General features: G+C 59.9%; 48 protein-coding genes, 1 tRNA gene and 1 pseudogene (1 of these 50 cut by a window edge). 29 read left to right on the top strand and 21 right to left on the bottom strand.

Translation table 11 applies throughout. The features are described 5' to 3' along the window. Positions 1–467: 467 nt before the first annotated feature. The 3 genes from ASD86_RS10940 to ubiA all read right to left on the bottom strand — a co-directional run bounded on the left by ASD86_RS10940 (position 468) and on the right by ubiA (position 4,329). The gene (locus tag ASD86_RS10940; protein WP_056110276.1) at positions 468–983 is read right to left on the bottom strand and encodes a Rid family hydrolase; all 516 of its coding nucleotides are present in this window, start codon (positions 981–983) and stop codon (positions 468–470) included. 224 nt (positions 984–1,207) lie between these two features. Then, positions 1,208–3,277: a CshA/CshB family fibrillar adhesin-related protein gene (locus tag ASD86_RS10935; RefSeq protein WP_235567720.1), complete on the bottom strand. Its 2,070-nt coding sequence runs from the start codon at positions 3,275–3,277 to the stop codon at positions 1,208–1,210. Between the two features lie 140 nt (positions 3,278–3,417). Then, positions 3,418–4,329, bottom strand: a complete 912-nt coding sequence (gene ubiA, locus ASD86_RS10930) for a 4-hydroxybenzoate octaprenyltransferase (RefSeq protein WP_056110273.1) — start codon at positions 4,327–4,329, stop codon at positions 3,418–3,420. A gap of 240 nt (positions 4,330–4,569) precedes the next feature. On the opposite strand from ubiA, the gene ASD86_RS10925 reads away from it, so the two are divergent. The 4 genes from ASD86_RS10925 to ASD86_RS10910 all read left to right on the top strand — a co-directional run bounded on the left by ASD86_RS10925 (position 4,570) and on the right by ASD86_RS10910 (position 9,281). Next, positions 4,570–4,646: transfer RNA gene (locus ASD86_RS10925), tRNA-Arg, on the top strand. A 1,136-nt stretch (positions 4,647–5,782) separates the two neighbouring features. Then, a complete protein-coding gene (locus tag ASD86_RS25935) occupies positions 5,783–7,036 on the top strand; it encodes a dsDNA nuclease domain-containing protein (RefSeq protein ID WP_162253653.1) in 1,254 nt (417 codons plus the stop codon). Next, positions 7,033–7,512 (top strand): hypothetical protein, encoded by a 480-nt coding sequence (locus ASD86_RS10915; RefSeq protein ID WP_056110269.1) that lies wholly within the window; start codon positions 7,033–7,035, stop codon positions 7,510–7,512. Before ASD86_RS25935 ends, ASD86_RS10915 begins: the two co-directional genes overlap by 4 nt. A 119-nt stretch (positions 7,513–7,631) precedes the next feature. Beyond that, complete coding sequence (locus tag ASD86_RS10910; RefSeq protein WP_056110267.1) at positions 7,632–9,281, top strand: hypothetical protein; 1,650 nt, start codon at positions 7,632–7,634, stop codon at positions 9,279–9,281. Between the two features lie 221 nt (positions 9,282–9,502). Here ASD86_RS10910 and ASD86_RS10905 read toward each other — a convergent pair whose 3' ends face one another. Genes ASD86_RS10905 through ASD86_RS10895 form a run of 3 tightly spaced genes read right to left on the bottom strand, consistent with a single transcriptional unit; the run spans position 9,503 to position 17,122 of the window. Continuing rightward, a complete protein-coding gene (locus ASD86_RS10905; RefSeq protein ID WP_056110265.1) occupies positions 9,503–12,220 on the bottom strand; it encodes a TnsA endonuclease N-terminal domain-containing protein in 2,718 nt (905 codons plus the stop codon). Further along, positions 12,213–14,201, bottom strand: coding sequence for a site-specific DNA-methyltransferase (locus tag ASD86_RS10900; protein ID WP_056110263.1), 1,989 nt, complete (start codon positions 14,199–14,201; stop codon positions 12,213–12,215). Before ASD86_RS10900 ends, ASD86_RS10905 begins: the two co-directional genes overlap by 8 nt. Further along, complete coding sequence (locus tag ASD86_RS10895) at positions 14,198–17,122, bottom strand: ATP-dependent DNA helicase (RefSeq protein ID WP_056110261.1); 2,925 nt, start codon at positions 17,120–17,122, stop codon at positions 14,198–14,200. Before ASD86_RS10895 ends, ASD86_RS10900 begins: the two co-directional genes overlap by 4 nt. 176 nt (positions 17,123–17,298) lie before the next feature. Here ASD86_RS10895 and ASD86_RS10890 point away from each other — a divergent pair, with 176 nt between their 5' ends. Next, positions 17,299–20,598, top strand: coding sequence for a DUF3883 domain-containing protein (locus tag ASD86_RS10890; protein ID WP_056110259.1), 3,300 nt, complete (start codon positions 17,299–17,301; stop codon positions 20,596–20,598). 300 nt (positions 20,599–20,898) lie between these two features. On the opposite strand, the gene ASD86_RS10885 is transcribed toward ASD86_RS10890, so the two are convergent. The 9 genes from ASD86_RS10885 to ASD86_RS26670 form a co-directional block, all read right to left on the bottom strand. Beyond that, complete coding sequence (locus ASD86_RS10885) at positions 20,899–21,534, bottom strand: hypothetical protein (protein ID WP_056110257.1); 636 nt, start codon at positions 21,532–21,534, stop codon at positions 20,899–20,901. 64 nt (positions 21,535–21,598) lie between these two features. Next, positions 21,599–22,153: a helix-turn-helix domain-containing protein gene (locus ASD86_RS25930; protein ID WP_082578256.1), complete on the bottom strand. Its 555-nt coding sequence runs from the start codon at positions 22,151–22,153 to the stop codon at positions 21,599–21,601. Next, the gene (locus ASD86_RS10875; RefSeq protein ID WP_056110253.1) at positions 22,150–22,596 is read right to left on the bottom strand and encodes a hypothetical protein; all 447 of its coding nucleotides are present in this window, start codon (positions 22,594–22,596) and stop codon (positions 22,150–22,152) included. Before ASD86_RS10875 ends, ASD86_RS25930 begins: the two co-directional genes overlap by 4 nt. After that, on the bottom strand, positions 22,593–23,930 hold the full coding sequence (locus ASD86_RS10870) for a recombinase family protein (protein ID WP_056110251.1): 1,338 nt from the start codon (positions 23,928–23,930) through the stop codon (positions 22,593–22,595). The genes ASD86_RS10875 and ASD86_RS10870 overlap by 4 nt, the downstream gene beginning before the upstream one ends. After that, positions 23,927–24,295 (bottom strand): hypothetical protein, encoded by a 369-nt coding sequence (locus ASD86_RS10865; protein WP_056110249.1) that lies wholly within the window; start codon positions 24,293–24,295, stop codon positions 23,927–23,929. The genes ASD86_RS10870 and ASD86_RS10865 overlap by 4 nt, the downstream gene beginning before the upstream one ends. A 9-nt stretch (positions 24,296–24,304) precedes the next feature. After that, positions 24,305–24,766: a recombinase family protein gene (locus ASD86_RS10860; RefSeq protein ID WP_056110247.1), complete on the bottom strand. Its 462-nt coding sequence runs from the start codon at positions 24,764–24,766 to the stop codon at positions 24,305–24,307. Then, positions 24,763–25,242 (bottom strand): DUF2924 domain-containing protein, encoded by a 480-nt coding sequence (locus ASD86_RS10855; protein ID WP_056110708.1) that lies wholly within the window; start codon positions 25,240–25,242, stop codon positions 24,763–24,765. Before ASD86_RS10855 ends, ASD86_RS10860 begins: the two co-directional genes overlap by 4 nt. 191 nt (positions 25,243–25,433) lie before the next feature. Then, entirely contained in the window at positions 25,434–26,402 is a 969-nt protein-coding gene (locus tag ASD86_RS10850; RefSeq protein ID WP_157476486.1) for a hypothetical protein, read from the bottom strand. Positions 26,403–26,551: 149 nt separating this feature from the next. After that, positions 26,552–26,731: a hypothetical protein gene (locus ASD86_RS26670; protein ID WP_157476484.1), complete on the bottom strand. Its 180-nt coding sequence runs from the start codon at positions 26,729–26,731 to the stop codon at positions 26,552–26,554. A gap of 310 nt (positions 26,732–27,041) precedes the next feature. Between ASD86_RS26670 and ASD86_RS10845 the strand changes: the two genes are divergently transcribed. The 12 genes from ASD86_RS10845 to ASD86_RS26665 all read left to right on the top strand — a co-directional run bounded on the left by ASD86_RS10845 (position 27,042) and on the right by ASD86_RS26665 (position 35,288). Continuing rightward, entirely contained in the window at positions 27,042–27,254 is a 213-nt protein-coding gene (locus ASD86_RS10845; RefSeq protein WP_056110243.1) for a helix-turn-helix domain-containing protein, read from the top strand. Beyond that, entirely contained in the window at positions 27,251–27,721 is a 471-nt protein-coding gene (locus ASD86_RS10840) for a hypothetical protein (RefSeq protein ID WP_056110241.1), read from the top strand. Before ASD86_RS10845 ends, ASD86_RS10840 begins: the two co-directional genes overlap by 4 nt. After that, the gene (locus ASD86_RS10835) at positions 27,718–28,548 is read left to right on the top strand and encodes an ATP-binding protein (RefSeq protein ID WP_056110239.1); all 831 of its coding nucleotides are present in this window, start codon (positions 27,718–27,720) and stop codon (positions 28,546–28,548) included. The genes ASD86_RS10840 and ASD86_RS10835 overlap by 4 nt, the downstream gene beginning before the upstream one ends. 14 nt (positions 28,549–28,562) lie before the next feature. Then, the gene (locus ASD86_RS10830; RefSeq protein WP_056110238.1) at positions 28,563–29,183 is read left to right on the top strand and encodes a hypothetical protein; all 621 of its coding nucleotides are present in this window, start codon (positions 28,563–28,565) and stop codon (positions 29,181–29,183) included. Between the two features lie 10 nt (positions 29,184–29,193). Beyond that, positions 29,194–29,391, top strand: coding sequence for a hypothetical protein (locus ASD86_RS10825; protein WP_056110235.1), 198 nt, complete (start codon positions 29,194–29,196; stop codon positions 29,389–29,391). Next, the gene (locus tag ASD86_RS27235) at positions 29,388–29,816 is read left to right on the top strand and encodes a DUF6511 domain-containing protein (RefSeq protein ID WP_162253652.1); all 429 of its coding nucleotides are present in this window, start codon (positions 29,388–29,390) and stop codon (positions 29,814–29,816) included. The genes ASD86_RS10825 and ASD86_RS27235 overlap by 4 nt, the downstream gene beginning before the upstream one ends. Before the next feature lie 48 nt (positions 29,817–29,864). Then, complete coding sequence (locus ASD86_RS10815) at positions 29,865–30,599, top strand: hypothetical protein (RefSeq protein ID WP_056110231.1); 735 nt, start codon at positions 29,865–29,867, stop codon at positions 30,597–30,599. After that, positions 30,596–32,893, top strand: a complete 2,298-nt coding sequence (locus tag ASD86_RS10810; RefSeq protein ID WP_235567719.1) for a phage/plasmid primase, P4 family — start codon at positions 30,596–30,598, stop codon at positions 32,891–32,893. The genes ASD86_RS10815 and ASD86_RS10810 overlap by 4 nt, the downstream gene beginning before the upstream one ends. Beyond that, entirely contained in the window at positions 32,886–33,488 is a 603-nt protein-coding gene (locus ASD86_RS10805; RefSeq protein ID WP_235567717.1) for a hypothetical protein, read from the top strand. Before ASD86_RS10810 ends, ASD86_RS10805 begins: the two co-directional genes overlap by 8 nt. Further along, positions 33,485–33,694 carry a hypothetical protein gene (locus ASD86_RS10800; RefSeq protein WP_056110225.1) on the top strand — a complete coding sequence of 70 codons (210 nt, stop codon included), beginning with the start codon at positions 33,485–33,487 and terminating at the stop codon, positions 33,692–33,694. The genes ASD86_RS10805 and ASD86_RS10800 overlap by 4 nt, the downstream gene beginning before the upstream one ends. 7 nt (positions 33,695–33,701) lie before the next feature. Next, on the top strand, positions 33,702–34,112 hold the full coding sequence (locus tag ASD86_RS10795; protein WP_200957231.1) for a DUF6362 family protein: 411 nt from the start codon (positions 33,702–33,704) through the stop codon (positions 34,110–34,112). A gap of 348 nt (positions 34,113–34,460) precedes the next feature. Next, positions 34,461–35,288, top strand: a complete 828-nt coding sequence (locus tag ASD86_RS26665) for a hypothetical protein (protein ID WP_157476482.1) — start codon at positions 34,461–34,463, stop codon at positions 35,286–35,288. A 305-nt stretch (positions 35,289–35,593) separates the two neighbouring features. On the opposite strand, the gene ASD86_RS25925 is transcribed toward ASD86_RS26665, so the two are convergent. Further along, positions 35,594–37,132 carry a hypothetical protein gene (locus ASD86_RS25925; RefSeq protein ID WP_082578254.1) on the bottom strand — a complete coding sequence of 513 codons (1,539 nt, stop codon included), beginning with the start codon at positions 37,130–37,132 and terminating at the stop codon, positions 35,594–35,596. 227 nt (positions 37,133–37,359) lie between these two features. Here ASD86_RS25925 and ASD86_RS10790 point away from each other — a divergent pair, with 227 nt between their 5' ends. After that, positions 37,360–38,616 (top strand): site-specific DNA-methyltransferase, encoded by a 1,257-nt coding sequence (locus tag ASD86_RS10790; RefSeq protein WP_056110221.1) that lies wholly within the window; start codon positions 37,360–37,362, stop codon positions 38,614–38,616. A 24-nt stretch (positions 38,617–38,640) separates the two neighbouring features. On the opposite strand, the gene ASD86_RS26660 is transcribed toward ASD86_RS10790, so the two are convergent. Both ASD86_RS26660 and ASD86_RS27770 read right to left on the bottom strand, forming a co-directional pair. After that, positions 38,641–39,348, bottom strand: a complete 708-nt coding sequence (locus tag ASD86_RS26660) for a hypothetical protein (RefSeq protein ID WP_157476480.1) — start codon at positions 39,346–39,348, stop codon at positions 38,641–38,643. A 161-nt stretch (positions 39,349–39,509) separates the two neighbouring features. Next, the gene (locus tag ASD86_RS27770; protein WP_056110217.1) at positions 39,510–40,133 is read right to left on the bottom strand and encodes a hypothetical protein; all 624 of its coding nucleotides are present in this window, start codon (positions 40,131–40,133) and stop codon (positions 39,510–39,512) included. A gap of 858 nt (positions 40,134–40,991) precedes the next feature. Between ASD86_RS27770 and ASD86_RS10775 the strand changes: the two genes are divergently transcribed. Beyond that, positions 40,992–41,273: a hypothetical protein gene (locus tag ASD86_RS10775; protein ID WP_056110215.1), complete on the top strand. Its 282-nt coding sequence runs from the start codon at positions 40,992–40,994 to the stop codon at positions 41,271–41,273. Positions 41,274–41,333: 60 nt separating this feature from the next. Here ASD86_RS10775 and ASD86_RS10770 read toward each other — a convergent pair whose 3' ends face one another. The 3 genes from ASD86_RS10770 to ASD86_RS10760 form a co-directional block, all read right to left on the bottom strand. Beyond that, positions 41,334–41,975 carry a DUF3489 domain-containing protein gene (locus ASD86_RS10770; protein ID WP_056110212.1) on the bottom strand — a complete coding sequence of 214 codons (642 nt, stop codon included), beginning with the start codon at positions 41,973–41,975 and terminating at the stop codon, positions 41,334–41,336. Positions 41,976–42,040: 65 nt separating this feature from the next. Further along, positions 42,041–42,271 (bottom strand): hypothetical protein, encoded by a 231-nt coding sequence (locus tag ASD86_RS10765; protein WP_056110210.1) that lies wholly within the window; start codon positions 42,269–42,271, stop codon positions 42,041–42,043. A gap of 171 nt (positions 42,272–42,442) precedes the next feature. Further along, a complete protein-coding gene (locus tag ASD86_RS10760) occupies positions 42,443–42,832 on the bottom strand; it encodes a hypothetical protein (protein ID WP_157476476.1) in 390 nt (129 codons plus the stop codon). Between the two features lie 200 nt (positions 42,833–43,032). Here ASD86_RS10760 and ASD86_RS10755 point away from each other — a divergent pair, with 200 nt between their 5' ends. The 10 genes and pseudogenes from ASD86_RS10755 to ASD86_RS10710 form a co-directional block, all read left to right on the top strand. Next, a complete protein-coding gene (locus ASD86_RS10755; RefSeq protein WP_157476474.1) occupies positions 43,033–43,602 on the top strand; it encodes a hypothetical protein in 570 nt (189 codons plus the stop codon). A gap of 125 nt (positions 43,603–43,727) precedes the next feature. After that, positions 43,728–43,982: a hypothetical protein gene (locus tag ASD86_RS10750; RefSeq protein ID WP_056110203.1), complete on the top strand. Its 255-nt coding sequence runs from the start codon at positions 43,728–43,730 to the stop codon at positions 43,980–43,982. A 179-nt stretch (positions 43,983–44,161) separates the two neighbouring features. Next, positions 44,162–44,419, top strand: a complete 258-nt coding sequence (locus tag ASD86_RS10745) for a hypothetical protein (protein WP_056110201.1) — start codon at positions 44,162–44,164, stop codon at positions 44,417–44,419. Between the two features lie 125 nt (positions 44,420–44,544). After that, positions 44,545–45,096 carry a hypothetical protein gene (locus ASD86_RS26650; protein WP_056110199.1) on the top strand — a complete coding sequence of 184 codons (552 nt, stop codon included), beginning with the start codon at positions 44,545–44,547 and terminating at the stop codon, positions 45,094–45,096. Positions 45,097–45,099: 3 nt separating this feature from the next. Beyond that, on the top strand, positions 45,100–47,046 hold the full coding sequence (locus tag ASD86_RS10735) for a phage terminase large subunit family protein (RefSeq protein WP_056110197.1): 1,947 nt from the start codon (positions 45,100–45,102) through the stop codon (positions 47,044–47,046). After that, entirely contained in the window at positions 47,043–47,261 is a 219-nt protein-coding gene (locus ASD86_RS10730) for a hypothetical protein (protein ID WP_056110195.1), read from the top strand. The genes ASD86_RS10735 and ASD86_RS10730 overlap by 4 nt, the downstream gene beginning before the upstream one ends. Further along, positions 47,261–48,757 carry a phage portal protein gene (locus tag ASD86_RS10725; protein WP_056110194.1) on the top strand — a complete coding sequence of 499 codons (1,497 nt, stop codon included), beginning with the start codon at positions 47,261–47,263 and terminating at the stop codon, positions 48,755–48,757. The genes ASD86_RS10730 and ASD86_RS10725 overlap by 1 nt, the downstream gene beginning before the upstream one ends. After that, positions 48,754–49,879 (top strand): annotated as a pseudogene (locus tag ASD86_RS10720) (S49 family peptidase); the annotation flags it as partial. The gene ASD86_RS10725 and the pseudogene ASD86_RS10720, both read left to right, overlap by 4 nt. Before the next feature lies 1 nt (position 49,880). Beyond that, the coding region (locus ASD86_RS10715) for a head decoration protein (RefSeq protein WP_255357282.1) at positions 49,881–50,260 on the top strand (380 nt) is incomplete at its 5' end. Between the two features lie 3 nt (positions 50,261–50,263). Beyond that, positions 50,264–50,549, top strand: the start of a protein-coding gene (locus tag ASD86_RS10710) for a major capsid protein (protein ID WP_235567715.1). The gene runs 722 nt beyond the window's last position; the window shows 286 of its 1,008 coding nt (coding positions 1–286); its start codon is at positions 50,264–50,266; the stop codon falls past the right edge of the window.

The raw sequence follows: 50,549 nt of genomic DNA, 5'->3' as shown, positions 1-50,549 counted from the left end.
ATCGGGAGTCGGGAGTCGGGAGTCGGGAGTCGGGAGTCGGGAGTCGGGAGTCGGGAGTCGGGAAGAGCGTAATTCGCTATGACTGCTTTTTACGTAATTTATCCGAAGCAACACCTCTTCCAGACCGACCGCCCTTACCTACCGTCATTCCCGCGAAGGCGGGAATCCAGTGCCTTTCATGCGAGAACGCTTGAAGTCAGTGGATTCCCGCTTTCGCGGGAATGACGGTCTGGAGGGATGACGCTGAAGGCTCTGGACTCCGGACTTCGCGGGAATGACGTTCTGGACAGATGACGCTGAAGGCTTTGGGTTCCCGCTTTCGCGGGAATGACGTTCTGGAAAGACGACTGAAGGCTCTTGATGTTCGGCTAGGCCGAAATAAAGCGGAGCCCGCCTTCGCGGGAATGACGCCCCGGAGAGATAACGCCGAAAGCGCTGAACGTTCGGCGCACCCAATCCAAGCAACCCTACGGCCCCTTAGGCACCGCAATCTCCGCCCTGGCCGCCCGCCCAGAACCAATAACCGCCTCCGCGCGCAACTCAAAACTCGCATCCTTCGAATACAACCCCGGCGTCGCCACCGCCGTCCACGCCGGGTAGTGATCCTTGAAGAATTCGCGATGCACTTTCAGCACCGGCGCGAGCCGGCGGCGGAACTCTTCGTGATCGCGGGCGACGTGGAAGCTCTGCAGCTCCACCACATCGTCCAGGCTCGCCCCGGCCGCGCGCAGATGCGACTGCAACTGCTGGAACAGCCAGCGCGCCTTGGCCTCGTCGTCGGCGCCCTCCAGCGCGGGAATGCCCGACACGATCACCCGGTCGCCGATCTTCACTACCGGCGAATAATGCAGATCGTGGTACGAGCCTTCCCAATCCTTCGGCGCGAAATGCTCGCGCGTCGGCGCGCTCGCCGATTGGGCGGACGCGGCGCCCGCGCAACACAAGGCGATGGACAGAACCAACAAACGCAGACGATCGCGCATGGCAAGACTCGGTGACCACGGGAGCCGTCATTGCACGCCACCGCGGCCGCGCCGTCATTGCCCGCAATCGCGGTTTCGCCGTCGCCGCCTCACGGGCCCCGTGTAGGAGCGGCGCAAGCCGCGACCGCACCCCACCAAACACGGCGCCATCCCGCCAACACCGCGCACCGGCAAACCCTTAACCCGATCGCGACCAACCCCAAGCCCCGCCGCACAACCGGCGATCAGTAATCCCCAGGATTAGCGCTATACACCACCGGCACCGTAATCGTCGCCGAACCGCCCGGCAGCAGATCCACGGTCAAACTTACGGCGTTGCCTCCCGCCGCACCACCGGACACCGCGCCGCAAGCCGAACCCACGCTGGCGCTGCAACTCCACGCGCCGGTCAGCGTGACCCCGGCCGGTAGCGGATCGTTGACTTGCGCGCCGACCACCGGGTCGGGACCGGTATTGCGCACGGTCACCACATAGTTGCGGGTGGAACCGGGCGTGTAACTGGCCTGGCCGCCGTCGTCCTTGCTGATCTGCAACGCGATCAACGCGGCGCGGTTGGTGATGGTGCAAGTCAGGTCGTTGCCGGCGTTCGGCGTCAGGCTCCAGTCGACCGGACCGTTGCCGCTCGGCGCGCCCGGCGTGGGCACGGCCCCGCTGCTGCCGGCATTGGCGACGCACGCAACCGATTTTTGATAGCGCGCGAACGGCGTGGCGCCTGCACTGAGCGCATCGCGCAAGCTGTAGCCGGTACCCGCGTTGACCGCGATCGCCCCGGTGCTGGCGCTGTTGCCGCTGCCGGACGTCGCCGCGCTGCCGAGCACGCTGGTGCTCTGCAACAGGCTGACCGTGAACTGGTCGGCCGCATTAGCGCGCGCGGCGACCTGCTTGACCAGAGTGAGGCGCGCCGTGGCCAGGGTCAGCGGGTGATCCTCGACCTCGCCGTCATTGGCGGTGCCGATCGGCGTGGCGATCTGCGCCGCATTGCTGGCGATGCGCAGCCGCATGAAGCTCAGGCCGGACTGGACCGTCGCCGGCACCGTCCAGTTGAGCGCGACCGTGCTGGTGCCGGTGCAGGTCGGGCTGTTGCTGGAGACTTCGCCCGGGTCGTTGAAGTCGCCGTCGCGGTTGAAGTCGATCCAGCCGCGCACCGTGCCCGGGCCGGTGCAGGCCACCGCCGGCGAGGTGTAGGTCTGGCCCGGTAATGCCGCGATCGTGCCCAGGGGCGCGGCGAACGCATCCTCGTCGTCCGGCGTGCCGACCAGGTCGTCCCCGTCGGCATTGGCCGAGAACGGCGTGTTGGCCTCCGAGTCCAGGGCATTGCCCAGGCGCGTACTCGGCGGCACCAGACTGGCGAGGGTGAAACCGCTCGCGTTGATGTCGGTGGTCGTGCCCGCGGTCAGCGTGCCGCCGCTCCAGGTGAACTGCGACAGATGCACCGGCTCGCCGTAACTGGCCGGCGCGTCGCCACGATCGCTGGCGTCGACGATGAACACCCCCAGCGCGACCGCCGAACCGCCGCCGCCGCGGAACTCGACCGCCGCGCTGGTCGCGTTCTCCATGAACGCCACGCCCATCGGACCGCTGGCGCAGTTGGTCGAGGCGCCGAAGCGCAAGGTGCTGGACCCGGCGTTATTGGTCAGCGTGGTCGGCGTGCCGGTGGTGCAGCCGGCGGTGCGGAAGCGGTCGATGATGCGCCAGGTGGTCGGCTGGCCGGCGTTGGTGGTGGCCATGGTGGCCTGCAGGTACTCGGTGCCCGCCGATTGCTCGGCATCGGCCACCACCAGGCCGTCGAGCGCGAACGCCGGCGGATTGGTCTGGCCCGGCGCGCCGATCGTCGCCGAACAGGCGAAGTTGAAGTTCACCGTGGTCGCGTCGACGCGATTGCGCAGGCCGATGTCCATGGTGTTCGCGCCGCCGATGCCGCCGACGTTGTACAGATCGTCCAGGCCGTCGCCGCTCCAGCCGCCGGGGCGGTAGATGCGCAGCGACGGCGCGGTGCCGCCGCTGATGTTGCTGAGCGCGCAGGTGACCCGCAGCTCCTGCCCGGACACGTTGAACACGTTGGTCACCGAGGTGCCGGCCTGCGGAATATTGGCCGCGTTGGTGCCCCAGTCGAACCACAGGATGTTGGGCCGGAACCGCCCCGCCCCGCCGGTCGCGAATTGCGCCTGGGCCGACTGCGGCAACGCGATGGCCAAGCCGGCCAGCGCGATCACGGCGAACAACGATAACGAGCGCGCGCCACGGCGCGGCGTGGGCGATACGGCGACTGCTGACATCAGGTAGCCCCGGGTCATGGACGGAATGTCCGCGCAGGACGCAAACCCTGCACGAACCGCGACCCGGCCACTGCCGCCGGGCCATCTATGCGCCGGAAGTGTGCCAAACCCCTTAGCGAATCTTGACCACGCCAGATTCACATGGCGCTTGTTCAGGCTCAGCCGCCGGCCGCGTGGGCACGCACCAGATAGTCCGTCACCAAGCCGGCGAAAATCGTCAGCCCGACCCAATGGTTGTGCAGGAACGCACGGAACAGCGGCTCGCGCTCGCGATGGCGCGCGATCACGAACTCGTACGCCACCAACGCCGCCGCCACCGCCAGCCCGGCGTAGTACCAACCCCCGAGTTCGGCGCGCTGCCCGACCAGGTACAAGGTCCAGAACATCAACGCGTACAACACGCCGATCGCGACCAGATCCATGTCGCCGAACAAGATCGCGGTCGACTTGGAGCCCATCTTCAGATCGTCCTCGCGATCGACCATGGCGTACCAGGTGTCGTACGCGGTCGACCACAGAATGTTGGCCGCATACAGCAGCCAGCCCAGCGGCGGCACCTCGCCGCGCACCGCCGCGAACGCCATCGGGATGCCCCAGCCGAACGCCATGCCCAGATAGACCTGCGGCAGATAGGTGTAGCGCTTGAGGTAGGGATAACTGGCCGCCAACACCACGCCGACGAAACTCATCAAGATGGTCAGCCGGTTCATCGTCAGCACCAGCGCGAACGCCACCAGCATCAGCGCCGCGAACACCGCCAGCGCCTCGCGCCCGCGCACCTCGCCGGTCGCCAGCGGCCGGTGCTTGGTGCGTTCGACATGCGGATCGAGCCAGCGGTCGGCGTAATCGTTGATCACGCAGCCGGCCGCCCGGGTCAACCAGACCCCGGCGCTGAACACGAACCAGGTCCACAGCGGCGGCACGCCCTCGGCGGCGATCCACAGCCCCCACCAGGTCGGCCACAGCAACAGCAACCAGCCGATCGGCCGATCGCCGCGGGTCAGTTTCCAGTACAGCGACAAGCGACGGCGCCAGTCCGGCGCGGGGATGGGGGAATGAGCGTGTTCCATAGGCGCCTAGAATAACGTGCGGGTCGGACGCGCAGGCTTGGCGGTGCTTGGTGGCGCTGGGTTCGCCTCGTCGGCGCGGGCCTGGCCGGTCAGGTCCCGCGCCCGGCGTCCCCACGTCCCGCCAAGCTCCCCGGCCCTTGGCCCCTGCGATCACCTCATCGCACCAGACCATCACCCAAACCGCCGGATTCCGTTAGAATGCCCGGCCGCACGACGATCTGCTCCGTGCGCACCGACAACGCGCCTGTAGCTCAGCCGGATAGAGTAGTGGCTTCCGAAGCCATTGGTCGGGGGTTCGAATCCCTCCAGGCGCGCCAAACTCCCAGCCTCAACTTTTTCTACGCCTCGTCGCTACGACGAAAAATGCCTTACTTCCGAGGCTTTTGTCGTTTTTCATTGGTCGGCGAGTTATCCACAGAGGGGCTGTTTGGCGATTTTTTCGCCTCTCTCCGGGCCGTTTTCTCCGGACCTGTGGTCGGCCGACCAATGGACGCCTATACGAATCAGTGACTTAGCAATGGTCTGAGTCAACAGTTTTTTTGACGTTTTGCCCCAAATACGGCGTCAAACCGCTTGATTCGAACAATGACGCAGGCTCTGGATGGGTGCAGCCTTCCCTGGTGCCGTCGATCGCGGCCTATTGCGTCCAACTTCAACTGGTTTCGCCATCGAGTTTTAAAGTACGGAACGAACGATGGCTCACAATTCTTTAGCCGTTGACTTCCCTCACCTCAGCACCGTCCAAATTCGCAATGATGCTGATCGTCCGCATCGCCGAGTCCCTGTCGGGGTATGACTCCCCGCAGGCCATCGGCTCACCATTTCCACCGACCAACCGCCAACGCCATTGACGATGGGTTAGCGACCCGGCCAAAAATGCATTCGCCAATGAGCGGCGCTCACCAACTTTCAAGCCTTCTTGATAAATCTCAAAGTACGGTTTCCCCGCCATGGCAGAGCCTCCTGTGTCTACACAGAGAACCACGCACGACACTGCTCGCGGCCAACAATCACAAGTTCTTAAACTGAACTGAAACCGCTCCACGGCTCAAATCTGACGGTCGAGCCAATAGGTACGCCCGACTGTACGACCACCAATGTTTGAGGCGGCATTTTGACGCGCCCACGGCTCCCGTTTTCAAACCAGTCTCTTCACGGCAGGGAATATCCTGCCGGCGGGTTACTGGCTTCACTTACAACGCTGCCCCTCCTTGCCAGGACGCGATTCTGCTGGGCTCCTGACCAGTCGCTTGTCGGCGGCAAGCGATCTCGCGTCATCAGAGATTGGTGGGTGACGGAGTAGCCAGTTTTACTGCCATTGCTCTTCAATTCCGTCGATCAAGTTCAAGGCAGTGCGCCGCCACATGCCCTCGTTCCGCTCCAGATTTGACCTTCTCGCCCGCCGAGCTGAAGATTGAGCAGAACTATGCCAGCTCGATCAGGGGGAGCCAGGATGGCCAAGAATGGAGGCGGCGGCTCCGATGAAGCTGGTCGGCCGCAGTTGCATGAAGTTAAGCCCCGCGAGCTCGTGGGACGAGAAGTGATCGCACGATTTGAGTGCCAGTTCCGAGCAGCAGCGTTGGAATGCTTACGCCTCCTCGAGGGGAAAGCGTTCGATCGGGTGTACTGCGACTATCAAGAAGACTTCGTGATACGTGAATCGCTTCATGAAGGATCGGCTTACCACTTTGTCCAAGTCAAAACGAAAGGAGCGAAAAAGCATCAATGGAGCCGACTTGAGCTCTTCGGAGTACCTCAGAAACTTCCGGCGGTCGTGAAGGCCGCTCACGCGCCAGGCGGTTGTGTTGGGAAGGCGGCCACATCTGAGCAGCTGAAGAAAATTAGAGGGAGCTTTGTCGGCAAGCTTTTGGAACATACGGTGAATTTCAGTGACGCATGCAAAACCGTAACATTCCTCACCAATGTGTACCTAGAAGACCAAGTAGAACAGATTTCAGAGGCTATTCGTATTGGTGATGTAAGCGAACGCACGGTTCGATACCTAGCTGATAACTACAGCGCTATTTTCGGAATTACGCACCCCTTCGAGATGAGTATCGCGCATGCCTGCATAGGCAAGCTACGTCTGTCCGCAGGTCATGACTATCTCGACCCTCATCATCCCCATTTTGAAAGCAAGGCAGTGAAAGCCGTTTGGGATTTTAGCGAGATCGATCTAACTCATACCGAGGGTATTGAGTTGGTGACGAAATTGTTAGGCTTGGTTCAAAAGAAATCAAGTCGCAAAATGTTACATGAGCTGACTTCAGAAGATCTAGACGACTTTGCCGGAGTCGGGGTCGATGACCTCCTGGACCTATTACCGATTTCTCGGGGCGCTTATCAAAATTTTCTCAGCGAGGGAGACAGCAATGCGCTAAAGAATGCCTCTATCCTTCAGCGAAAGCTCGGCCAAGCTGGCGCCAACCCGGAGCTCATCGAAACGGCATCTCGCTGGAAAATATCCTGGGATACCTGGTTCAGAACTTACCGTCATACGTACGAGCGAGAAATCAGCTTCTTGCAACATGCTCTCAATGGAATCTATGTTCGATGGGCTCGTGGAGAAGTGTCGTTCTCTGGGCTGCAAGTAGAGGTCGATGCGTTGAAGTCGAAATTATCTACAAACTCACTTGGATTAGCTCTCACAGAAGAGATGCTTACAGGTGGCGTCCTGGCAGAGCTGGTGAGGAGTGAATCTCGATGAAGTTCGCGGAGTTCTTTAGCCAGATCAGAGCCGATGGAATTGAAATCGAGTTCGACTATACGCATGGGTCGCCGCCGCCGAGACTCAATAATGAAGCAATGTTTCATCTTCCACTTATCGCCATCACCATACTGATGATTTCAAAGGGCCACGTAAAGCCGGCCTCTGAAGAGATCGGCCAGCTCATCGGCGATTGCTATGAGCGAACATTTCCGGGATTTCGCGGCTCGGCCCAGCATCTGGGCTGGTCTGCATCTCTTCGGGTAAGGACCGTCCAGGCGCTGGCGTTCTTAGAACAGGCCGAACTGGTAGAAGTAGACTCGACAAGTAAAAAAATATCTGCGACGGCAGCCGGTCGGAGTGTCATTGACCGAGCTATTTCAGCGAGCGGAGATCTGGCTTCCAATTTGATTTCCGTAGAAAGAAGCTATCGCAACATCCGCACCGAGAGGCAGCTGAGGCTGAGCCCCGCATGAAACTTATTAGCCTCCGGATTGTCGGTCGCGGGACTACAGCGTGGTCCTCGAGAAAGCTTGTCTTTGGCAAGCGAGCGACTCAATTGTTTGGACCCAATGGTTCTGGAAAGACTCCACTAGTGCAGTCGATCGTTTTCGCACTTGGATATAAGGTCGAATACCGCGATGACATCATCGAGCGATGCGATGACGTCATCTTGGAGGTCATGGTCAGCGACCGAAAATTCATCATTACTCGGAAAGTTAAAAGACCTTTTGACGTAATAGTCGAGGATCCAGACGGAGCTACGGCAGAATTCATAAGCGAGCGCGAGTACAGTCGCTTCCTCTTGTCTCTATGGCGCTTGGAAGATCCTGTTCTGACAACAGTTGCAAGCGCCTCAACTCACATTTATAGCCCGCAGATCTTGCCTTTATTTTACTTGGATCAAGATCACGGCTATTCGGATGAATATTATTCTGCGCAAAAATTCATCAAGAATCAGTACGCAGAGGCAATGCGCCTGGTATTTAGCCTTGGCCCCAGGAACTCGTTCGATAAAAGGCGCGCAAGAAACGAGTTGAAAGACCAGCTTGAGTATCTCGATCGGGCCATTATTCGATCGGAGAAAAGCATGGCTGAACTGGTGTCTGATCTTGGGGGGCCACGCCGATCAGTTCCGGAAATTAATCTTGACCTAAAGGTTGCTATCGATGGTCTTGAGGCATTGCGCGGAGGTGGCGATCTATCTGAGCAGGTTGATGTTGAACTCGATATTCGCATCGCCAGGCTGCAGAAGCAGGGGCGTGAATTAGCGCAAGAGCGATTAGAGCTGGAGGCGCGCGTGCGTGGCTTTGAACAGATCAAGCACGAAATCGAGGTAGAGGCCGACACTCTTTCATTGAACGAGGAGGCGCGGCGTGTCTTCGCATCGTTCGACGCTATTTGTGCCAGCGAAAACTGCGGCCTTTTTGTGCGGAGCTCGGCCACGTACGGCAAGAGCTTGCTCTATCTGAAGGATCAGATTAAAGATCTTGAGCGAAGCAATTTAATTCATCAGCGAAGAACCAATGAGATCGTGCGTGAGCTATCACGATTGGACCTTGAAATTTCTACGGCGAGACAGGAGCGTCTTGATTCGGTGAATCAGTCGTCCGTAGCCACCCTGGTAGGGGCGGTCTCTCAGTTGACGGAGCAAGTAATACAACTACGGCGAGCCAGCCAACTGGAAGAGGAGCTGATCCGAATAGAGTCTGACTATGTAGCGAAACTTGATGAACGCGAAAAAGTGCATTCGCGCTTGTCAAATCTGGACGCGCACTCAAGCGCGGCCGATCTCGACCTCCTGAGAATTCGAACGGCCATCGCCGAGAGGATCAAATTCTGGCTGGGCGTCCTTCGTACGCCAAACGTCAGCTTGGACGTTCAAGTGGATCGTGATTTCAATGTGGTATTCGGCGGCCAAAAAGTCACGAAGTTCAAGGGAAGCACGCTCACAAGAATAATTCTTGCGATCCGCACTGCTGCGTTTGATGTAGTAACGCAACCTGAGAACCCGGGTCCTCGATTTTTCATCTTAGATACACCCAGGCAACAGGATATATCTCGTGATGATCTAGCGGAGTACATAAAGCAAATCAAATTGCTAGCATCTGAGCGGTCCGCGCAGGTGATCTATTCCACTACGAACCATCGCTATGACCAAGGGCAAGACGACACAGAGTGGACGCCAGACTTTGTCGGGCTTGATCACCCGATGTTCTTAGGGATTGAATCGCCCAGGTTGTAGATACTCGACAACGAACAACTTTAATCGAAGCCGCTTCGCGGCTCGACGTGAGCGCTGTGGTTGACCGCGGAATTTGACGCGCCCATGGCTTCCAAGTTTAAACCACTCTCTCCATGGCAGGGTACACCGGACACATTTGGCGCCTTCAAGGGCAGCTCATGGATCATGGAGCGAACGCCCGAGAGCCTGCTTGGTCGCACGTGGCAGTCCACAAGCGTTGCTCAAGCGTTTAGGAGTGAAGCGACGTTGCTAGTATCGGCATCTGTAGACTTCATCAGCATGTATTCCATGCCGCTGGCGACAGCGGTTTGGCTGGCGAAGTCCTTCTTAGCCCGCACTACCGCGTCGTCGATCTGGTTATCGGCTTTCACCTCAACGATGACGTACGTGGTCGTGCCGTCCTCCTCGATACGTTCGAATAGGAAGTCGGGATAGTAGCTACGAACGGTGTGGCTTTCCGGGTCGATGTACTGGATGAAGAAATCGGATTGGCCGTGGGTCAACATGCCCGTGAAGTAGATCTTCTTGACCTTACTGTGCTGGAGTAAGTCCCAGAACAACTGCCGCTCGGAGCCGGAGTCGAAGCAGTAGGCGTCCAGGTGGAAGCTCTTTTCCTTGAAGTCGTTCGTAATGCTGCTGTCTGTCAGGCGGACTATTTTGTCCTTGGCGGCATTGACCTCGTAATAACCTTGCGGCGGGAGTTTGATCAGTTCGACCTCGTGCTCCTCGGTTTGCTTGGTTTCGTCCAGGTCATACAACAGCTTGAACAACCGTGGGATGATCTCGTCGTACAGAAGTTCGTTGAACTCGTTGGTGATGACCACCAACTCGTCCGTGCCTTCCTTGGTGGAATCCAGCAGGTCTTCCACTACCAGTGGGTTGCGATTGAGATAGCGAGCCACTTCTGCTACCAAGGTCAGGCGCGAGAATTCGCGCTTATGGCGGCGGTCGGTCAAGTCGCGGATGTCCACCTTCCCGGACTGTGCGGCATCTTCCAAGCTCAGTCCTCCCTGTCGCGTTTCCAGCAGGCGGTACTTTTCCGTCAACTCTTTCCAGGCATCAGTATCTGTCCTGTCTACCCCCAGCGCGACGCCGGGCTTGAACGCTTTCTCCTTCATTTCAAACTGCTTGCGCACGCGAACCAGCTTGATCTTCACGGACGGAAGAACCACCTTGATTTGAACACGCTCTTTGTTGTTGTCCTTCTTCTGCAACTCGTCGGTGCTGATGCGGAAGTTTTGCTGCAACTCGTCATTAAGAATTTTCAGGTTATCGTTGGAGAGGAAAACGTGACCCGTGTATTGGGTTTGGCCGATGGAACGTAGGCAGCGCATAGTGGCTTGCAGGACGAATATCTTAGACTTCGGCTGGCGAAATAAGCCGACGCCGAACAGGGAGCGGCAGTTCCAACCCTCGCGACCCTTGTTGACCAGGAGGATGAATTGCTTTTCCGATCCTTCGGTATCCAACCGATTGAACTCGCGGATATCGTCGTTGGAAGTGATTTTCTCGTCACCCACATTCACGAGAATGCGTGAGGTGGGAATGCCGTGTTTGACGAGAGCAGCTTCGACGGCGGGCTTCAATTCGCCGGTCAGTTCTTCCACTGTGCCTGCGAAAAATGCGATCTTCGGCCGCAAGCCTTCCGGTTCTAGGTCGGCTGTTTGCTTCAGGAACTCCTCGATAGCAATGCCCACGAACTCGTCGGTCCGGGTATTGGTGTAACCGTGCAGCTCGACATTCTTTAAGAAACCTTTGTCGATGGCCTCCTTTAGTCCGTATGCGTACACCACTTCTGGAAGAACTTCGCGGCCGACGTAGGGAGTGCCGGTGTAATTGAAACAAGCCACGACATGCGTGCCGGTGTTCTTCAAGCTCTTGGCCAGTTGGTCGATCGTCGTACGCAGGCTGGTGTCTGCTTCTTTTTGGCCGACGCCCATGTCCTTGGCCAAGCTTTTGCCGAAGGCGTGGTGGGCCTCGTCTACATAGATACCTAGTTGTTCCAGCCGGCGCAGCTTTTCGAAACGCTGGTTGGTGGTCAGATCGGCCTCATCCTCCGGCTGGTCGAAGCCATACAGGTCGGCGTTTTCGTCGTACACGCTGGACGGAGTGAGGATTTCTGCCGTGGCTCCGAACAGCTTGTCGGTAGCGTTCCTGTTCTTGTGCTGGCGTTTGAGAATGATCTTCTGGGTATTAGAGACGATAATATTGAACTTTGACCTGTCCATCGTGTCCAGTGAAGTGCCGGCTTCTTCCAGATAATGGAAATTCAGGTTCGCGGTCATCCATGAGACGTACTCCGATGGCACGACGCCGGACAGGTCAAAGCCTTCGATTTCCTTCAGCGATTGCAGCACCGTCTTGTCCGGGGCGAACACCAGCGCGTTGTGGCAGAAGTGGGGATCCTTCGGGAACTTGTTGGCAAGCAGAAACTCGTAAAAGATGCACGTCGCCATCAAGATGGTCTTACCTGTACCCATGGTCAGTGCAAAGATGTAGTTGGAGTACATCCGGCTGTTCTTGCGCATGCGGTCGAACAGCGTCTTGTATGAGCTCAGCTCAAGCTCATCGGAGTCACCGAACTGGAACATCTCCTGCCCAGCGGTCCCGCGAAACGAACCAAACTGGCGACCCTCGAACTTGCCGCTGCGCTCGTACCATGCTTTGAAGATTTCTTCGACCTTTGCGTTGCCTAGGAATTCCTTCAGGAAAACGTAGGTTTCCAGCGCCTCGAACTGCGGCTGGCGCAGGAAGGCCTTGGGGTTCTTCTCGGGGTCATTGAAGTCGAGGAACTTGCGGGTCAGCTCGCGATAGCTCTTACGGATGTTGCCTTTGTTGGCCTGATGGAACTGCCACAGGAAGCGGAAGAAAGCGAAGTCGAGCGAGGCGGCCACGCTCGACGGGCTTTCCTTGGCGGCCTTGCGCGTGCCCTTAGCCATTTCCGATGTTTCCTTCCCACGATTCAGAAAGCAGGTCGGTGATCTTGACGCGGATGGTACCCGCGTCGGCCGGCACCTTGTACTTGCCGGAGACGAGCTCATTCTTGTCCGGGATGTCAACCTCGGCCGGTTGCAGTACCGCGCCGTCATAGTTCCAGTCAATCAGCACGGATTCGACCAACTCACGCCATTCGCCGGCCGACTCCTTCTGCAAGGACAACTTTTGCAGCAGGCTCATCGGGTAGAAGCGCTCGATGGCCAGCTCGCCGTTCTTGACGACGACCTTGGCTTCGGAATCCCGTTTGAACTCCAGGTTGGACTTGTCGCGCAGAATGTCCACCACTTCCACGTTGATCAGGTATGGCTTGGCAGCTAGCACCAACTGGGCTGCCAGGTCGGGCTCGTGGCCCATGCAGACGAGCGTGACCTTTTCGACCGGGCGCGTGGGCGCTTCAGCCTTGCGGCGTTCCCAAGCCTTGTAGTCGAAGCCAGCGATCAGCTCATTGAGGTCGGCGCTGGTGGAGATTCGGTTGACGGGCATGATCTTCACCATGCGTCCATCCTTCTCGCCATCGAACACAGCACTGAACTCCAGCTTCTGGATTTCCAGTGCTTCAAGCAGCAGTTCTTTTGCTTGGGTCGGGTTCCGGAAAATATCGTAGTTGTTGACGTTGTAAACCTCGAATCCGGAAAACCGCTTCTCTCCATCCAGAAGAGACTGCTGGCGAAGGTCCTCTGCAGAACCATTCAATCGCTTAGTTGACGACTGAACTGCGCCAAGGTTGATGTCGGCTGCAATAAACTTACGGCCAAGTTTCTGAGCTACCACAGCGGCAGTTCCTGATCCGACAAATGTGTCTAGAACAATCCCTCCAACTGGGCAGCCAGCGGTAACAATTCTTTCCAGCAATTGCTCGGGCTTGCGGGTGGGGTAGTCAGATCCACCCTTCATCCGGCCACAGTCAGTCCAGATCGATTGCAATAGACGGCCGTTACTTTCCTCTAGAAAGAAGACCTTGCAGCGAGTAGAACCCTTATTCAGATCGCGAAGATAAAGATCCCCACGCTCCAGGGCTTGATCCATTTCCTCGGGAGAGGCATACGCCCAAACACGATTAGGCGACGGCCGGACCCCACGCCACTCGAATTGCCGCTTAGAGTCCTTCCCTTTGTAGGTTGTATTTTCTACCTTAAATCGCTTGCCAAGCTCTTTCGTTTCTTCCGAATAGGTGACCACCGAGCCATCATCCAAGCGAACTAAGCTATATTCGCTGAGCGCTGAAGCAGAAAGATTACCGGCAGCAGCCTGCCAGTCGTAGAACGCTTTCTCCTTCTTCTTGGCGACCCAGAATATGGTGTCGTGAATTATTCCAAGTCGACTCTTGGCATCGTTATGCGGGTCAGTCCGCTGCCAGACGACCTCGTTTAAGAAATTTTCCGGACCAAATACTTCCTCAAGCAAGCAACGTATGTGATGACTGCGATGCCAGTCGCATTGAACCCAAATGCTGCCTTCTTCTGTAAGCAACTCACGAAGAAGAACCAGCCTTTCATACATGAACTGGAGGTATTCATCGTTAGACCAAAGGTCACCATACTGCTTCTCTTCAAAGGCCGCGACGTCACCCGTGACCGTCTTGCCTTTTAGATGAATCTTTTTTCGATAGTCTGCTTTTGAGTCAAATGGCGGATCGATATAAACCATATTGACCTTACCCCTGAACTGCTTTAACAGGTGACTCATCACCTGAAGATTGTCGCCCCAGAAAATCTTGTTACGCCAGCCGTCCACCTCTTCGCCATGTACTTCCTTCAGCTGCGCCGGATAGAACTGAGTCGCCGTGAACGGACGCTTGCCGCGCCAGTTCAACATCGGATAGCCCTTGATCGGCTCGAATTCGTACTTCTCGACGTTGGTGGTGCTGCCGTCGGGCTTACTCAGTGACAGGTCGCCCTGCGCGATGGTGGTGGTCTTGCTCATGATCCTGTCTTCCTGAATTTCCAATTCTTGTTGTCGCAGTAGGCACGCATGTCGCATTCGACGCACAGCTTGGCCGGTCGGGCCGCCATCTGGTAGTCCCGCCGTTCTATGCGGGCCACGATGTCATCAAACCGGCCAATGGTCTTGCCGATGGCACGATCATCCTTCGGAAAGGAGACGTAGGGGTTGCCGCCTTCCTCGCCGGTGTAATACAGGTGCATCCGGCTGACTTTCTGCCCGGTGCGTTCCTCGACCAGATGGGCGTACACCTGCAACTGGCTTTGGTACTGCTTGAGCCGTTCCTTGTCCTTCTCCATGTCCGGCTTTTTTTCCGACTTGAAGTCGATGATCTCGACCGTGTCGTTCTCGCCCCGAATCAAGTCCACGCTGCCCTTGAGGATATAGCTATCCTTGACCAGTGAAATCTCGACTTCGGCTTCCTTGATCCTGTCCCAGTGGCCCTTCTCGCGCTCGTAGTAGCGCAAAACGTGGTTCAGTGCCGCCCGCTGGGAGCTGGCAGCCAGGTACACACGCTCCTTCTTGGACAGCGTGGCGTAGTTGGCCGAGAACCACCCGGCAATACTGTCACCGTCCAGCGTGCCTTCCTCGCCCCGCAACACCGTCTTGTGGATGTCCTCGATGGTCTGGTGCACCAACGTACCGAACAGGATCTGGCTCTCGCGGATGGGTGCAAAGTCCAGCTCCTTAAAGAAGCGATATTGCTCCGCGCAGTTCTCGAACACGGTGATGTGTGAGGTAAACGAATACTCGCGCTTGAGGTTGATCTCCTTCACCGGCTCGTAGTCCAGTACACCCAGGTCCACGTCACGCCACTTGGGAAGCTCTTCGAACATGCGCTCGAAGTACTTCGACGGCGCTCGGCGCTGGCCCTTTCCCCCGCGCTGCTGCGCTGCCAGCACTAGCAGGTTTTGCGCCCGCGAGAAGGCGGTGTAAAACAGTCGCGAGAAGTCGAAGGTCTTGATGTGCTCCAACGGCTCGAACGTGGCCTTGGACAAATAGCCGCCTTCCTCCAGCAGCACGTCCATGTCGCGGTGCTGCTTGCGCGGGCCAGCCTCCATCGAGCCGCACACCACCACAGGGAACTCCAGCCCCTTGGACTGATGGATGGTCAGGAACGAGACGCAGCCCTTGGGCGCGTAGTCAGCCGTGTCCTCGTACTCGCCGAGGCCGCCGTCCTTCAGGAAGCGGAGGTAGTGGTTGAACAGATCGCGTAAGTTGCGTTCCAGCCACTCCGGGTTCAATACGCTGACGTAGTGCAGGTGCTCGAACTTGGTCAGCAGGCTGGAAAAGGTCGCCAGGTTGCGGGCCGCACGCCCTTTGTCCACGCCGTGGGTCGCTTCCTCGCCCAGGTAGCGCGAGAATAGCGGGAACTGCAACAGCTGGTAGAAGAGGCTAGAGAAGGCATAGTCAGTGGTTTGGGCCAGCACGACGTGGCGCTTGGCCAGGGGCCGCGCCCACTCCAGCAGCGCCCTGTTCTCAGGCTTACGCAGCTCGTCGGCGAACGGCTTGAAGCACTGCTGGTCGTAGTAGTTCCAGATGGGCAAGGTCGCGCCATCCGACCATACCCGCACCTTCGCGAACTGCGGGAACAGGAAGATCAGCGCCCCGATCATCATCCGCACTTCTTCGCGCTCGAAAAACAGGTTGGAGCGCGGCGAATAGACCGGCACGCCGGCCCCTTCGAGGAAGCGGGCCAGGTCCTGGGCACGGTCACTCTTCACCGACTGGTACAGGAAGGCGACTTGGTTCCAGTCGGTAAGCTTGCCCGAGTCCTTCAGCGCATTTAGGAATGCCAGTACCTCAGCGTGCCACTGGGCGCTGTCTCCGGCGGGATCCGTGGCCCTGAGCTTCAGTACAGCAGGCACCTCAGGAAACCGAGCCTCGCGCGGCAGGATTTGCTTGTCGTAGCGATACTTTCGCTCACCGTCGTCCCACTTCTGGTCCAGCATCCATTCGTTGTAAAAGCGGATTATGTCCGGGTGCGAGCGATAGTTGACGGTCAACTGGACCTGCTTGCACTGGCCCTCGGCGAAGAGCTTAGGGAACTCCAGAATGTTGCGGATGGTGGCGCCGCGAAAACGGTATAGACCCTGGTCGTCGTCACCCACCACACATAGGTTCTTCTTTTCTCCGGCCAACAGCAGCAACAGCCGCTCCTGGATAGTGTTGGTGTCTTGGTATTCGTCCACCATTAGGTAGGACAGCTTGGCTCGCACGGCCTCCAGCACCTGGGGGTGCTTTTCCAGCAGTTGCAGCGCCTCGAACTGGATGCCGGAGAAGTCCAGCGCGTTGTGCTCGGCCAGAAGCTCCTGATAGCGGCGGAACAGCAGCCCCAACGCCTTTACTTCGACCTCCGGCGCTTGTGCGAGCGCCTCCGCGTCCAAGGCCTCCTCGCCGACCTTGTTGAGCCAATGCAGCAGGTTCTCGGACTGGTTCCAGCGACCGATGCCGTCATCGCCCATAACCATGGTGCCGTCCGCAATGGCGCGGAACTCTTTGATGCGCTGGTACAGGAAGTACTGCTGGTCGAACTGGTCGAAAAGGGTGAAGCTGCGCTTTAGGCGGGTGTATTCCTGATGGTCTTCTAACAGGCGCAGGCAGATGGAATGGAATGTCCCGAGGTACATCTCGTTCAGGTTGAACTTGATGTCCAGTTCGGCCAGCCGATTAGAGATGCGAGTAGTCAGCTCCCGCGCCGCCTTGTCAGTGAAGGTGACAACCAGCAGCGATTCTGGAGCAACGCCCTTGCGGGTGATGAGGTAGACGATGCGCTCGACCAGGGTGTAGGACTTGCCCGACCCTGGGCCCGCAATGATGAGCACCGGGCCTTCCGTAGTGAGAATGGCCTCGCGCTGTTGTGGATTGGCCGCGCTAAGAAGCGTCTCTTTGTCCCCCGACATCAAAGCCCCCTGTCAGGCCTCCGGAATCAAGCCCTGTAGGGTGGCGCCCTCCTTCCAGCAGGGGCGTCGCCCTGGTGGGCAACCAAGCCCCAATGCTCGCATGAAGTGGCGAGAGTTTGCACCGTTCAGCTACATTTGCGGACACCAGACGGGGGTAGGACGTTAAGGGGAGCGCTGTGGCATCGAACTACGAGGATATTTGCCGGCAGAATCGAGAGGACTATGGCAAAAAAGGCGCGAAGAAGTCAGGCGACCTTGCTGCCAGTCTCTATGACGACGAAACCCACTTCATCTATGAGTTGCTCCAGAACGCCGAGGATGCTCTTAAGCGCCGTGGCGAGGGGTGGAAAGGCTGCCGGCAGGTCAGTTTCGCCCTGAGCGATGCTCGGCTGGAGGTGTCCCACTATGGTCACCCCTTCACTGAGATCGATGTTCGGAGCGTCTGTGACATTTCCGAGAGCACCAAGGACGAGAACTCGATTGGCCGCTTCGGGCTTGGCTTCAAGTCGGTGTACAAGGTTTCGGATTTGCCGGAGATCCATTCCGGTGACGAAGATTTCGTCATCGACGCCTATGTTTTCCCAAGCAGGGTCGACAGAACGCAGCGTGATGCAGATGAAACCCAGATTTTCCTACCGCTGAAGGCGGATAGGGCCGCAATCAAGGCCCGCATTACCGCAGGCCTTAAGGCCCTGGGGGCGACTTCCCTATTGTTCCTGCGGCACATCCGAGAGGTTTCCTGGAGCACCGACGGTGGCGCTTCCGGCTTGTATTTGCGAGATGAGCCGGAAGCACTGGGTCCCAACATCAGCCGGATCAAAGTCATCGGCCAAGCCTCCGGCGCGGCAGATGTAGACCAGGATTGGCTGGTGTTCCACCGGGACGTGGGTAAGGGTCGCATCGAGCTGGCCTTCTCTGCCAGCACCGAAAAAGGCGACAAGAACAAATGGACGATGCAGCCATTGCCATCGTCGCCCCTCGTCGTGTTCTTCCCCACTGCCCACGCGACCAATCTCGGCTTCTACCTACAAGGTCCGTTTCAGAGTACGCCAAGCCGCGACAACATCAGGAGCGACGAGCTTTGGAACCATCACTTGGTTGCCGAAGCCGCCTCGTTACTGGTCGAGGCCATGATCTGGCTGCGTGATAACAATCGGCTGGACATCAATGCCTTGCGTTGCCTGCCTCTGGACAGGGCCAAGTTCCCCGAAGGCGGCATGTTTACGCCGATGTTCGATGCGGTGTTGCAAGCCTTTCAGAATGAGGCGTTCTTACCAAACGACAGTGGCGGCTACTCCAAGGCCAGCCAAGTCAAGTTGGGACGCACCAGCGACTTGCGCGATTTGTTCGACAGCAAACAACTTTCGGTTCTCTACGGCGAGCCAGACACGGAATGGCTGACCGGTGAAATCACTCAGGACAAGGCAAACGACCTGCGTACCTATGCGACGAACGAGCTGAAGGTGCAGGAAATCGTTCCCCGCGACATTTTCCCGAAGCTTCCGAAGCTGTTCCTCGAGGCACAGTCCGACGAGTGGATCAAGGGCGCTTACGAGTACCTGAAAGATCAGATCCACGTTCGGGCATTGATGGCGAATACACCCATTGTTCGTTTGAGCGATGGAACGCACGTTATTGCGAAGACGGATGGACAGCCTAATGCTTTTCTGCCGACGGATGACGAAACAGAGTTTCTAACAGTTAGACGCAGCGTGTGTGATACTGAAGAATCACAGAATTTTCTTCAGTCTATTGGCATCCAACATCCAGACCCGGTGGATGCTGTAATTCGGAAAGTCTTGCCGAAATATAAGGTAGCCGCAGGCGGGGCCATCGATACCGAAAATTACGATGATGACATCGCGCGTATATTGACGGCCTTCAAGACTGACTCAAATGCAAAGCGCATCGAGCTGATCAAAGAGTTGCAATCAGCGAGCTTTGTAATGGCTGTCGATACTGGCGATGGGCGCAGCTACTTGGCAATGCCAAGCGAGGTATACATCGCTTCGGATCGTATGTCTAAGTTATTCGCTGGCGTGGACAACATTTCTATCGTAGATACGTCTTACCCGGCGCTTCGCGGCGAGAGTATACGGACGCTTTTGGATTCATGCGGGGCGGCCAGGCATTTGCGAACAAAGCAAGAAGTGAACGCGCTTAGCCATGCCGAGTTGCGTCAGCTGCGTGAAGCCAGGGGACTGCCAGGCACTTCGTATCGAAGCGACAGGTGCATCGATTGGGATATAGAAGGGCTGGGTGATTTGCTGTCGCTATTGCCTACGCTGCCTCATGATTTCCGCAGAGAAAGAGCGAGGCTCTTATGGGAAGCATTGGATGAGTTGGAGTCGCGTGGAGGAAGGTCGCAGTTCGATGGTGCCTACACCTGGACGAACCGCGGAAATTACAACACGGACTTCCACGCCCATTTCATTCGGCGACTTATTGAGGGGAAATGGGTTCCAGACGCAAAAGGTGAGCTGCACCAACCCAATTTGATTAGCTTCGAGTCCTTGGATTGGAAGGCAAACCCATTCCTACAAACCAAGATTATCTTCAAGCCCAATGTTATCGATCAGTTGGCGAGAGAGGCCGATATTGACCCCGCTGCACTCGACTTGCTGCGAAAATTCAAGCTGACTGAAGCAGATCTGGCGGCATTGGTGGCCGAAAAGTTCGGCGTTGCGCAACCTTCCGGGGTGGACAGCACATCGCCCGAGGTTAACGAACCGATGATTCCTGTCGATACTGATGAAACCAGTCCCGCGCCAGAAGGTTCCGTCTATGACGAAAACAAGGATCTGTACGGCGATGACATGCCAGACAGCGCCGAAGGTTCGCATGACCCTGACGGCGGCGATGTTGAATCTGGCTATGCTGGCCGTACCACCAATGAGCACAGGAGCTTAAGGACGTCGGTGACCGGTGGCGACGGCTCCCGCTCCGCAGGCGGCAATCATTCTGGCCCATCTACCAACGGCAGTTCCCAGTCCGGTACAAGAGAACATGGCAAGCGCACTCCCGGTAGCTTGGGTGGGCGTCCTTTCATCTCGTATATCGGCACTCATCCGGACGTGGAAGAGGAAGACCCCGATGGTCTCAGCCAGTCTCAGCGCATGGGCATCGAAGCGGAGGCTATCAAGCACATCCTTCACGCTGAGCCACAGCTCCATACGACCGAATCGGGCAACGCTGGCTTCGATCTATTGGCCAAGGATGACCACAACCAGCCTGTACGCTGGATCGAAGTGAAGGCGATGACCGGCTCCCTGGAGCACCGCCCCGTCACCTTGTCCCACACGCAATTCGATCATGCGATCCAGAAGCGGGAGGCATACTGGCTCTACGTGGTGGAGTTCGCCACGGATCCCGAAAATCGCCGAATCTTGCGTATCCAGAATCCGGCAGGCAATGCCAAGTCGTTTACCTTCGACAGGGGGTGGACGGAGATTGCCCAGGTCAGTCTGCGGGAGTGACATTAGGTTCGCCCGCTCTGTCTAGAGTGCTTGGCTAAGTACCTGCATCGGGCAGCTTTTAGACGTAACTGGTCAAACGGTGTATCAATACCCCGGCGAGTGGGGCGATGTAGACTGCTGACCAGCTCGACCGCGACCAAGTGTCCTGATCCACGGGCTCGGGCATTGGCGCGTTGAGCCGCCAATGCCCCGTTGAGCGTTTCGCCATACATCGCGGCCACGAATGTTGCCGCCAGCATCGCCAAATTGACTGGAGCGCGCATACGCGGCATCGGCCCCTGAGATCTAGTCAGCCCTAGTTCAAGGGCTAGACCGATGGTCCGGCAGGCAATCATGAAATCGCCCATTCAATGGCAGTAGTTCTCGCTGAAGGTTTGGAATTCCAGTTAGTACGCATACCTGCATTGCGGCGATCATAGCCAAGCCATTACTCACTCTGACGTTCTGCACAATCAGCACCAGAGGGTAGCCATCAATCATGCGTTGAAGTGGATGGATACCGGCGTGCGTAAAAGAGTTCAGCGCCTTCCATGAGTAGCTCTTGAACTCGCTCAAGGCATCGAATGGGACCTTCGCTGCAGGCACTTTTCCTAATGCCTCTAGCATGTCGTGGACTGAAGGCAGGTTCTTCGCGGACTGCTCGCTCGCGTCATTCAGCGGAGAGGCCAGCCGTTGTACCTGCTCGTCGGTAGCGCAGTACAGCACCCAGATTGCGCGGACGACGGCTTCGAATTGAGAGCGCAGAATGACAAAGCCACTTGCGAACATTCTGCTCTCTGACAAAGCTCTCAGAGCGCAACAATGCTCGATCGACATCTGGCAAAGATTGGCCGAGACCGCAATACGCGCGGAACCGTCACACATTGGACGGTCGATTATCTCCACGATGTTCTGAACGAGAAGATCAGAGCGGCGGAATACTTCGTGTTCGATCATGCCTGCACCGGTACGTTATTGGGCTGGAGTCTGCCTACGCCGCTCTATGAGGTAGTCGACCGGATCAGGGCACCGGCTTGCTCTGGGCAGCTTTCTTTTTTACAACCGTTTTAACCGCCTTTTGGCGGGGTTTAGACGCACTGTGTTGCTCCAGCAGTTCGTGGACCTGCGCCTTGCTCAAGCCGCGAATCAACGCAATCTTGTCGAGGAACTCTTGGCGAGGACGGGTCTCGGTCTGTTCCCAGTTATACAGTGCTTGCGAGCTGGCGCCGAGCAACGGTGCGAATGCATCGCGAGACAATCCAAGTCGCTCTCGCAATTTTCGCAGAAGCGCACCGGAGTACCGTGACTGCTTGCCAGAGTCGGTCGAACCTGCCTTGACCGGCGCACTCTTCGGCGCGCCCTTAGCCAACTTCACAACATCCCGTTGCAATCTATCCACTTCGCTTTTAAGCGCAGCGATCGCTTTGCGCTGTGCTAACACCTGTGCGCGAAGTGGATCGACATGTTGCCGCATTTCCTTCCGTGCCAGACGGGTGATCTCTTCTTTTAAAACTGTAGCGATGTTCGGCATTTGATACTCCTCGGGTTCTTTTTTCAGGATAAACGATCGCGTCATTGGCGCCTAATCGTAGCCCCTCGTTCCAGGCCAAGGCGATCCAGCTGTTCTTCCCACAGGATGGGCGGGCTCATGCCGAGCCGGTCAATTTGCACATCAGGAACGGTGTCATCCAAAATCCCCGCGATGATCTCAGGGGCGAGCAAAGTCAGGTTGATCATCCGACCTACATAGCTGTTGTCGGTCGATTCGCGTTCGGCGATCTCTTTCGCGGAGGCAACTTCGCCGTTTTCCAACATGCCTCGCCATCGAAAGCCACGGGCCAGCGCGCGCTGTAGCGAAGTCAGATCAGACGCCGACGCTGCTATTGAGATGTCTTTCGGAAGCCCGATCCGCTTTCGCCCAGCTCGCCGGGTAATGCTCACCGGCAGGATGACCGTAAGCGCTCCGTCGCTGGTGACGATGATGTTCGGCGACCCGGCAATCTTCAGCATCGGCTTCATGCTGCCACCGCCTTGCGCTCAAAGTCGCTCGCAAGCGAGGCGATGCCATTGGGATGAAACCTAATCTCGATCGCCTCGGGACGCACCAGCACTTGCTCCACCAACAGCTTGACGAGCCGCTGTTGCTCAGCGGGAAATAGGGCATCCCAAACCTGATCGAATTGCCGCATTGCCACGGTCACCTTCGCTTCGTCCAGCCCGCGGTCGATAGCAGCGGCCTGCTGCGTAATGAGCCGAAGCATGTCCTCGGACGTCAGCAGCGTGCGCAAGTACGACATGACAAGGGATTCAAACTCCTGCGCCGGAAGGCGCGGCATCGTGGTGGCCGCCTTACCCTCGTGGATCTGCGCGGTACTGAGGTAATAGCGATACATACGGCCGTTGCGCTTGGTCGTATGCCACGGCGTGAGGGCGCGACGGTCGGGGCCGAAGACAAGACCTTTGAGAAGAAAATGCACCCGCGCGCGGCTGGCGTTGCCGCGTGCATGCGAGTTCTTTGCCAGCACGGCATGCACCTGTTCCCACAAGGCCACCTCGATGATGGGCGGGTGACATTCCTTGAAATACTGATCTAGATGCTTCAACTCGCCCAGGTAGGTGCGATTGTGCAGAATCTTCTGGATCGTGCTCCTATCGTGCGGCTGGGGCGCTCGAACCCGGCCGTCGCGTGTCGTCCACGCCTTGCTCTGGTAACCCATGCCCCGCATATCGTTGACGACCGTCAAGATTGATTCCGTTTCGATCAGCCGCCGAAAGATCATTCGGACCTGCGCCGCCTCGTAATGATTGATCACCAATCGCCGGTCCTTGACGTTGTAGCCCAACGGTGGGATGCCGTGCATCCACAGCCCCTTCTTCTTGCTGGCCAGCATCTTGTCCCGCACACGATCGACGGCCAGCTCCCGCTCAAACTGGGCGAACGTCATCATCATGTTCAGGGTCATCCGACCGACCGCATCCTTGGTGCTGAAGTTTTCCGTGATAGATACCAGCGTGACCTTGTGCTGGTCCAGAAAGTCGATCAGCACCGGGAAGTCGCGCATTGAGCGTGTCAACCGATCCAGTTTGTAGACCACCACCACATCGATCCGGCCCTGTCGGATGTCCTCCATCAAGCGCTGCAACACCGGGCGATTCATATCACGGGCCGAGACCGCCAGCTCGTCGTAATCGTCGGCGACCTGCGCCCAGCCCTCGCTGCGCCGGCTCGCGATGTAATTCGCGCCGCCGTCTCGCTGCGCTTCGATGGAGTTGTATTCGCGTTCTAGCCCCTCCTCGTTGGACTTGCGCGTATAGACAGCGCAGCGCAGCCGGCTTGGGCTGGCGGCGTTCATGCGGCCAACCTGACCAGTACGGCCTCTAACACCCGACACTCCAGCGGAAGGACTTCATGCTTCTTGAGGAACCGGCTGAGCATCTGCCGGGACTTCTCGACACCGGATAGATGGTCCCAACCGCAGAATGCAATGCAGTCCAGATATCCATTAGCCGCATCGAGCAGCATTCGTTGGAAGTCGGGCCGTACCTGCGTGTCGGGGCAGAAGCCGTCGTCCGTGTACAGGGTGATTATTGGGAACGGATCGGTGCAACGTTCAAGCGTTCGCATGATGACCTTGCGTTGGAACCCAACTTCGTCCCGATCTTCCGAGAACGTATGGCAGTAGACAGCGACTCGGAGCGGCTCACGAATAGCGGACATGGTAGATCCTCAAGGTACTTTGCTTCGCAGCGCTGACAGGGCGCGCACGAACCAAGGAGAAGGGGGAACCGCATGGGCGGTGACTATGTCTGAGCTGACGGTGTTGTCGGAGCTGATATCTGGTGTCGTAGGCACGATATTGGCGGCCACAATTAGCGGGATTCCGGCGTCTTGGAATCGAACCCGAAGGCGTAGATCGTCCATGTACGATCGAGTCAGCCGATCGTTGGACGTCACCACAATGGCCCGAACAAGGCCGGCGTCCACGTGCTGGAGAAGGGCCTGAAGGGCGGGACGTCGCACCGTCGACCCAGCCATTCCCTCATCGCAGTACGTCACCGTGGCGAGTTCGCCGAACTGGGCCTCGGCCGCGCGCTGCGCCGCCTCGTATTGCTGGGATATGGCTTTAGCGTCGGGCTGGTCCGAGCGCGCATAGATCACGATGCTGCCGCTGTTCCTTTGATGGCTCATGTTCCCCGCTCCTTCTTGTCGTGATTAGTTCGCAAGCCAAAGAACGCCGGCCCGGACCAGCGCGTTCCGGTGATCTCCCGCGCCACCTTCGATAAGCTGCTGAATTGTCTGCCCTGGTATTCGAAGACATCGCCAGCGAGCACCGTCACTCGATGCACTTGGCCGTTATGGACGCGGGTGAGCACACTGCCCACCAGCGGAGCCGTATGCACCGGCCGACGACTGACCCGCCCCGTATCGATCAGTTGCTTTATGCGCCTGGCGTTGTCATCGATTAGCATCGGGTGGGAAACCCGATACGCATCTTCTTGAATGCGGTGCGCAAGGCGTCGTACTACGTAGCGCCTGTTGTTGATGCCCGGCGGCTCGCCAAACAAAGTGACCCATCTTGCTTTGAGTTGACTCCAAGGCAAATCCGGCAAGGCAGCAATCTGCGCTGCGGTAGATTCTGTTTCTTCCAACGATTGCGATGACACGCTAGCCTCCAGGGCTCTCCAAGGTGTTGACATGGACACTCGGGTGGCCCGGTTTATCAAGTCCAACTTCGCCGGATAGCGACGATGTCCGGACCGCGCTGCTTCGCAATCGAACAAGTGCGTGCGCGATGATCTGCGCTACGGCCTGATTGCGATCAGCAATCGATCGGGCAGCGGTTTTTAACGGTTGCTCAGTCACTACTCGCGCTCCTTCTGCGGGATGAATGAACTTGACTCGGATCAACGGTGCTTTTCGGAAGCACTTCGTCTCGGACCGCGACCTCACCGTTGTTCCATTCGATGAAGCGAGCAAAGTCGTCGCGGGCGCAAATCTGACGCGGACTCGTGACTTGTCCTCTGTATTTAGCGCGCCTAAGGACCCACTCCAGTTTCGGCCGCCGATGGCCAGACGCGTGCGCCTCAGCCAACGCGAGGATGAAGTCGCGCTGCTTGCGATACAGAAAGAGGTCCTGTCCATTCATTCGCAAACGCGATCCATCTGCGCTGACGTCGAACCACAGGTTGTCGTCGCGCGGGCGCATCCGCACAGATATCGCAGGCACCACCAAGCCGCCTAGCCGATCGAGATCGAGCAACAGCCCCTGTGGCTCTAACTTGGCAACCTGAATCAACGGCACCACCATGCGACTGGAATCGCCGATGTCGCGCGTGAGTACCTTAGACGTGGTCAGGACCATCTGGCTTGCAGCCTCCTCTTCCACTAACGCCCGCACCACGGGTTCGTAGTCCACGTGCCAACCGCACCGGAGCAAGTAGATCGGGACGCTGCCACTCGCGGTCGGCAACATCGCCAATCGCCACAGGCGATACGGCAACAGTTCGACCGCCCTGGCGCCTTCGCCTGCCATGGCCTCGCTCAGCACCTTCGGCAGCCACTCGTGACGAACCTGTGCGGCTTGGAATGCCGGCCACACATCAACGTCCCCGCCGCATGCGTTGCATCGCAGCGCGTGATCGCTGTAGCTGTAGACCTGGCGTGTGTCGACAAAGCGACACGCCTTGCAGGTCCAGCGCACAGCACGTTTGGCCGGATGCATCGCACCCAGATCGATCAATGCACTTTGTTGGCTACCGCTGCTTGAAGGCAGCAGAGCGCCGACCGGTTCGGTTTCGAACCGGTGAAGGTAATTTCTGAGCACGGAAAAGCTTCCTTACCAAAGGAAATCGCGGACGTAGTTGCCCGTCAAATCGTTTCCGATCTGAAGTTAATTCGTATGCGTTTCGCGGGGGCGTACGTGCCCGTCAGGCCGTTGCCGACCTCAAAGCGAATACAAGCGTTACAAGTGCCTCAGCGAATCGGCGAGGCCGATTGCAGATGCATACCTTGTTGATTGCAGATCACGCGTTCGAAAACGTGGCCGCAATCGCGATCCGGAATGCCGGACGCTGTCCCTGGTAGGAAGTAGTTTGTATACGGGGCTGACAAGGTTGCCGTCAGCGTGTGGCGAAGTACCAATCCATTGTTCATTGTCAGGTCTCCTTGCTGAGACCGCTTTTAGTTGTTGTTGTGTTGCCTGAACAAAGACTATCGCGCAGATCGGCGGCCACGCAATATCACAAGCGCGCCCAAATGCAAATCACACGGGACTGTCTGAACGCTGATTCATTCTCGGTTAGAAAAACAGCCAATTTTTCGATGTTTTCTGTCTACGTTGCTATCGATTGCTAGCTATTCGTAGTTGGTTCGTAGCTGGTTTCTTCTTCCGTTCGTAGCCGACTTGGGTAGACGCTCTTTGTGCCGGTGCATTCGCGCCGATGCATCAAGAGGAGTTCTCGCAGTGAGTACCACCCACCTGTCTACCGAGCAGCTGGCCGCACGCTGGGGCGTTACCGTCGACACGATCGAACGGTGGCGATCCGAAGGCATCGGCCCGCGCTACATCAAAGTAACCCGCGCCATCCGCTATCGCCTGAGCGATGTCGAAGCCTTCGAGGAGGTCTCGGTGCGATCACCCGAGGACACCGCGGCGTCGGCGGGAGCGCGAGCATGAGCCTCCTGCAACGCAGCGTGGACCGCTCGGCCACTGAACTCGCCGCATATGCGCCGGAGATGCTGCTTGACCTGAAGCGAGAGGCGACCGAGGCATTGGCCACCGCCAAGGCGCATGCCGACTTGGTCGACCAGGCACTGGCGCTGAAGTACAGCCAGATCGCTCGGGCGCAGCGCTTAGCCGCAGGAAAAGATGCTGGCTCGGTCACCTTCAACGATGGCCCGATCCGGATCAGTGTCGAACTGCCGAAGAAGGTCGAATGGGATCAGACCGTACTCTCGCGCATCGTCTCCCGCATCCAGGCAGCAGGCGAAGACCCTTCGGAGTTTGTCGAGGTCACTTACAGGATCAGTGAGAGCAAGTACAACGCTTGGCCCGTATCTATGCGCGCGACCTTTGATGCTGCTCGAACCCTCAAAGTCGGCAAAGCCACCTTCCGACTGTCGCTGCCGGGAGAGACCGCGTGAGCGGGTTTCCAATCATCACCGCCGATCAGCGGTTGGCCGAAACCCGCGGCGTCAAAGGCGTACTCGTCGGTCGCTGGGGCCTGGGCAAGACCTATCAGCTGTGGACGCTCGATCCGGGCAGCACTTTGTTCATCGACATCGAGGCGGGCGATTTGGCGGTGAAGGATTGGCCGGGTGACAGCTTGCGTCCCCGGACCTGGGAGGAATGTCGCGACATCGCTGTTCTCCTCGGCGGTCCGAACCCCGCGTTGCGCGATGGTCAGCCTTTTAGCCCGTGGCACTTCAATGAGGCGCGTCAGCGATTCGGCGATCCGGCCGAGTTGGCCAAGTACCGGACCCACTTCATCGATTCGATCACCGTCGCCGGTCGGCTTTGCTTGCAGTGGTGCAAGGGGCAACCGCAGGCGTTCTCCGACCGCACCAACAAGCCTGATACCCGCGGCGCCTACGGCTTGATGGGTCAGGAGATGGTTGCGTGGCTCACACACATCCAGCACAGCCGCGACAAGCATGTCTGGTTCGTCGGCATCCTCGATGAGCGCACCGACGACTTCAACCGCAAGGTCTACGAGTTGCAGATCGACGGCTCCAAGACTGGGCTGGAGTTGCCCGGCATCGTGGATGAGGTGATCACGCTGGCGGAGATCGCGCCGAGCGACGGCGCTCCGTATCGCGCCTTCATTTGCCACACCGGCAATCCGTGGGGCTTCCCCGCCAAGGACCGCTCCGGTCGTCTCGATATGGTCGAGCCACCGGACCTGGGCCGGCTCATGCGCAAGCTCGGCGCCCCCGAAGCCGCCGCCCCCGACAAAACTTCACCCGAATAGTCCGCAGGAATCCCATGTCCACCTGGAACAATTTCAACGACGCCGAGAACCCGGCGTTCTCGCTCATTCCCAAAGGCACGCTGGTCAAGGTCCGCATGACCATCAAGCCCGGCGGCTACAACGACGCCAATCAAGGTTGGCTGCATGGCTGGGCCACACGGGGCGATACCGGCGCCGTCTATCTCAACGGCGAGTTCGTCGTGATGGAAGGTAAGTACGCTCGCCGCAAGCTCTGGTCGTTGATCGGCCTGTACAGCGCGAAGGGACCGACCTGGGGCCAGATGGGACGCAGCTTCATCAAGGGTGCCCTCAACTCCGCACTCGGCCTGCACCCGGACGACATGGGCGCGACCGCTCAGGCCGGGCGCTGCATTAGCAGCTTCGGTGATCTGGACGGCCTGATCTTCGCCGCCCAAGTCGACTGGGAGAAGGACGGCTACGGCCAGGACAAGGCGGTGATCAAGATGCCGATCATGCCCGACCACCCGCAGTACAAAGAGGTGATGGGCGCCGGCTCCGCGCCGTCGACCGCGTCCTTGCCGGTATCGGCCCCTGTCCCGGCACACGTCGCGCAGGTGGCGCAAACGGCGGCCAACGCCGGCCCGGTGGCCGGTCGGCCGACGTGGGCGCAGTGAGGCGCGCGCCATGCCCACGAACCCCAACCTGCAAGACCTATATCCGAACCGCAACGGCATCTACACGCCGTTGCGAAAACTCACCAGCGCCGAAATCGAGGACCAGATCGAAGCGTGCCGGCGCTTGGCGCAGCGCCATCTCGATCACGCCGAGGCGTTGGTCGCTTATCGCGACCGCGGCTTCGATAAGTCTCGCCATGGCCGATGACGTGCTGCTGGGCCTGCGGAAAGCCCGCCCGCGGCTTCGGCCATCTGGACCTGCGCCGCCGGATCGGTGATACGCGGCGCACACCTTATCGCTGGGCGTTTTGTTCGGCCACCTGCCAGAACGCATTCCATCAACTCTACGACACCCGATGCCGGAGCGATCCGGCGTCGGCAGAGGAGCTATTGCCTGTGACACACCCACTGACCCACTACGCACAACGCGCTTGTCTGATGGCGCTAGCGTCCGTCGCCGATCGCATCGGGTTCGATGTTCCGCTGGCGCAGTACAACCAAGCGCAGGCCACCCAAGTGGTCGACGCCATTACGCAAGCCTACGAGTCCGCGATTCGCGATCAGTCGAGCCGGGCCGGCTACAAGGTCTCGCCGCCCCTGGATGGATTCGAAAACGACTCGATTCCCTTTTGATTTTGGCATGCAGTTTTTTTGGCATTTGCAACATTCCGCGTCGGAAATATGCTTGATTTCAATTCCCATGATCTGTCGGAACACGTCAGTGCGCTGATTGATGGCGCACTGGAGCGTGAGGCGGACTCGCTACCGCCGCGCGCTTACTTGGGCGCATCCAGCCTGGGCGAAGACTGCTCGCGCCGACTGCAATTCCAATTCTTCAACACGCCCAAGGACCCTGGCCGTCACTTCCCGGGCCGAGTACTGCGCGTCTTCGCGCGCGGCCACCGGGTCGAGGACTGGATGGCCGACTGGCTGCGTCAAGGCGGCTTCGACTTGCGTGCGCACAACGACCAAGGCGACCAACACGGCTTCGTTGCGGCCGGCGGCCGAGTGCGTGGACACGCCGATGGCGTGATCGTCGCCGGCCCCGATAGCTTTCGCTATCCGATGCTCTGGGAGAACAAGGCAGTCGGATTGAAGACGTTCCGCGAGCTGCAACGAAAGCGGCTCTTCGCCAGTCGCCCCGTCTACGCCACTCAGGTGGCGATGTACCAAGCCTATCTCGGGCTGCACGAACACCCCGCGCTGTTCACCGCGGTCTGCGCCGACGACATGGCGATCTACGCCGAGCGCATCCCCTTCGATCGTGGCCTGGCGCAGCGCGCGTCGGACCACGCGGTCGAGATCTTGCGGGCCTGCGATGCAGGCGAGGCGCTTCCCCGCATCAGCACCACCCCTACTCATCAAACCTGTCGGTTCTGCCCATGGCAAGACCGTTGCTGGAGTCTGCCCCATTGAAGACCTGGAACGACTTTAACGATGCACCAGCCCCGAGCGTAAGCGGACCGCCCGCAGGCCGTCATCGGGAAGAGACGCGCACCGCATTGCTGCAACGATTGCAGTCGGTGTTGATGGCCCTGTTCCCGAAGGGCAAAGCGCGACGAGGCAAATTCGCCATCGGCGATGTCGCAGGTACGGTCGGCGACAGCCTGGAAGTCGAGCTGCGCGGCAACAGGGCCGGGCTGTGGAAGGATCACGCCAGCGGTGAAGGCGGCGACGTGTTCGATCTGATCGCGGCCCATCATGGGCTGGATGCGCGGCGGGATTTCGCGAAGGTGCTCGACCAGGCGGATACGCTGCTCGGCCTAGCACCGCAATCGCCGGCGCTGTCGAAGTCCAAGCGATCCGAGCCGGCGATGGACGACCTGGGGCCGCATACCGCGCGCTGGGATTACCTGACGCCGGAAGGCGAGTTGATCGGCTGCGTGTACCGGTACGATCCGCCCGAAGGCAAGCAATACCGCCCATGGGATGCGAAGCGGCGCAAGCATCAAGCGCCCACGCCGCGACCGCTCTACAACCAACCGGGGCTGGCTGCGTCGAACGAAGCCGTTTTGGTCGAAGGCGAGAAGAGCGCCGATGCGCTGGTCGCGTTCGGCGTATGCGCTACGACGGCCATGAACGGCGCCAACGCACCGATCGACAAAACCGATTGGTCGCCACTGTGCGGCAAGCACATCCTGATCTGGCCCGATAAGGATAAACCCGGATGGGAATACGCCATGCAAGCGGCGCAGGCGGCTTTCCAGGCCGGCGCAGAATCTTGCGCGCTGATGCACCTGCCCGAGGACAAGCCGGAAGGTTGGGATGCTTACGACGCGGTGACCGAGGGCTTCGATGTGGAAGGCTTCCTGCGTGCCGGCGAGCGCACGTTCCTGCAGCCCGGCACCGATGACGCGCCGCCGCCGATAGACTTCGCCGGCCTGGACTGGAGCAGCGACGATGGCCTGGGCTTGGCATTCACCCGCCGCTACGGCGATGACTGGCGCTACTGTGCCGCGTGGGGGCAGTGGCTGAGTTGGACCGGCACCCGCTGGAACCCGGACCGAACGCTGGTGCAGCAGCATCTGGTACGCGGCGTCTGCCGAGCGGCGCAGGAATTCGCTGACCGGCCGTCGCAGCGTTCCAAACTGGCGTCGGCCTCGACGGTCAGTGGCGTTGAGCGCTTAACCCGAAGCGACCCGCGTCATGCGTCGGCTGCCGAGACCTGGGACAGCGATCTATGGTCCTTGAACACGCCGCGCGGCATCGTGGATCTGCGCTCGGGCGCGGTGCGCCGGCACGCCCGCGGCGAACACATGACAAAGCTGACGACCGCCAGCCCGGCCGGAAATTGCCCCACGTGGTGCCACTTCTTGAGTGATGTGACGGGTGGCGACCGCGCCCTGATCGATTACTTGCAGCGTGTCGTCGGGTATTGCTTGACCGGCGTGACCCGCGAGCACGCGCTGTTCTTCCTCTACGGCACCGGCGCCAACGGTAAATCGGTATTCGTCAACGTGCTGGCCACCATCCTAGGCGACTACGCGATGAATGCGCCGATGGACACGTTCATGGAGGCCCGGCATGACCGGCACCCCACCGAGTTGGCCGGATTGCGCGGTGCGCGTTTTGTTGCCGCGAGCGAAACCGAACAAGGCCGGCGATGGAACGAATCGAAGCTCAAGGCGATCACCGGTGGCGACGCGATCAGCGCGCGGTTCATGCGCCAGGACTTCTTCGAATACCGGCCGCAGTTCAAGCTCGTCATTGCCGGCAATCACAAGCCCGCAATCCGGAATGCGGATGAGGCAATGAAGCGGCGACTGCATCTTGTGCCGTTCACCGTCACCGTTCCGACGGAGCGGCGCGATGCGCGGCTCACTGAGAAGCTGCTCGCCGAGCGGGACGGAATTATCGCCTGGGCCATCGAGGGTTGCCTGCACTGGCAGCGTGAAGGGCTGCGCGCACCGAAATGCGTGATCGATGCGACCGACGAGTATTTCGAAGGTGAGGACGCGCTTGGTCACTGGATCGAAGAGCGTTGCTATGTCCATTCCCACTCGAAGGCGCTGGTGGCAGAACTGTTCAGCGACTGGCGGGACTGGGCCGACTGCAACGGCGAGTTCGCCGGCTCAGTCAAGCGCTTCTCCGACCTGCTGACCGCTCGTCAGTTCAACAAACACAAGGGGACGAAGGGTGCGCGGTACTTCCTCGGCCTGAGTCTGAAGCCAAAATCGTTCGCGCAGTTCGGAGGCGCCAGCCATGAGTGAAATCAACAACGTGGGGGGTCGGGTGGCGGACGGGGCAAAGCTGCCGGTTCCCTCTTATGTATGTGTGCGCGCGCACGTATGTGGACAAACAGGCAGCCTTGCCCCCTCTGCCACCCAGCCGACCGGAGATGACGCAGCGATCGTCCTCGCATTGGATCTCGGCTCGACCATGGGCTGGGCGCTGAGTTTCTCCGGCCAGGCCATGAGCGGCACCGAGTCATTCAAGCTGGGGCGATTCGAAGGCGGTGGTATGCGCTATCTGCGTTTCGTTCGCTGGCTCGACGACCTCATGCGCTTCACCGGTCCGATCTCGACCGTGTACTTCGAAGAAGTGCGCCGGCACAAGGGCGTGGACGCCGCGCATGCCTACGGCGGCTTCATGGCCCAGCTCACCGCGTGGTGCGAGCGGCATGCAGTGCCGTATCAAGGCGTTCCGGTCGGCACGATCAAGAAGTTCGCCACCGGCAAGGGCAATGCCAACAAGGACGCCATGATCGAAGCGGCCAAGCGTTGGGGCCACGCGCCGGCCGACGACAACGAAGCCGACGCGCTCGCCGTGCTGCATTGGGCGATCGCGCAGGAGGCCAAGCCGTGATCGCCTCCGGGTTTCGCTATCGCTCGCCGCTCGGCCAGTTCGTGCCGCAGACCCTCGATCTGGATCGGCTCAAGCGTCAGGGCTGGCGCGAACAAGGCCTGCTCGTGGTGTCGGCCGATGACACGCGCCTAGACTGGGTCGAGCGGCAGCTGTTGTCGCAGATCGCCGAACGCCTGTACGGCAAGCGGGAGAAGGTCAGTGGCTGAGTGGACGATGCAAATAGTCGCCGATCGATTCCAAGAAGCCGCAGTAACAGCGCGTCGGCTGCCGGCGGCAAAGATGCAGGGCTACGCAGCCTACTGGCCCGACATCCAGCGGCAGTCGTGGGAGGGCTACGCTGACGAGCGTATCGTCCTGCGCTTCGCCGCATCGCCCGGAGCGATTGACCGCTTCGGCGAGACCGTGCGATGGCTACGTTGGCTGGACGGACAACAACGTCGCCTGATCTGGCTGCGGGCACAGCACGTCCCATGGCGGGAGGTGTCTGCGCGCACCGGACTGATCCGCAAGACGGCATGGCGTCACTGGCAGCATGCGCTGGTGCTGGTCACTGTCCACCTCAACGGGCCGCTGCCTCGCCTGGCAGAAGCAGAATCGAGCCCAATCGAAGACTCTTGCCAATGAGTTTCGGCTTACGCCGGTTTAAACCGGCTTAAACCGGCTTAACCGGAAGTTGGGCATGTCCCAACTTCCCCGGTTTTGACCTAGCCTAGTCCCCATGCTGAGCGCGCTGTGCCATGAAGCAGCGCGATCGCTAGGGCCAGCCCGGAGTGCCTCCGCAGCCTCCTCTTCTCCGGGCTGGCCCGCCCTTTTGTGCTTCGACAACTTTGACCATCGAGCCTGGACGGATTTGCGCACTCTTAATATCTGACCGGAAAGCTGTGATGCTTCGAAGCGACGCAATGGTTGCGGTCGAGAGATGCGCGGTTTAGGCTGAAACTCCCGAACAAGCTGCCATGAGTGTCCACGGCAATGAAATCGGATAAAGAGCCAACTACAGAAAATGAAATCGCGAACTGGCTGAGCAAATCCGGGCTTCCACTCGAGATTAAAGCGCACCGTGCATTTCGAGATGCAGGTCTACATGCTCTCCATTCTCAAAGGTATGTAGATCCAGAGTCTGGTGTCGTGCGTGAAACGGATGTGGTGGCCTGGGCATTGGATGAAACGAGCGAACACATCTTGTCGGGCATTACGGCACTCTTCGTAATTGAGTGCAAAGCTTCACCAACTTCGTGGGTTGTGATTAACACAGACGATGTTGGTGTTTACAGGCGGAAAAAGTTAGATCTTGGCATCTGCGGGGATGGAGTAGGCACGATCGAGGGTGGTCTTGATTTCAAAATCGATAGCATTTCAGCCGTCGATCATGTAACGCCTTACGGGAGCATTCTCAAGCAGACGCATCAGCCAAAAAACGATCGTGAGACCGCATATGCGGCGTTGATGTCGGTCATGAAGGCCGCGTACTCATTTGCCCACAGGAGGGAACACGTCGGTAACTTTGTGTTCTCGATGCCCGTCCTTGTTGTAGAGGCACCACTTTACATCGCTAAAGCAAGGCACGACGGATCGTTTGATGTTGAGTCGTGTGATGTGGCGAATCTTCGTTGTGAAGTGTACGCGCCGGATCGCATAGAGTCGCTCGTCCGCATCGCGACTCTAGCCGGTGTCAATAAGTTGGCTCGGCACTGTTATCAGCAGGCTCAAGCTATTCATGAGGGTGTACGCACCCTGGTTGCCGCCAAAGCAGCAAGCGTTTCGCCTAGGGATGTTCCAGCACGTAGCAACATCCCCTGAATTTTCGGCTGGTCCTACCTTCAGGTCGTTCGTACGCCTAGCGTGCATTCCGAGCACAGCACACCACCGCCACGCGAGGCCCACGTGCGTCTCGCAGTGTGGCAGCGACGACGCCCCACCTTGATTGGACGCGCCCCACGTCGGCCCGCACGTCGCGCCTGTCGGTCTGAAATCGCGGGTCCTTCCCCGCCGATTCACCGAGCGGGGGGCGTAGCCGCAAAACCCCGCTAGCGTCAATGCGAACCACTAGGTTCGCACCGCGAGTTGGTTGGCAGATAGATTCTTCGTCCCAACGTACTTCCACCTCAGAACATAGAGTGGACGTTTGGGAAGTTAGATTTCAGGTTTTCTTTAGCCTCATCAGAGAGTGCTCTATACCTCTCGCCAACTTCGTGGCCGTGACTGCGAAGCTCTTCTAGACTGGGCGCTTCACCTCCTTTCGGACGAAGCGCTCGGGCCTTCTCAATTACTCCGTTGACGAACGTCTTAGCGTCAGGGTTAAGTGCATCTATCTTGTCTTTGACAAGCTGGCGGAGTTCTATACCGCGGCTCAAGACGTCGTATGAAGTCGCAGAAGCGATATTTTTTGCGTGCTGCACGTTTCGATTTGGTCCGCCTGCCATGAACGCATGGACATGCCCGGAAGCGACCTGGCTATTGCCCACCATCTTGGAACCATCGTCGCTAAGCGCGACGCTCTGACTGGCGAAGCCGCCTAACGTTCCAAGCCCCTGAATCCCCGCAGCGGGAGTCCATACGAATGCCTCGCTTAACCCAATGGATGATTGGCCGGTCCCTACGACGGCTCCATTGTCGGCAATATCAACAGCCTTTATCCACGGCCCTCCTAGAGTGCCTATGTCCAGCCCTTCCTCCTGCCCGGGGATTCCTACAGGCACCCAGACAAAGGAACGAGCCAATCCATCGTCCGTCAAATAGTTCCCGAGGACTATGCCTGCTTCATTGATATCGACGGCAATCAGTTGCTGTCGTGATACGCCGGTGCTCAGTAGGTAATCAAGATAGGTAACCGAGGTCCCATCCGACTCCCAGCGCACGGCAACCGCATCACCATCAGCGGTTTCGCACGTGCCCGCAACGCGATGACTAGAATTTATCCCGGCGACGACGCAATTGGATCCACCGGGAACTCTAGGTAGCTCAGTGGCTGCATATCCGAATAGACCCGGTTTCCAGCGAACCGCGACCGTTCCGCCGTCGCGCAGCCCACACACGCCTACGACCACAGGTTGAGCGGTGTCGTCCATGTCCGAGACGACACATTCGGTTGTGGTTGGGATCAGCGGCGGTAGTAGACCAAGCTCAGGCAGACCGGTGGGAGTGCGCGAGCCCGCCAACCAAATCACCGCAGTGGAGGAGCCATCTGCGGCGACGCTCGATCCAGCTATGACACCTGCCTGATTGATCTGCCACGCGGTGGCTTTGGCGTGATTGGGTATTGACTTAAGTTGTGTTGGCGTGGCGCCTGGAATGGACGCCGTCCACACCACAGGGAACCATTCGCCTGCGGCGCCCAGCTCGCAGTTGCCTACGATAACGCTGGCACTGTTGATATCCGTCGCGTCGCAGGGATCATTGAGGGCGAGCGCAGCTAATGGAACCGGCCCGGTTGTCGGAGCCCAGTAAGCGGGTATCAGATCTCCGTCGGTAGTACGACAGGATCCAACCGCGGCGCCAGCGTTATTGGAACTGCTGGCCAAGCATACATTTCCACCCAGCGTGCCCATATCGGCCAGTTGCGCTGAAGCCGGCGTCGGGCCTCCTACGACAATAGTAGCTAGGCAGGTGGGCCAAAAACCAGGCAAGAAGAGGCTGCGGATCATCCTTAACTCCCGAAACAGGGTGGTGAGCCAGTTGCTCGATTAATGATGTACGTCTGCCGCACCGCGTTAGTCCACGACCTGCGTCGCGGAACGCCGTATAGGGCGTATTGCTCACTAAAACTCACTACCGACCGAAGCAGCCTCACGCCATTGACGCCGGCCGGTGAGCTCTCCATGCGCCTGCCCACATCGAGTGGAAGGCGCGCAATGTTTCTTCAGAGAATCAAGTGAATCTCCATGTTGAACAGCGCCCCGTCGAGGCGCTCATTCCGTATGCGCGAAATGCGCGCACGCACTCCGATGCGCAGGTCGCGCAGATCGCTGCGAGCATCGTGGAGTTCGGATGGACGAATCCGATCTTGGTCGATGGCGAAAGCGGCATCATCGCCGGCCACGGCCGGTTGCTCGCGGCGCGCCAACTCAAGCTCGCGCAGGTGCCAGTGATCGAACTGGGGCACCTGAGCCCGGCGCAGAAGCGTGCCTACGTCATTGCCGATAACCGGCTGGCCGAGAACGCGGGCTGGGATGAGGAGTTACTGCGGCTGGAACTAGCCGAGCTGCACGACGTCGAGTTCGATCTGGACCTGCTGGGCTTCACCGAAGATGAGCTGGACGGTCTGCTCATTGATGACCACGCCGGGCTGACCGAAGACGATGAAGTGCCCGAGCCGACCGAACATACAATATCGCGTAAAGGCGACGTCTGGATCTGCGGCAGCCATAAGGTGCTGTGCGGAGACGCCACCAGTGCCGACGACTACGCGGCGCTGCTGGGCGAAGAGCTGGTCGACATGACGTTCACTGACCCGCCGTACAACGTCGACTACGCTAATAACCCGAAAGACAAGCTGCGCGGCAAGCACCGCCCGATCCTCAACGACAACCTGGGGTCCGACTTCGGCGCGTTCCTTCAGGCCGCATGCCAGCAGATCCTGGCGGTGACAAAAGGCGCTATCTATATGGCCATGTCATCGTCCGAATTGGATCGCTTGCAGGAAGCGTTCCGCGCGGCAGGTGGGCGCTGGTCCACCTTCATCATCTGGGCAAAGAACAAATTCACGATGGGTCACGCCGATTACCAGCGGCAGTACGAACCCATCCTCTACGGCTGGCGCGAGGGCAACGACCGGTTCTGGTGCGGCGCGCGTGATCAAGGCGACGTTTGGTTCATCGACCGCACGAGTAAGAACGACCTACATCCGACTATGAAGCCGGTGGCGCTTGTTGAACGAGCGATCGTCAACAGCAGCAAGTCTCGCGACCTCATTCTCGATCCGTTCGGCGGATCTGGGACCACAATGATTGCCTGCGAGAAGACCGGTCGCCGCGCGTGTCTGATGGAACTTGAGCCTAGGTACGTGGATGTGATCGTTCGGCGATGGCAGGAGTTCAGTGGTCAGCAGGCAACGCGGGCTCGCGATGGCACTGCATTCTTGGAAGTCCAGTCCGAGGAAGATCACGAAAATAGGCCCCCAGCGGTTTAGCTAGGAGCCTAGGATTGAAGCAATTTAGTTCATGAGTGCCATAACGCCCCACGCACAGATACACGCCAAGATTGGTCCGCCCCCTATAAACCCGGCAGCAAAGGCACCTACGACTTTGCCAACTTGCAGCAGGTCGCGCCAGAACCCCATGGGCGACACTCGCCCGTCCTCAAAGTTGGAAAGGAAAGCTAGCCCGTGTCTTGCAGCGCTTAAGGCTCCCAGTATCTTCATGTCCTGCTCGGACCTTCCAAGTTCATTAATCGCCTGCGTTTCCAGTCGCGATAATTGACTGAACATTTCCTCGAAAGACTTCGAAGTCTGCAGAACATTATCGAGCGATACGACGTATGAGAATTGCTTGTCCGTAAATTGCTCACGGATGGGAGCTAGTTGCTGCGCCACCGGCGCGAGAGGGTCGGATGGTAGCGCAGCCAGCGTCTGCGAAACGAACTGATCGATCGGCATACCCGGATCGTATCCACATCGCTCAACTAACGAGCGCGTTGCCGCGTCAACGGTAGCTGGGCGCGCTTCTAAAACACAAGCCAGATAGGCGACAGAGGCTGCCCCCGAGTCGTCCATCGGGTTTTGTGCGTGAACAGGCGAAGAAGCAATTGTTGAAAGAAAAAAAATAAGGACCGCGGCCACTTGAGAAATCCAGCTGAGTGAAGCACTCCGCGGAGCGGCAGTTTTCGTTTCAGGCGCAAACGCCAAAGGCAAGTCTTGCAGCATTGTTCTCTCCTTGATTTATACGCGCTCCTGGCCATGAGTCATTTCATGGCGACCACAGGGTGCCACTCCGAAGATCCTGGTTCTGGGACGATTATCACGGGGACTATCACTTTTGAGGCCGCTAGTTGAAGTTGGTGTACTACAACGAGATCGATCCATACCTATGCCAGTGGCTCAGAAATCTCATGGACGCCGGACTCATCCCGGCTGGCGATATCGATGACCGAGACATCAGATCTGTTTCCGCAGACGATCTGCACGGTTACGGCCAATGCCACTTCTTCGCCGGCCTCGGTGGCTTCCCCTACGCCTGCCGTCTCGCCGGCTGGCCCGACGACGAAGAAATCTGGACGGGCGGCTTCCCGTGCCAGCCGTTCAGCGTCGCGGGACGACAGCGCGCGCAGAAGGACGACCGTCACCTCTGGCCGGAGCTGCATCGCCTTATTGCATCCGCGCGACCCGCTGCATTCCTGGGCGAAAACGTTACTGGCCTCATCGCGCTGGCGCTCGACGGAGTTCTGTCTGATCTGGAGGCCGAAGGCTACGCCAGCCGGGCGGTTGTTGTTCCAGCTTGTGCCGTCAACGCCCCGCATCGGCGCGACCGGGTCTGGATCGTCGGGCGCCGTCTGGCCGACCGCGACGGCGAACGACCCGGAGAAACGCGGCGACTTTGCGGCCGAGCGACGCAATGGCCTGCCGGGTGTGGTGAAGGCGGTCTGGAGCACGCCGCGCGCGAGCGACGGCGCGAAGGGCAGTCCCGGCCAGCGGTTCGGCAGCGGGACCATGTTGCCGTTGCCGGCACAGGCTGTTTGGGCGACGCCGACGACGCGGGATCACAAAGACGCATCGAGCATTGGCAGCGCACCGGAGAATGCGTTGCTTGGACGACAAGTCAAACCCTCGCCGGCCGGCGGATACCTGAATCCGGAATTCGTCTTCTGGCTCATGGGATACCCGCCAGAATTCCTCGCCTGCGCGCCGCCGGCAACGCGATCGTCCCGCAAGTCGCCGTCGAGATCCTACATGCGATGAGGTCGTGACGTAATCGATAATTGTGCTGCGGGATCATGATTGTATGTGGGCGATAAATCTTATCAGTGATGTCTAGACAGGCAGCGAACTAACCAGACTCAAGTAGCCGCCCGTAGCACGCGGGTATGCCTATTAGACTGGATCAATCCGAAGAGGTTGTTTAACGAGTTAGCGATGCTCGTGCTTAGCGCCTCCGCGTGCTCCGAGCGAATGGTGCATGTCGCGCCACCCCAAAAGGTGTCCGTCGCGTAGCAGGTCGATATTGAATTGCTCGATCGGCCTGTTCGACAGTCAGGCAACAACTTATTAAGTGGTTTCGCAGTCGTCGCCCGCTGAATCGTTGTTGCTGCGCTGGTCCTCGACGAAGGCGAGTAGGACGAGTACCAGGTCGGCGAGCAAGAGGGCGGTGTGCATGCTAGGGTTCCGGGGCCGGGAACGCATGAATGCTCTCTTTCTCTGAGGAAGCAAACGGAGCGGGGATAGTCGCCACGCTTGCATTCGCGACAGTAGATAGCAGTCCGAGTCCCGGTTTTGGCAATCTACGGCGTCTGGATTAACACAGTCGTCACGATCATTCCGCAGCCTTCAAACTTCACTCGAAAGGAGCACGTATGAAGATGAACAAGTATCGCGCCGTCGGCGCTGCGTTTCTGATGTCGATCGTGTTCAGTGGTGCCGCCCTTGCGGCCCGGCATCACTACCAAGTTATCGGCGAGGGCTACGGCCACGACCGCGATCAAGCGTACGAAGCCGCATCGTACTACGCGTACCAAGCTTGCTACTTGGGATGGGGGGAATCCACTCAGGAAGAGACGATCCTCGTCGAAGAGTTTCAGCCGGCGACGGGCTATTGGTACGTCAAGCTGTCGCAAGGCTGCTTTTCGGACGACTAAGCCGAGTGCGGTCAGCGTGATGCAAACGGCGAACCGGGCACCGCCCGGCTCGCCATCGGCTTACTCGTCGGCGCCGAGTTGCTTGGTCTTGGGCTGGATGCGGTAGACCCGCTCCTCCTTTCCTTGCTTAGTAGAGCTCAGTACGTAGCCCTTCTTGCGGACGGTGCCGGCAAAGAACCCGCGCACGGAGTGTTGCTGCCATTCGGTGGCCTCCATCACCTGGGCAATGGTCGCCCCCTGGGGACGCAGCAGCAGGCCGACAACTTGGTCCAGCTTGCTCTGCGCGCGCTTCACGGGCGGATTGGGCGTGTTGGCCTCGGCGCAATCGAAGCGGCCAGCAGTTTCATCGTTCGGGCCAAGATCGGAAGCGACCGTCGCGTCGGCGTCGTTGATCGCGTCGGCATCGGCATCGGCATCGGCAACAGAATCGTCGTTGCTGACCATGTCGCTGCCGGTCCTTTCGTAGTCGCCCGCTTCTTCCGCGTTAGCGACTTCCGGTAGCTGGTGACCCACGGCTTCGTATCCGGCGTCGGTGAGCGCGTAGCCCGAGCCATCAGCGGCAATCAGATCCTCACGCAGCAAGCCGCGTACCACCGCCGCGCGCGCGCCGCCCTTGAGGTTATCAGGGTAGCTCTCGATACGGCCTTGGGTATCGATGGCGAGGAGGATCAGGGCGCGCTGGCTGTCGGTGATCTTGATCATGGGAATTTCCTTTTGATTGGATAGGGAGTTGAGCGCGCCACGCTGGCGCGGTGCGCGCGGGTCAATCACTCGGCGAGCACTTCTTCTATGGCTCGGTAGGGGTTGAGCTCGCCCTTGGCTATGGCGAGCATCACGTCGTCGTTGAAGGTGGTGAGGACTAGATAGGCCCTGCGTTCCAGTTCGCGCTGCGCGGCAGCGTGCCAGTCGTTGATGGTGAGCAGTTGCGTCAGCGCGGTGTGGTTATGCTTCTTCATGCCGCCGATGTAATCCTTGAACGCTTCGGTTTGGTCTTTCATGCTGAGCCTCCGTGGCCTTGTTAGTGTGGGGACATGAACGCTTCCTTCCCCGACGAAGCCAAGCGGATTGCGCGATAAAGAACGCTCGTTCTCGGTTGCAGACAGGTATCGGACAGGAACGCCGCGCGCCAACAAAAAACGCCCTTTGCGGGGCGTTGCGGGAGACGTGGGTCAGGCGATTCGACGCTGTCGGATCGCGGTTGGAATCAGTACCTCGCAGGCTTTGTGCTCCAGCCACCGGTATGCGGTTAGCGCCACCTCCGGGATGGGCAAGGTAACGATCGCCTCCGCTCGTGGATCATCCGACCAATCCGTCGCATCGCCCTCACGGAGCCACGTGTTACCGACCATGGTGCGCCGCTCCGTGGGTAAGGCGTCGGCTTGGTAGCCGCCCGCTGCGCGGATAGCGGCGGCGTAGCCGGCGAGATAGGCGGCGGTCAGCGCCGAGTCGAGGCTGCTCGTAGACACGCTGTGGAGTCCAGCGCTATCGCTGTCTTTAGCGTCGAGCGTCGATACGTCCAGATATTGTTGCGCGATGGTGGTGAGCGTCTTCCGGTTCATGGCAGCCTCCGTGGCTGTGTATCTGTGTGGACGCATGAACGCTTCAATTCGCAACGAAGCCAAGCATCATCAACGCATTTGGCGCGCTGCGATGTTCTCGGACAGACTTTTGACAGCTTTCGACTGAAGCTGTCCGACAGCTGTCTCGAGACGTGAAGTGCGACGAATACCGCTTTGCTTCCTCTCCGAAGGAAGCGTTCATGCCGTCGCCGCAACGACGCGGAGGCAGCGGAAACAACAACATGGGTGCGATTGATAGAGACGAACTGATCACGGATTTACGCTCGTGCGCGAGCCGCCTGGATTTCTTGACGAACCACGCGCGCGCGCGGTTGCTGGCGGACAACGATTTCGAAACGCTTTCGACGCGATTGTCCGTGGCGCTCGGCATGATGCTGGCGCATCACAGCGTAGGCTATCGATCGCAGCCGATTCAGTCCGAAGTGCTACGGAACTTGATCGATGGTTGCGATGCCGAGTTGTCGTCGTGGGAGCGGCACATCCTGGCGCGCCACAACAAAGCGCGGCGTAAGCCCACTGGAGAGGCGACACCGGCCGAGCACGCGTTTCGCGGGGTCATGGCGATGATCGACCGCTACCTCGATGGCATCGACCCGCACGAGCCGGCACACGCCATCGCGCGAGCCATCGAACGGATGGAAAGACTGAGGAGCTGCTATCCGCACGATGACGAGTTTCAGCACGGACTGGCGCATGCGGTCAGCGGCTTGGAACAGGCCATGGCTGCAGCTGAGTGTCAGGCGGCCTGATTCAACAACCGGCGTTCAATCTGTCCTACGCCTATCCGATTGGGCGAGATAGTGCTTGGCTTTTGCTTGGAATGAAGCGTTCATGTGCTCGCCGCAACGACGCGGCGTATCCAAGTAGAGCCAACATGAGCGAGCACCACCGTAATTTCGGCAACATCACCCGCAGCCTGACCAAGTTCGAAGTGGACATCCACGACATGCTGGAGCACGACGACACCATCGCGCTGGCACCCGAAGATTTGGAAGCGGCTGGCAACCTGAGCCGAATCTGTTGGGCGGTCGTTGCCATGCTCTGCGGGGCGGCCGGAGTCGACTTGCCGACCGAACCGGATTGGGACGACATCCTCGCGGACATTAACGCGACGCTGGATAAGCAGTAAGCCGGGAGTGGTAAGTCCCCAGCGCCCGATGGGTGCTGGGGCGTTCCCTCTTCTTCGTTCACTCGGACCTGTCCGCGCGCTGTCTTCAAGCAGCAAATCGCTTCAATCCGCTTGCGATCGTCCTAGGAAGAAGCGTTCATGCGGTCGCCGCAACAACGCGGCGACGCCAAGAGAACGAAATGCCCAACATGTCGTATTGCCGATTCCGGAACACCCTGGTCGATCTGAATGAGTGCCACTACTGGCTGGAGGCGTTGATCCACGACGAGAAAGTCGGTCCGCTGTCGCGCGAGGAGCTGAGCGCTGCAAAGGAATTGATCACCACTTGCCTCGACATCGTGAACGCCATCTGCGAGGCGGGTGATGTGGACGTCGCCGACGACCCCGATCTGGCGCGGTTGGTTGACAAGTTCAACCGCGAGGCTGCTGCGCGCTGAAAAGAGGAGGACGCAAACCCCAGCGCCCGCAGGGTGCTGGGGTTTACCCACTTCAGTTCTTTCACCATTCCATCTGCGTCGAGGCCGGCGATCGCGGAGGCTCTACCGAATCAAATCCTTCTATCGTGGGAATCTCCATCCGCGCCTACGGCCGCCATCGTGGCGTTTCCGATACGGCTGTGCGCAAAGCCATCGCTGCCGGTCGCATCACCGCCGAGGCGGACGGCACCATCGATGCGGCGCGTGCCGACGCTGACTGGACTGCCAGCACGCGCACCCCGGACGATCGCCTGTCGGCGCCGGGACGGCCGGCGCGGACGCGTGCGGCCACGGGGACCGGCGCCAGCGATGTCGCCGCTGGTGCGCCGAGCAGCGCACCTGGCGGCGGCAATACCTACGCGCAGGCCCGCACCGCCAACGAGGTGCTCAAAGCGCAGCACCACAAGCTGCGCATCGCACAACTCAAGGGAGAGTTGATTGATCGATCGCAGGTAATGGCGCAAGTGTTCGCGCTCGCGCGCGCTGAGCGCGATGCCTGGTTGAACTGGCCGGCGCGCATCAGTTCGATGCTGGCGGCCGAATTAAATATCGACCCGCATGTGATGCACGTTGCGCTGGAGCGCGGTGTGCGACAGCACTTGGCAGAACTCGGCGACTTCAACGCTCGACTGGATTAACCCTTGTACGACGGCTTTGACGACGTTGCGCGGTTCTGGCGCGACGGCCTGACGCCTGATCCATTCCTCGACGTATCCGATTGGGCCGACCGGGACCGGGTGCTGTCCAGCACGTCGTCGTCGGAGCCCGGCCGCTGGCGCACCGCTCGCACGCCGTACCTGCGCGACATCATGAACGACTTGTCGCCGGCCTCGGCGACCGAGCGCGTCGTCTTCATGAAGGGCGCGCAGGTCGGCGGTACGGAGTGCGGCAACAACTGGATCGGGTACGTCATCGCGTGCGCGCCGGGGCCGATGATGGCGGTGGCGCCCACGGTCGAGATGGCCAAGCGCAACTCGAAACAGCGCATCGATCCGCTGATCGAGGAGTCGCCGTCGCTGCGTGAGCGCATCGCGCCCTCGCGCGCGCGGGATGCCGGCAACACGATCCTCGCTAAAGAGTTCCGCGGCGGCGTGCTGGTGCTGACCGGCGCGAACAGCGCGGTGGGTCTGCGCTCGATGCCGGTGCGTTATCTGTTCTTGGACGAGGTGGATGGCTACCCGCGCGACGTGGAAGGCGAAGGTGATGCGGTCGCGCTGGCGGAAGCCCGTACTCGAACGTTCACCCGCCGCAAGATCCTGCTGGTTTCGACGCCGACCATTGCCGGCGCCAGCACCATCGAGCGCGAGTACCTCGCGTCCGACCAACGTCGGTACTTCGTGCCATGCCCGCACTGCGCGCAGATGCAATGGCTGCGGTTTGAGCAACTGCGCTGGAGCTGGGGCGACCCGCGCTCGGCTCGGTACATCTGCGCCGGCTGCGAGCAGCCGATCGGCGAGCACCACAAGACCGCGATGCTGGCCGGCGGTGAATGGCGAGCGACCGCACCGCAGAACAAGGGCAAGACGGCCGGTTACCACTTGTCGTCGCTTTATTCGCCGGTGGGCTGGCGCAGTTGGGCCGACATCGCCGCCGCGTGGGAAACCGCGCAGGGCTCGGCCACCGCGCTCAAGGCGTTCAAGAACACGGAGCTGGGCGAGACCTGGGAGGAGGAGGGCGAGGCGCCGGATTGGGAGCGCCTGCTGGAACGGCGCGAGGACTACCGGATCGGCAGCGTGCCGGCGGGTGGCCTGCTGCTGACTGGCGGCGCCGACGTCCAGAAGGACCGCATCGAAGTCTCGATCTGGGCGTTTGGGCGCGGCCGGGAGACTTGGTTGGTCGAACACCGCGTGCTGATGGGCGACACCGCGCGCGCTGCGGTGTGGACCGACTTGGGCGCGATTCTGTCGGAGCAGTGGACCCACGCCAGCGGCGCGCTGCTACCGCTGACCCGGCTGGGCCTGGACACCGGCTTTGCGACGCAGGAAGCCTATACGTTCACGCGCGCGGCCGGCGATCCGCGCCTGCTGCCGATGAAAGGTGTCGGTAGCGGCGCCGCATTGATCGGCACGCCGACCGCGGTCGACGTCAGCGTGCCGGGCAAGCGCATCCGGCGCGGCCTGAAGCTGTTCGCGGTGGCCGGCGGCATCGCCAAGCTGGAGTTCTATAACGCGCTGCGTCTGTCGATCGAGATCGGCCCGGATGGGCAGCCGGCCTTTCCGGCGGGCTATGTCCATCTGCCAAAGATCGATGGCGAGTTCTTGCAGCAGCTGACGGCTGAGCACTTGATCACCCGCCGCGACCGCCACGGCTACCCGCAGCGGGTGTGGGAGAAGCGCCGCGACCGCAACGAAGCGCTCGACTGCTACGTGATGGCGCGCGCTGCCGCGATGCAGGCCGGTGTCGATCGCTTCGAAGACCGTCATTGGCGGGAACTGGAGCGGACGTTAGATGTGCTGCCCGCAGGGCCGTCAACCGTCCCACTGCAGCCACCGCCGCACCTCACATCACAGGCCGCCCCGCAGGGCGGCCTTTCTGTTTCTGATCCGCGCCGTGGGCGTCGGGTCATTTCGAGCCGTTTCATGCGATGAGCGATCTTCCCTACACCCATGAGCAGCTGAAGGCGCTGCGCAATGCTCTCGCGCGCGGTGAACGCCGCGTCAGTTTTGGCGACCGCCTGGTCGAGTACCGCAGTGTCGATGAACTGCTGGCGGCGATCCGTGAGATCGAAGCCGCGCTCGCCGGCACCGAGGGACAGCCCCGGCGACTGCGCCGATTGCTGACCACCACGTCGAAGGGTTTCTGATGGGCTGGTGGTCGCGTGCCCGAACCGCGATGTTCGGCGGCTCCCCCGTGCATGAGGTCGCGGGCCACAGTCGTCGATCGACCGCGTGGCAGCCGAGCAATCCCGGCGCGATCGCCGCGCTCGTAGCGACCGGCGATGCGTTGCGCATCCGGTCGCGCGATCTGGTTCGCCGTAACGCATGGGCCAATGCCGCGATCGAGGCATTCGTCGCCAACGCGGTCGGCACCGGCATCAAGCCGCAATCGCTGATTGCCGAACAAATCAAGCGCGAAGCGTTGCACGCGCTGTGGCGCGACTTCGTGGACGAGGCCGACGCGGCGGGCTTGACCGATCTTTACGGTCTGCAAGCGCTGGGTTGCCGCGCGCTGCTGGAAGGCGGCGAGTGTCTGGTGCGGCTGCGTCCGCGTCGTCCTGAGGACGGCCTGGCCGTGCCGCTGCAACTGCAAGTGCTGGAACCCGAGCACTTGCCGCTGACGCTCAACCGCGAGGAACCCAATGGCAACGTCATCCGCGCTGGCATCGAGTTCAACCGGCTAGGGCGGCGGGTCGCGTACCACCTCTACCTATCCCACCCGCAAGACGGCTCGATGGCGCCGATGAGCCGGCAGGGGGGACTGGACACCTTCCGTGTCCCCGCCACCGAGGTGCTGCACATCTTCCGGCCATTGCGTCCGGGCCAGATCCGCGGCGAGCCGTGGCTGGCGCGTGCGCTGGTCAAGCTCAATGAGTTGGATCAGTACGACGACGCCGAGTTGGTGCGCAAGAAGACGGCAGCGATGTTCGCCGGCTTCATCACCCGCGATGGCCCGGAAGACCCGCTGCCGGGCGACGCACCACCAGACGAACACGGCAACGCACCGCTAGGCCTGGAGCCGGGGAGTCTGCAAATCCTGGAGGCGGGTGAGAGCGTTACATTTGCCCAGCCGGCCGATGTTGGCGCCAGCTACGACGCCTTCCTGCGATCGCAGTTCCGCGCGGTCGCTGCCGCGATGGGCATCACCTACGAGCAGTTGACCGGCGATCTGACCGGCGTGAACTACTCGTCCATTCGCGCCGGGTTGCTGGAGTTCCGGCGCCGCTGCGAGATGGTCCAGCACTCGGTGCTGGTGTTCCAGCTGTGCCGCCCGATCTGGAATGCGTTCGTAGACGCCGCGGTGCTGTCGGGTGCCATCGAGTTGCCCGGCTACCGGCGACGTAAGCGCCAGTACCGTGCATGCAAGTGGGTGCCCCAAGGTTGGAGCTGGGTGGACCCGGAGAAGGAGTTCAACGCGATGATCCTGGCGATCCGCGCGGGACTGCTCTCGCGCTCCGAGGCCATCGCCAGTTCCGGCTACGACGCCGAGACCATCGATCGCGAAATCGCGGCGGACGCGCAGCGCGCTGACTCCCTCGGCTTGGTGCTCGATACCGATCCCCGCGCCGTCGCCCGCAATGGCGTCAAGCACGCACCACCCCCGGCCGACTCTGCGGCCTTTGATACGAAGCCTATCGAATGACCGGACTGCCCCACCTAGCGGCGCGCGTGTTCAACACGCCGCTGCTGATTCAACGCGCCAAATTGGAAGTCATCCTGAGCGTGCTCGCTCCAAAGTTCGAATTGCAAACGTTGCCACCGCCGCAGATGGGGCCGCCGATGCCCGCTCCGGCGTTGGCGAACGAGCAAGGCATTTATGTGCTGCCGATCCACGGCACCCTGGCGCAACGGGCCGTTGGGTTGGACGCGATGTCGGGCCTGACCAGCTATATCTCGATTGCACGCCGCCTCGATGCGGCGTTGGCCGACGACTCCGTGCGCGGAATCGTTCTGGAGATCGACAGTCCCGGCGGCGAAGCCGCGGGGGTGTTTGATCTGGCAGATAAGATCCGCGCGGCGAGCGGCGTCAAGCCGATCTGGGCCGTCGCCAACGATGCTGCATTCTCGGCTGCCTATGCATTGGCTAGTGCTACAAGCCGACTGTTTGTTACCCGAACGGGCGGAATCGGTTCGATCGGCGTCATCGCGTTGCATGTCGATCAGTCGCAGTCGGATGCGAATGCGGGGCTAAAGTTCACGCCGATCCACGCGGGTGCGCGCAAGAACGACGGCACGCCGCATGAGCCGTTGACCGATGAGGCCCGCGGCTCGATCCAAACCGAGGTCAACCGCCTCTACGAACTGTTTGTCCTGACCGTTGCCGACCAGCGCGGCTTGAGCGCCGAAGCGGTGCGCAAGACCGAGGCCGCGCTTTACTTCGGTCAGGACGCCATCAACGTCGGCCTGGCCGACCGCCTCGGCACGCTCAGCGATGCCGTGCAACAGATGCATGCCGAACTCGACGCCGCGGCGCGTCCGCTTTTCCTGGAGAACCCCACGATGTCCCAACCTGACGCCACGGTGCCCACCGTGGACACCGACGCCGTGCGCGCACAAGCGCGCGCCGATTCCCTCGCGATTGCCGAGTTGTGCGAGCTGGCCGGTCAGCCGCAGCTGACCGCGTCGCTACTCGCCGAGGGCGTAACGCCAGCGGTCGCGCGCCAGCGCCTGCTCGCCGCCAAGGCTGAGTCCACCGAGATCATCAGCCACTTGTCGCCCAACACCCCTACTCCATCGATGGCGACCTCGCTGGACGACAACCCGCNCCTACCCGCCGTTCCAAGAAGGTCTCAATCTCGGCGACCTGCTCAAGTTCGAAGCGGACAATATGTACTCGCGCGACCGCGTCACCATTGCGGCCAACCAAGCGCTCGTGCTGGGCCAGATCGTTGGCCGAGTTACCGATTCGAACCACGTCGCTGCGCTTGACCCGGCAGCGACCGATGGCCGCCAGATCGCCATCGGCGTAGTCATCGTGCCGATCACGACGACCAAGGACGCCAGCCCTGACGGCTTGATCATCGCGCGCCACGCCGCTTTGGCCGATCACGCGCTGGTCTGGCCTGCCGCCATTACCCCCGAACAACATGCCGCCGCAGTCGAGCAACTGCGTGCGATCGGCGTCCTCGTGCGCCACGGAGTGTGACCGATGTCGATGAACAACCCGTTCCACAACCCCGCGTTCTCGATGAGCGCGCTCACCACGGCAATCAACATCCTGCCGAATCAGTACGGTCGGCTGGATGAGCTGAACCTGTTCCCAATCAAGCCGGTCCGCACGCGTCAGGTCACCGTCGAGGAGCGCAACGGCGTCCTGTCGCTGCTGCCAACCCAACCGGTCGGCTCGCCGGGCACCGTCGGTAAGCGTGGCAAACGCGCGCTGCGCGCGTTCAACGTGCCGCATATCCCGCACGACGACGTCGTTCTTCCCGAGG

It is taken from the genome of Lysobacter sp. Root690, assembly GCF_001427785.1.
Lineage (GTDB): Bacteria > Pseudomonadota > Gammaproteobacteria > Xanthomonadales > Xanthomonadaceae > Lysobacter.
This window is presented reverse-complemented; position numbering and strand designations above follow the sequence as displayed.

Excerpts from the sequence above, each read along its gene's own strand:
- ASD86_RS10900 (WP_056110263.1), bottom strand. The coding sequence starts at position 14,201 with ATGAGCAAGACCACCACCATCGCGCAGGGCGACCTGTCACTGAGTAAG.
- ASD86_RS10755 (WP_157476474.1), top strand. The coding sequence starts at position 43,033 with ATGCCGTCGCCGCAACGACGCGGAGGCAGCGGAAACAACAACATGGGT.
- ASD86_RS10905 (WP_056110265.1), bottom strand. The coding sequence starts at position 12,220 with ATGGCTAAGGGCACGCGCAAGGCCGCCAAGGAAAGCCCGTCGAGCGTG.
- ubiA (WP_056110273.1), bottom strand. The coding sequence starts at position 4,329 with ATGGAACACGCTCATTCCCCCATCCCCGCGCCGGACTGGCGCCGTCGC.
- ASD86_RS25930 (WP_082578256.1), bottom strand. The coding sequence starts at position 22,153 with ATGACGCGATCGTTTATCCTGAAAAAAGAACCCGAGGAGTATCAAATG.
- ASD86_RS10765 (WP_056110210.1), bottom strand. The coding sequence starts at position 42,271 with ATGAAAGACCAAACCGAAGCGTTCAAGGATTACATCGGCGGCATGAAG.
- ASD86_RS10825 (WP_056110235.1), top strand. The coding sequence starts at position 29,194 with ATGCCCACGAACCCCAACCTGCAAGACCTATATCCGAACCGCAACGGC.
- ASD86_RS26665 (WP_157476482.1), top strand. The coding sequence starts at position 34,461 with ATGAAATCGGATAAAGAGCCAACTACAGAAAATGAAATCGCGAACTGG.
- ASD86_RS10760 (WP_157476476.1), bottom strand. The coding sequence starts at position 42,832 with ATGAACCGGAAGACGCTCACCACCATCGCGCAACAATATCTGGACGTA.
- ASD86_RS10750 (WP_056110203.1), top strand. The coding sequence starts at position 43,728 with ATGAGCGAGCACCACCGTAATTTCGGCAACATCACCCGCAGCCTGACC.
- ASD86_RS10935 (WP_235567720.1), bottom strand. The coding sequence starts at position 3,277 with ATGACCCGGGGCTACCTGATGTCAGCAGTCGCCGTATCGCCCACGCCG.
- ASD86_RS25925 (WP_082578254.1), bottom strand. The coding sequence starts at position 37,132 with ATGATCCGCAGCCTCTTCTTGCCTGGTTTTTGGCCCACCTGCCTAGCT.
- ASD86_RS10770 (WP_056110212.1), bottom strand. The coding sequence starts at position 41,975 with ATGATCAAGATCACCGACAGCCAGCGCGCCCTGATCCTCCTCGCCATC.
- ASD86_RS10875 (WP_056110253.1), bottom strand. The coding sequence starts at position 22,596 with ATGAAGCCGATGCTGAAGATTGCCGGGTCGCCGAACATCATCGTCACC.
- ASD86_RS10865 (WP_056110249.1), bottom strand. The coding sequence starts at position 24,295 with ATGTCCGCTATTCGTGAGCCGCTCCGAGTCGCTGTCTACTGCCATACG.
- ASD86_RS10870 (WP_056110251.1), bottom strand. The coding sequence starts at position 23,930 with ATGAACGCCGCCAGCCCAAGCCGGCTGCGCTGCGCTGTCTATACGCGC.
- ASD86_RS26670 (WP_157476484.1), bottom strand. The coding sequence starts at position 26,731 with ATGAACAATGGATTGGTACTTCGCCACACGCTGACGGCAACCTTGTCA.
- ASD86_RS10885 (WP_056110257.1), bottom strand. The coding sequence starts at position 21,534 with ATGATCGAACACGAAGTATTCCGCCGCTCTGATCTTCTCGTTCAGAAC.
- ASD86_RS10805 (WP_235567717.1), top strand. The coding sequence starts at position 32,886 with ATGAGTGAAATCAACAACGTGGGGGGTCGGGTGGCGGACGGGGCAAAG.
- ASD86_RS27235 (WP_162253652.1), top strand. The coding sequence starts at position 29,388 with ATGACGTGCTGCTGGGCCTGCGGAAAGCCCGCCCGCGGCTTCGGCCAT.
- ASD86_RS10795 (WP_200957231.1), top strand. The coding sequence starts at position 33,702 with ATGCAAATAGTCGCCGATCGATTCCAAGAAGCCGCAGTAACAGCGCGT.
- ASD86_RS10840 (WP_056110241.1), top strand. The coding sequence starts at position 27,251 with ATGAGCCTCCTGCAACGCAGCGTGGACCGCTCGGCCACTGAACTCGCC.
- ASD86_RS10860 (WP_056110247.1), bottom strand. The coding sequence starts at position 24,766 with ATGAGCCATCAAAGGAACAGCGGCAGCATCGTGATCTATGCGCGCTCG.
- ASD86_RS27770 (WP_056110217.1), bottom strand. The coding sequence starts at position 40,133 with ATGGTCCCGCTGCCGAACCGCTGGCCGGGACTGCCCTTCGCGCCGTCG.
- ASD86_RS25935 (WP_162253653.1), top strand. The coding sequence starts at position 5,783 with ATGGCCAAGAATGGAGGCGGCGGCTCCGATGAAGCTGGTCGGCCGCAG.
- ASD86_RS26660 (WP_157476480.1), bottom strand. The coding sequence starts at position 39,348 with ATGCTGCAAGACTTGCCTTTGGCGTTTGCGCCTGAAACGAAAACTGCC.
- ASD86_RS10725 (WP_056110194.1), top strand. The coding sequence starts at position 47,261 with ATGGGCTGGTGGTCGCGTGCCCGAACCGCGATGTTCGGCGGCTCCCCC.
- ASD86_RS10775 (WP_056110215.1), top strand. The coding sequence starts at position 40,992 with ATGAAGATGAACAAGTATCGCGCCGTCGGCGCTGCGTTTCTGATGTCG.
- ASD86_RS10940 (WP_056110276.1), bottom strand. The coding sequence starts at position 983 with ATGCGCGATCGTCTGCGTTTGTTGGTTCTGTCCATCGCCTTGTGTTGC.
- ASD86_RS10895 (WP_056110261.1), bottom strand. The coding sequence starts at position 17,122 with ATGTCGGGGGACAAAGAGACGCTTCTTAGCGCGGCCAATCCACAACAG.
- ASD86_RS10730 (WP_056110195.1), top strand. The coding sequence starts at position 47,043 with ATGAGCGATCTTCCCTACACCCATGAGCAGCTGAAGGCGCTGCGCAAT.
- ASD86_RS10815 (WP_056110231.1), top strand. The coding sequence starts at position 29,865 with ATGCTTGATTTCAATTCCCATGATCTGTCGGAACACGTCAGTGCGCTG.
- ASD86_RS10915 (WP_056110269.1), top strand. The coding sequence starts at position 7,033 with ATGAAGTTCGCGGAGTTCTTTAGCCAGATCAGAGCCGATGGAATTGAA.
- ASD86_RS10745 (WP_056110201.1), top strand. The coding sequence starts at position 44,162 with ATGCCCAACATGTCGTATTGCCGATTCCGGAACACCCTGGTCGATCTG.
- ASD86_RS10830 (WP_056110238.1), top strand. The coding sequence starts at position 28,563 with ATGTCCACCTGGAACAATTTCAACGACGCCGAGAACCCGGCGTTCTCG.